The 47,781-nt window shown below is 70.1% G+C and carries 44 protein-coding genes, 2 tRNA genes and 1 pseudogene; 32 read left to right on the top strand and 15 right to left on the bottom strand.

The features are described 5' to 3' along the window. On the bottom strand, positions 1–139 hold a 139-nt coding region (locus AC1DXJ_RS19885; protein ID WP_477616056.1), incomplete at its 3' end, for a helix-turn-helix domain-containing protein. Between the two features lie 113 nt (positions 140–252). Then, positions 253–325 (bottom strand) — tRNA-Arg (locus AC1DXJ_RS19880). A gap of 226 nt (positions 326–551) precedes the next feature. Here AC1DXJ_RS19880 and AC1DXJ_RS19875 point away from each other — a divergent pair. Next, complete coding sequence (locus AC1DXJ_RS19875; protein WP_477637821.1) at positions 552–1,454, top strand: SDR family oxidoreductase; 903 nt, start codon at positions 552–554, stop codon at positions 1,452–1,454. A 253-nt stretch (positions 1,455–1,707) separates the two neighbouring features. Next, on the top strand, positions 1,708–2,379 hold the full coding sequence (locus tag AC1DXJ_RS19870; protein ID WP_477637820.1) for a hypothetical protein: 672 nt from the start codon (positions 1,708–1,710) through the stop codon (positions 2,377–2,379). A gap of 72 nt (positions 2,380–2,451) precedes the next feature. Here AC1DXJ_RS19870 and AC1DXJ_RS19865 read toward each other — a convergent pair whose 3' ends face one another. Continuing rightward, complete coding sequence (locus tag AC1DXJ_RS19865) at positions 2,452–2,691, bottom strand: hypothetical protein (protein ID WP_477637819.1); 240 nt, start codon at positions 2,689–2,691, stop codon at positions 2,452–2,454. Between the two features lie 173 nt (positions 2,692–2,864). Here AC1DXJ_RS19865 and AC1DXJ_RS19860 point away from each other — a divergent pair, with 173 nt between their 5' ends. The 11 genes from AC1DXJ_RS19860 to AC1DXJ_RS19810 all read left to right on the top strand — a co-directional run bounded on the left by AC1DXJ_RS19860 (position 2,865) and on the right by AC1DXJ_RS19810 (position 19,222). Further along, positions 2,865–3,443 carry an OsmC family protein gene (locus tag AC1DXJ_RS19860; RefSeq protein WP_477616052.1) on the top strand — a complete coding sequence of 193 codons (579 nt, stop codon included), beginning with the start codon at positions 2,865–2,867 and terminating at the stop codon, positions 3,441–3,443. Between the two features lie 69 nt (positions 3,444–3,512). After that, positions 3,513–4,847, top strand: coding sequence for an NAD(P)-binding domain-containing protein (locus AC1DXJ_RS19855; protein ID WP_477637818.1), 1,335 nt, complete (start codon positions 3,513–3,515; stop codon positions 4,845–4,847). Then, entirely contained in the window at positions 4,844–6,067 is a 1,224-nt protein-coding gene (locus AC1DXJ_RS19850) for an NAD(P)/FAD-dependent oxidoreductase (RefSeq protein WP_477637817.1), read from the top strand. Before AC1DXJ_RS19855 ends, AC1DXJ_RS19850 begins: the two co-directional genes overlap by 4 nt. Before the next feature lie 35 nt (positions 6,068–6,102). Further along, positions 6,103–9,240, top strand: a complete 3,138-nt coding sequence (locus AC1DXJ_RS19845) for an ATP-binding protein (RefSeq protein WP_477637816.1) — start codon at positions 6,103–6,105, stop codon at positions 9,238–9,240. A gap of 207 nt (positions 9,241–9,447) precedes the next feature. Continuing rightward, positions 9,448–10,206 (top strand): matrixin family metalloprotease, encoded by a 759-nt coding sequence (locus AC1DXJ_RS19840; RefSeq protein WP_477637815.1) that lies wholly within the window; start codon positions 9,448–9,450, stop codon positions 10,204–10,206. 406 nt (positions 10,207–10,612) lie between these two features. Beyond that, positions 10,613–11,092, top strand: coding sequence for a hypothetical protein (locus AC1DXJ_RS19835; protein WP_477637814.1), 480 nt, complete (start codon positions 10,613–10,615; stop codon positions 11,090–11,092). 176 nt (positions 11,093–11,268) lie between these two features. Further along, positions 11,269–11,802, top strand: coding sequence for a hypothetical protein (locus AC1DXJ_RS19830; RefSeq protein WP_477637813.1), 534 nt, complete (start codon positions 11,269–11,271; stop codon positions 11,800–11,802). Then, on the top strand, positions 11,799–12,263 hold the full coding sequence (locus tag AC1DXJ_RS19825) for a hypothetical protein (RefSeq protein WP_477637812.1): 465 nt from the start codon (positions 11,799–11,801) through the stop codon (positions 12,261–12,263). Before AC1DXJ_RS19830 ends, AC1DXJ_RS19825 begins: the two co-directional genes overlap by 4 nt. 26 nt (positions 12,264–12,289) lie before the next feature. Beyond that, positions 12,290–13,342 (top strand): hypothetical protein, encoded by a 1,053-nt coding sequence (locus AC1DXJ_RS19820; protein WP_477637811.1) that lies wholly within the window; start codon positions 12,290–12,292, stop codon positions 13,340–13,342. 90 nt (positions 13,343–13,432) lie between these two features. Next, a complete protein-coding gene (locus tag AC1DXJ_RS19815; RefSeq protein WP_477637810.1) occupies positions 13,433–14,752 on the top strand; it encodes an MFS transporter in 1,320 nt (439 codons plus the stop codon). Positions 14,753–14,839: 87 nt separating this feature from the next. Then, complete coding sequence (locus AC1DXJ_RS19810) at positions 14,840–19,222, top strand: AAA domain-containing protein (protein ID WP_477637809.1); 4,383 nt, start codon at positions 14,840–14,842, stop codon at positions 19,220–19,222. A gap of 109 nt (positions 19,223–19,331) precedes the next feature. Here AC1DXJ_RS19810 and mscL read toward each other — a convergent pair whose 3' ends face one another. The 3 genes from mscL to AC1DXJ_RS19795 all read right to left on the bottom strand — a co-directional run bounded on the left by mscL (position 19,332) and on the right by AC1DXJ_RS19795 (position 21,338). After that, a complete protein-coding gene (gene mscL / locus AC1DXJ_RS19805; RefSeq protein ID WP_477616041.1) occupies positions 19,332–19,694 on the bottom strand; it encodes a large conductance mechanosensitive channel protein MscL in 363 nt (120 codons plus the stop codon). A gap of 88 nt (positions 19,695–19,782) precedes the next feature. Continuing rightward, positions 19,783–20,493 (bottom strand): SAF domain-containing protein, encoded by a 711-nt coding sequence (locus AC1DXJ_RS19800; protein ID WP_477637808.1) that lies wholly within the window; start codon positions 20,491–20,493, stop codon positions 19,783–19,785. Positions 20,494–20,501: 8 nt separating this feature from the next. Beyond that, positions 20,502–21,338: an S-methyl-5'-thioadenosine phosphorylase gene (locus AC1DXJ_RS19795; protein WP_477637807.1), complete on the bottom strand. Its 837-nt coding sequence runs from the start codon at positions 21,336–21,338 to the stop codon at positions 20,502–20,504. Here AC1DXJ_RS19795 and AC1DXJ_RS19790 point away from each other — a divergent pair. Then, complete coding sequence (locus AC1DXJ_RS19790; protein ID WP_477637822.1) at positions 21,337–21,681, top strand: hypothetical protein; 345 nt, start codon at positions 21,337–21,339, stop codon at positions 21,679–21,681. The genes AC1DXJ_RS19795 and AC1DXJ_RS19790 overlap by 2 nt on opposite strands. Positions 21,682–21,695: 14 nt before the next feature. Here the strand turns inward: AC1DXJ_RS19790 and AC1DXJ_RS19785 are convergent. After that, positions 21,696–21,896 (bottom strand): annotated as a pseudogene (locus AC1DXJ_RS19785) (FmdB family zinc ribbon protein); the annotation flags it as partial. Between the two features lie 88 nt (positions 21,897–21,984). Continuing rightward, positions 21,985–23,559 carry a potassium/proton antiporter gene (locus AC1DXJ_RS19780; RefSeq protein ID WP_477637806.1) on the bottom strand — a complete coding sequence of 525 codons (1,575 nt, stop codon included), beginning with the start codon at positions 23,557–23,559 and terminating at the stop codon, positions 21,985–21,987. A gap of 47 nt (positions 23,560–23,606) precedes the next feature. On the opposite strand from AC1DXJ_RS19780, the gene AC1DXJ_RS19775 reads away from it, so the two are divergent. Further along, the gene (locus AC1DXJ_RS19775; RefSeq protein ID WP_477637805.1) at positions 23,607–26,231 is read left to right on the top strand and encodes a penicillin acylase family protein; all 2,625 of its coding nucleotides are present in this window, start codon (positions 23,607–23,609) and stop codon (positions 26,229–26,231) included. Positions 26,232–26,233: 2 nt separating this feature from the next. Here the strand turns inward: AC1DXJ_RS19775 and AC1DXJ_RS19770 are convergent, their stop codons facing one another. Beyond that, positions 26,234–26,860, bottom strand: a complete 627-nt coding sequence (locus AC1DXJ_RS19770; protein ID WP_477637804.1) for a 5-formyltetrahydrofolate cyclo-ligase — start codon at positions 26,858–26,860, stop codon at positions 26,234–26,236. 29 nt (positions 26,861–26,889) lie between these two features. Between AC1DXJ_RS19770 and AC1DXJ_RS19765 the strand changes: the two genes are divergently transcribed. From AC1DXJ_RS19765 to AC1DXJ_RS19740, 6 genes are read left to right on the top strand one after another with little or no spacing between them, the layout of a single operon-like run. Next, positions 26,890–28,317: a UTP--glucose-1-phosphate uridylyltransferase gene (locus AC1DXJ_RS19765; RefSeq protein ID WP_477637803.1), complete on the top strand. Its 1,428-nt coding sequence runs from the start codon at positions 26,890–26,892 to the stop codon at positions 28,315–28,317. After that, positions 28,314–29,534: a molybdotransferase-like divisome protein Glp gene (glp, locus tag AC1DXJ_RS19760; RefSeq protein WP_477637802.1), complete on the top strand. Its 1,221-nt coding sequence runs from the start codon at positions 28,314–28,316 to the stop codon at positions 29,532–29,534. The genes AC1DXJ_RS19765 and glp overlap by 4 nt, the downstream gene beginning before the upstream one ends. Continuing rightward, on the top strand, positions 29,531–30,034 hold the full coding sequence (gene moaC / locus AC1DXJ_RS19755; RefSeq protein WP_477637801.1) for a cyclic pyranopterin monophosphate synthase MoaC: 504 nt from the start codon (positions 29,531–29,533) through the stop codon (positions 30,032–30,034). Before glp ends, moaC begins: the two co-directional genes overlap by 4 nt. Further along, the gene (locus AC1DXJ_RS19750) at positions 30,031–30,504 is read left to right on the top strand and encodes a MogA/MoaB family molybdenum cofactor biosynthesis protein (protein ID WP_477616032.1); all 474 of its coding nucleotides are present in this window, start codon (positions 30,031–30,033) and stop codon (positions 30,502–30,504) included. Before moaC ends, AC1DXJ_RS19750 begins: the two co-directional genes overlap by 4 nt. Continuing rightward, on the top strand, positions 30,504–31,166 hold the full coding sequence (locus AC1DXJ_RS19745) for a GNAT family N-acetyltransferase (protein ID WP_477616031.1): 663 nt from the start codon (positions 30,504–30,506) through the stop codon (positions 31,164–31,166). The genes AC1DXJ_RS19750 and AC1DXJ_RS19745 overlap by 1 nt, the downstream gene beginning before the upstream one ends. A gap of 10 nt (positions 31,167–31,176) precedes the next feature. Continuing rightward, positions 31,177–32,094 (top strand): hypothetical protein, encoded by a 918-nt coding sequence (locus tag AC1DXJ_RS19740; RefSeq protein WP_477637800.1) that lies wholly within the window; start codon positions 31,177–31,179, stop codon positions 32,092–32,094. A 73-nt stretch (positions 32,095–32,167) separates the two neighbouring features. On the opposite strand, the gene AC1DXJ_RS19735 is transcribed toward AC1DXJ_RS19740, so the two are convergent. Further along, entirely contained in the window at positions 32,168–32,605 is a 438-nt protein-coding gene (locus AC1DXJ_RS19735; RefSeq protein WP_477637799.1) for a DUF2231 domain-containing protein, read from the bottom strand. A 130-nt stretch (positions 32,606–32,735) separates the two neighbouring features. Between AC1DXJ_RS19735 and AC1DXJ_RS19730 the strand changes: the two genes are divergently transcribed. The 3 genes from AC1DXJ_RS19730 (at position 32,736) to AC1DXJ_RS19720 (ending at position 34,247) form a co-directional block, all read left to right on the top strand. Continuing rightward, positions 32,736–33,248, top strand: a complete 513-nt coding sequence (locus AC1DXJ_RS19730) for a sigma-70 family RNA polymerase sigma factor (RefSeq protein ID WP_477637798.1) — start codon at positions 32,736–32,738, stop codon at positions 33,246–33,248. Continuing rightward, on the top strand, positions 33,245–34,114 hold the full coding sequence (locus AC1DXJ_RS19725) for an anti-sigma factor family protein (protein WP_477637797.1): 870 nt from the start codon (positions 33,245–33,247) through the stop codon (positions 34,112–34,114). The genes AC1DXJ_RS19730 and AC1DXJ_RS19725 overlap by 4 nt, the downstream gene beginning before the upstream one ends. 60 nt (positions 34,115–34,174) lie before the next feature. After that, positions 34,175–34,247: transfer RNA gene (locus AC1DXJ_RS19720), tRNA-Ala, on the top strand. Between the two features lie 101 nt (positions 34,248–34,348). Here the strand turns inward: AC1DXJ_RS19720 and AC1DXJ_RS19715 are convergent. Then, on the bottom strand, positions 34,349–35,440 hold the full coding sequence (locus tag AC1DXJ_RS19715) for a LacI family DNA-binding transcriptional regulator (RefSeq protein WP_477637796.1): 1,092 nt from the start codon (positions 35,438–35,440) through the stop codon (positions 34,349–34,351). Between the two features lie 290 nt (positions 35,441–35,730). On the opposite strand from AC1DXJ_RS19715, the gene AC1DXJ_RS19710 reads away from it, so the two are divergent. The 7 genes from AC1DXJ_RS19710 to AC1DXJ_RS19680 all read left to right on the top strand — a co-directional run bounded on the left by AC1DXJ_RS19710 (position 35,731) and on the right by AC1DXJ_RS19680 (position 42,657). Continuing rightward, positions 35,731–36,729, top strand: a complete 999-nt coding sequence (locus tag AC1DXJ_RS19710) for an SIS domain-containing protein (RefSeq protein ID WP_477637795.1) — start codon at positions 35,731–35,733, stop codon at positions 36,727–36,729. A gap of 2 nt (positions 36,730–36,731) precedes the next feature. Further along, the gene (locus AC1DXJ_RS19705) at positions 36,732–37,757 is read left to right on the top strand and encodes an SIS domain-containing protein (protein ID WP_477637794.1); all 1,026 of its coding nucleotides are present in this window, start codon (positions 36,732–36,734) and stop codon (positions 37,755–37,757) included. Positions 37,758–37,768: 11 nt separating this feature from the next. Further along, complete coding sequence (locus AC1DXJ_RS19700) at positions 37,769–38,623, top strand: PfkB family carbohydrate kinase (RefSeq protein ID WP_477637793.1); 855 nt, start codon at positions 37,769–37,771, stop codon at positions 38,621–38,623. Beyond that, the gene (locus AC1DXJ_RS19695) at positions 38,620–39,975 is read left to right on the top strand and encodes an ABC transporter substrate-binding protein (protein ID WP_477637792.1); all 1,356 of its coding nucleotides are present in this window, start codon (positions 38,620–38,622) and stop codon (positions 39,973–39,975) included. The genes AC1DXJ_RS19700 and AC1DXJ_RS19695 overlap by 4 nt, the downstream gene beginning before the upstream one ends. Positions 39,976–40,103: 128 nt before the next feature. Continuing rightward, positions 40,104–40,991: a carbohydrate ABC transporter permease gene (locus AC1DXJ_RS19690; protein WP_477616017.1), complete on the top strand. Its 888-nt coding sequence runs from the start codon at positions 40,104–40,106 to the stop codon at positions 40,989–40,991. Further along, the gene (locus AC1DXJ_RS19685; RefSeq protein ID WP_477637791.1) at positions 40,991–41,941 is read left to right on the top strand and encodes a carbohydrate ABC transporter permease; all 951 of its coding nucleotides are present in this window, start codon (positions 40,991–40,993) and stop codon (positions 41,939–41,941) included. The genes AC1DXJ_RS19690 and AC1DXJ_RS19685 overlap by 1 nt, the downstream gene beginning before the upstream one ends. 35 nt (positions 41,942–41,976) lie before the next feature. Further along, positions 41,977–42,657, top strand: a complete 681-nt coding sequence (locus tag AC1DXJ_RS19680) for an HAD family hydrolase (protein WP_477637790.1) — start codon at positions 41,977–41,979, stop codon at positions 42,655–42,657. On the opposite strand, the gene AC1DXJ_RS19675 is transcribed toward AC1DXJ_RS19680, so the two are convergent. The 3 genes from AC1DXJ_RS19675 to AC1DXJ_RS19665 all read right to left on the bottom strand — a co-directional run bounded on the left by AC1DXJ_RS19675 (position 42,654) and on the right by AC1DXJ_RS19665 (position 45,271). Further along, on the bottom strand, positions 42,654–42,830 hold the full coding sequence (locus AC1DXJ_RS19675; protein WP_477637789.1) for a hypothetical protein: 177 nt from the start codon (positions 42,828–42,830) through the stop codon (positions 42,654–42,656). The two genes, AC1DXJ_RS19680 and AC1DXJ_RS19675, sit on opposite strands and share 4 nt — an antisense overlap. A gap of 164 nt (positions 42,831–42,994) precedes the next feature. Further along, positions 42,995–43,279 (bottom strand): TraR/DksA family transcriptional regulator, encoded by a 285-nt coding sequence (locus tag AC1DXJ_RS19670; protein ID WP_477637788.1) that lies wholly within the window; start codon positions 43,277–43,279, stop codon positions 42,995–42,997. 237 nt (positions 43,280–43,516) lie between these two features. Further along, positions 43,517–45,271, bottom strand: a complete 1,755-nt coding sequence (locus tag AC1DXJ_RS19665) for a hypothetical protein (RefSeq protein ID WP_477637787.1) — start codon at positions 45,269–45,271, stop codon at positions 43,517–43,519. Positions 45,272–45,897: 626 nt separating this feature from the next. On the opposite strand from AC1DXJ_RS19665, the gene AC1DXJ_RS19660 reads away from it, so the two are divergent. Beyond that, the gene (locus AC1DXJ_RS19660; RefSeq protein WP_477633006.1) at positions 45,898–46,455 is read left to right on the top strand and encodes an NYN domain-containing protein; all 558 of its coding nucleotides are present in this window, start codon (positions 45,898–45,900) and stop codon (positions 46,453–46,455) included. A 174-nt stretch (positions 46,456–46,629) separates the two neighbouring features. Here AC1DXJ_RS19660 and AC1DXJ_RS19655 read toward each other — a convergent pair whose 3' ends face one another. Beyond that, positions 46,630–47,568 (bottom strand): acyl-ACP desaturase, encoded by a 939-nt coding sequence (locus AC1DXJ_RS19655; RefSeq protein ID WP_477637786.1) that lies wholly within the window; start codon positions 47,566–47,568, stop codon positions 46,630–46,632. Positions 47,569–47,781 lie beyond the last annotated feature (213 nt).

Raw genomic sequence — 47,781 nt, 5'->3', positions numbered from 1 at the left:
GCTCGTACCTGGCCAACCACTCGTGCAGGGTTTGCCGCGAGACCGACCAGGCGGCCGCGACCTCCTTCACCGTGCGGCCGTCACTGATGACCGCCAGAACCGCCTTGTACCGCTGCTCAGCCACGCTCATCTCCCTCATCAAGGGAGTGTCAAGGATCAGCCGAAGTAGGTGTCAACCATCAACCGAAACACTGTCAGGCATCAACCGAAGCCCAAACGTCAAGCATCAGGCGAAGTCGTACACGGTTGATGTGCCCTCGGCCGGATTCGAACCGGCGACAGCCGCTTTAGGAGAGCGGTGCTCTATCCCCTGAGCTACGAGGGCGGGGTATGGCCGAAACCCTCGCTGTAAGACTCGCTTGGACATACAGCAGTCGAGGCCATGCGAGAGGAAGGTTAGCCCAAGCGAAGGGATGCTTGTCCGCCGGTCACCTATGGGAGAGCCGGCTGTGGTCGGGCGGGCCCCTGGCGGGTTGACCTTGGTCGTGGGCCGGGACGATCCTGATCCGAACCGTGTGATGCCATCACAGGCGATCCAGGGAGGCCGTTCGATGATCCTCGTGGTGGGTGGCACAGGTGACCTTGGCGGCCGGATCGTGCGTCGCCTCCTCGACGCCGGCCAGCAGGTTCGCTGCCTGGTGAGGGCGGGCACGGACGGGTCTGCCCTTCGCGCTGCCGGGGTCGAGGTCGTTCAGGGCGACCTGACAGAGCCAGCCTCGCTGCACGCGGCCTGCGAGGGAGTCGACGTCGTGGTCGCCAGCGCGACCGTCATCGGCCGACGGCTTGCGGGGGCCAAGGGGCCCACGATCCGTGAGGTCGAGGAGCAGGGCATGGCCGCCCTCATCGACGCTGCGGAAGGCAGCACCGTCCGGCGGTTCGTCTATGTCTCCTATGCCGGCCTTGATGGGTCGCCGGACATGCCCATGGCACGGGCAAAGGCCGCAACCGAGCGCCGGCTCGCGACCTCGCCGATGCGAAGAGTCGTCGTTCGGCCTGACGCGTTCCAGGAGCTCCACCTCGCGCCGCTGGGGCGCTTCGACCTGACGGCCGGCAAGGTCGCCACCTTCGGCAAAGGGGACACGAAGCACCGATGGGTCGCCACCGAGGACGTCGCGGCCCTGGTGGCGGCGGTTGCCGCGGAGTCCGCCCCGCCTGAGCTCATCGAGTTCGGGGGCCCGGAAGCCATCAGCCGCAACGAATGCGTGGCTGTCGCCGAGCGGGCGACCGGCAGGTCGATCACAGTCCGGCGTGCGCCACTGCCCGTGGCGCGGCTGATGATGAGGCTCCTTGGCGGTCGTGGCGACGCCATGGCGAGCGTCATCGGTCTCGGCGTCATGATGGACCAGTCCGAGATCACCTGGGATGACGCCCCATTGCGCGAGCGTGGCATCACACCCCGCTCAGCCAGCGACTGGATCAACCAGCAAGCTGCCGCCCTCCCGCCATCGCGCTAGCTAACGGCATACGTCCGGGCAAGGGCCGCGAAGATCGGTGACAAACGGCGCGGTTGACGCCTCAGAACTCACCAGCCACAGCCGAACGTCAAGAAACGACAAATAAGCCACGCAGCCGCAGGGCGTCGGATCATGCTGGGGGTCATCGACGGATCGGACGGGGACGCCGACTCGATCCACTTCTGAGCGGGGCAGTCGTGGGGCCCTCTCTCACTCCTGCCATTTTTCATGCCTTGCACGGAGAGGGACCACTATGCGTCTTACCAAACGGACCGCCATCATCGCTGTCGCCGCCGTCGTCGGCCTCGGACTTTCTGGAGGCACGGCCTATGCCGCTGGCCTCATCCCGGGCTCCGACGGAGTCATTCACGCCTGCTACAACAAGACCAACGGCAACCTCCGGGTCGTCGCGGCCGGCACCAACTGCCGCCACCCCGAGAAGACCCTCGCCTGGAACCAGACCGGACCCGTCGGCCCCCAGGGCCCCGCGGGTCCCCAAGGCCCGACGGGCGCCACGGGTGCAACGGGTGCGACCGGGGCAACCGGTGCAACCGGTGCAACCGGACCGGCCGGACCCACCGGTCCTCAGGGACCCGCTGGCAACGACGCCCCGAAGACGTTCGCCGGTGAGTTCCAGGGAGCCAGCCTCGCGATCTGGTCGGGCACGGCTGCCTTCACGGTGACGCACGTGGGCACCGGCTCGTGGCAGATCCACATCCCGGCGGGGACGTTCCCCACCGGGTCCGGCGTCGGCAACGGGTGCCCGATCCCGATGGTCCAGGCCCTGGTGCCGGGCGGTCAGATGATCATCGACCAGAACCTCTGCGGGCCGATCACCGGTGACGGCAGCGTCCGGCTCGACGTGCGCAGCGCTGACGGCAGCGACAACCACTTCGTGAGCTTCGTGGTGACCGCCGTCGGCTGACCTTCAACCGACCAGTCGATCGGCTCCCGGGCATCAGTCGCCCGGGAGCCGATCGCGTTCTGGGGGGCCCCGTCAGCACTCGGCCTCACTAGGGGTCATCCGCCCTTCAGCGCGGCGTGCGGTCACGTTGTTCAATGAACTCCCGCTCGGCCACCCGGTCCACAGGGGGGTCGACCACCGGGACCACCAGTGCGAACGGCCCTCGAGCCGTTTCGCGAGCGCCAGCTCGTAGGCCATCTGCCGTGCCGGGTGAAGGGCCTCCTTGGCCGCCCGGCGTTGCTCTTCGAGCAGAAGCGTTGTCAGCTCAGACATTTCATCTCCTTGGTTGGGTGCCAAGGAGGGTGACCCCGGGGCCTTCCCGCGACCTTCCGCCCGGGCCGCGCTCCGAGAACGCCGCCGCAAGGTTCGCGGAAGGTGCCGTTCCTAGCGTCTCTCCTCACAACAACAACCGAGCCCGACGAAGGGCTCACCGGAGGAGAAACACCATGAGCAACACGGCATACGCAACGCGGGCACCCCTCAACGGCGTCGACGTGGCAACGCTTTTCGCCACCCTCGACGCGATCAAGGGGCAGAACGACATCGCGACGTTCCAGTTCCGCGCCGAGAACACCTGGCTGTCCGGCGCCCACAGCCAGTCGCGGATCCACGGGTTCTACGGCGCCGGCCAGGAGCTGGTGCACAAGACCGAAACCGTCGTGGACGCCGACCACCCGGTCGTCCTCACCGGCGCCGACAACGCCCCGACGCCCGTGGAGTACCTCCTCCACGCGCTGGCCGGCTGCCTAACGGCGGGGATCGCCAACATCGCCGCCGCCAGGGGAGTGACCCTCACCAAGGTCACCTCGACCGTGGAGGGCGACATCGACCTGCTCGGCATCCTGGGCCTGTCCGACGGCTCGGTCCGCAACGGCTACCAGGACATCCGCGTCACCTTCCACATCGAGGGCGACGCGGACGACGAGACGCTGCGCGGCATTGTCGAGCAGTCGCGCCGCCGCTCCGCCGTCTACGACGTCATCACCAACCCCACGCCCGTCACCGTCACCGTCGTGACCGGCTGAACGAACCACCCCGGGAACGCCCCCGGGCCGGCGATCCCGGCCCGGGGCGCGACCAGAAGGAGCACCACCATGTCCGCCATCGACACCGTCGTCATCGGCGCCGGTCACGCAGGCCTCGCCGTCAGCAGGCTGCTCGCCCTCGAAGGCCGCGACCACGTCGTCCTCGACCGTGGCCGCGTCGCCGAGAGCTGGCGCACGGCCCGCTGGGACTCGCTGCACCTGCTCACCCCGAACTGGATGGCCCGCCTCCCCGGGTGGGTCCACGTCGGCACCGACTCCGACGGTTTCATGAGCGCCTCCCACTTCGTGCGCTACCTCGAGAGGTATGCCGCGAGCTTCGGTGCGCCCGTCCTGTCCGGTGTGCGGGTGGTGGAGGTGAGCACCGCAGGGGAGGGCTACCGCGTCGTCACCGACTCCGCGACGTGGCTTGCTCGTCACGTGGTCGTGGCGACCGGGCCCGGCGGCCAGCCGCGGATGCCGGCGGCGGTGGAAGATCTGGACGCTGGCGTGCACCTCACCACCGCGGCCGCCTACCACAACCCCCGACAGCTCCCCGCAGGCGGAGTGCTGGTGGTTGGCGCGTCAGCCTCCGGCGTCCAGATCGCCGACGAGCTCGCTGCTGCCGGCCGCGAAGTCGTGGTGGCCGTGGGGCGGCACAACCGCATGCCGCGCCGCTATCGCGGCATGGACATCTACTGGTGGCTGGAACGCACCGGTCGGACCGCTCGCACGATCGAGGAGGTCCGCGACCCCAACGCTGCGCGACGCGAGCCGTCCATGCAGCTCGTCGGGCGCAGGGGGCACCAGAGTGGTCCCCGCGACCTCGACCTGGGCATCCTGCAGGCCCGGGGAGTCCGCCTGGCGGGTCACCTCGTGGAGGCGCAGGGGCAGAAGGTGCGGTTCGCCGACGACCTCCTCGACTCGGTGGGTAGCGCGGACAACCGGATGCACCGGTTCCTCGACGTCGCCGACCGGCACATCGAGGAGAGCGGCCTGGTCAGCGAGGTCTGGCCGGCCGAGCGTCCACGAAGCATTGCGCTGCAAGGCAATCCGACAACCCTCGACCTCGCGGCCGAGAGGATCGGCACCGTCCTGCTCGCCACCGGCTACACGCAGAGCCACCCCTGGCTGAAGCTGCCCATCAGCGCACCCGACGGCTCGATCCGTCAGCACCGCGGCCGCACCGAGGCACCGGGCGTGTACGTCGTCGGGCAGCGGTTCCAGCACCGGCGGGACTCGGGGATGGTCGACGGCGCGAGGCACGACGCTGCCATGGTGGTCTCCGACCTCGTCGGAGCGAGCGCGGGTGCCGGCGCCGCGTCCGGCGCCGCGTCTGGCGCCTCGTCCGGATCCGCCGAGGGCCCCGAAGCCCTCGACGAGCGGCTCGAGGGGTGGGCGTCGTGAAGACCTACGACGCCGTGGTCGTGGGCGCCCGCGTGGCGGGCGCCTCGACCGCCCTTCTGCTCGCCCGGGCCGGGGCGAAGGTGCTGCTCCTCGAACGAAGCCCCTACGGCTCCGACACCCTGTCGACGCACGGCCTCATGCGTGCCGGGGTGTTGCAGCTGTCCCGGTGGGGCCTGCTCGACGACGTCGTCGCGGCGGGCACCCCCCCGGTCACCCGCACGCTCTTCCACTACCCGGACGCCGCCCCGGTCCGGATCTCGATCCGCGCCAGCCAGGGCGTGACCGCCCTCTACGCGCCACGTCGCCAGGTCCTCGACCGGATCCTCGTCGACGCCGCCGCGCAGGCAGGAGCCGAGGTGTGGCACGGGGTCACCGTGACCGAGGTGCTCACCGACACGGTTGGGAGGGTGACGGGGGTGCGCGGGGTGGACGCCGCGAACGGCACGTTCACGGCATACGGGAAGCTGACGATCGGCGCCGACGGGATCAGGTCGACGGTGGCCACCGCTGTGGACGCCGCCGTCGAGCGGCGCTCGCGGGCGCGCGGAGCGGTGCTCTACGGGTACTTCGACTCAATGCCCACTGAGGGTTACGAATGGGCCTACGGCTCGGGGACCGCGGCGGGGCTCATCCCGACCAACGACGGACAGACCAACGTCTTCGTCGGGACGTCCCCGGCGCGGCTGCGGCAGGTGCGCCGAAACGGTCCGGAGGCAGCCTTCGCCGAGCTGTTCGGCACGGCGGCGCCGCGACTGCGGCGCCGCCTGCGGGCCGCGACGCTGGACGGGCGGCTGCACGGCTGGAGCGGTCAGCACGGCCACATCCGTCGCTCGCACGGCGCGGGCTGGGCCCTGGTCGGTGACGCCGGCTACTTCCGGGACCCCATCACGACTCACGGGATGACCGACGCCCTGCGTGACGCGGAGCTGCTGGCCGACGCCCTGCTCTCGACGTGGGCGGGGGACCAGCCGGAGGCGATCGCCCTCGCGGGGTACCAGGCGAGGCGCGACGCGTTGTCCCTGCAGCTCTTCGAGGTGAGCGACCGCATCGCCGCGTACGACTGGGGCGCCACCGAGATCCAGCAGCTGCTGCGCGAGGTCAGCTCGGCCATGAGCGACGAGGTCAGCCTGCTCCAGAGCCTGCCACCGCGTCCGGCTCGCCCGGTTGCCACCGGTTTGGGCGCACTTGTGTTGGCTGACATGCCCGGCACCGGTCGCTAGCGTTGAAGGCCATCTCGTTGAGATCGGCACCGGCCATGGACGCGCGCATCAGCCTCCTCGGGGGGTTCTCGGTATCCGTCGGCGGCTCCGCGGTCACGGACCAGCAGTGGAGCCGCCGCAATGCCAGCGCGCTCGTCAAGCTGCTTGCCCTGGCCAAGGGACGGCGGCTGCACCGCGAACAGGTGATGGACGCCCTGTGGCCCGACCTGTCGGCGGACCTTGCGGGGCCCCGCCTCCACCAGGCTGCCCACTACGCGCGGCGGGCGCTGGAGGCCGCGGGGAGGGGCATCGTCCTGAGCCATGACTTCGTCGAGCTCCTGCCGGACGACGAGGTCAGCATCGACGCAGTCGACTTCCGAGGCGCGGCCGAAGCCGCGCTCGCAGGACACAGCGCCGAGGCGGCCTCGGCCGCCCTCGACCTGCACACCGGGGTCCTGCTCCCCGACGACGTGTACGAGCCGTGGGCAGAGGAGCACCGCGAGTCACTCGAGCAGCTCCGCTGCGAGCTGCTGCGCCTGACCGGCAGGTGGGAGGAGCTGCTGGAGGTCGACCCCGCCGACGAGCAGGCACACCTCGCGCTGGCGCGGTCCCATGCCGACCGGGGTGACGTCAGGGCCGCCATGCGTCAGCTCGAGCGACTGGAGCTGACTCTCCGTCGAGAGCTCGGCACCGCCCCGGGCGCGGAGGCCGAGTCGCTGCGCGCCGCGCTGGCCGCGCCGGCGACACCACCCGGCGCTCCGGCAGCGGGCAGCGAGCAGCGTCGACTGGTCGGACGGCGCGCGGTGGGTGACCTCCTGCGCGAACGGCTGGCGACTGCGCAGGGCGGTCACGGCGGCGCAGTCCTGGTCACCGGACCACCCGGCGTGGGCAAGTCCAGCGTGCTCGACCTCTCCGAGGCGCTGGCCCGGAGGGCGGGCTGGCGGGTCGCCCGCGGCACGGCCTCGGCGGTCGAGGGGCCGTGGCCCTACGCCTCGGTGCTCGAGGCGCTGGGAGACCTCTGCCGCAGGCACCCCGCCCTGTTGGACGGGCTCGACGACCGCTACCGCGAGGAGCTCGACCGAGCCCTCTCGGAAAGTCAGGTGACGTGGTCCGGGGAGAGCGCCCACCAGCGACTCTTCGTGGCGGCGGCCGAGCTGCTGCGGCTCGGAGCCGCGGGTCGCGGGCTGCTCCTCGTCGTCGACGACATCCACGAGGCCGACGAGGCGTCGCTGCGGCTCTTGCACTACCTCGCGCGGTGCGCCGTTACCGACCAGGTCTTGCTGGTGCTGGCGCACCGCACCGCCCACAACGCGGCCCTCGAGGAGGTCCACGCCAGCCTGGTCGCGCGGGGCATCGGCTCGCGGATCGAGGTCGCGCCCCTCCCCGAGGCGGCCACCCTGCGCCTGCTCCAGGAACGATTCCCCGACCTCGACGAAGCCACCCAGCAACAGATCTGGGCCGTCAGCGGCGGCCTTCCCTTCACCGCCCTCGAGCTCGGCTCGGCCGCGGCCACCGGTCGCGAACCGGCGGCCATCGCCAGCCTGCCGCCCGACGCCCTCCGGGCCCTGCAGCGAGCCGCGCTGCTCGGGTTGTCCTTCACCACCGACGAGTTCCTGGCGGTGGCCGGCGCCGACGAGGCGCAGGCCTACCAGCACCTCGAGACCGCCCAGTCCAGCCTCGTGATCGAGTGGTCGGAGACCGGCTACCAGTTCCGCCACGCCTTGGTGCGGGAGGCGGTGCTCGACGCGATGGCGCCAGCGGTCCAGAGCGCAGCCCGGGTCGAGGTGGCCCGGGAGCTGGCCCGGCTGGGCGCCCCGCCCGCCCGGATCGCGCACCAGTACCTCGCCGCCGGCCAGCCGCGACAGGCGATCTCCTACGTCCTCCCGGCCGTCGAGACCGCGGGAGCGTTGGGCGCCTACCGAGACGGGCTCAACCTGGTCGACGCCGTCCGCGAGTACGCGACCGGCGAGATGCTCGGGCATCTGATGGCTCGGCGCGGGGACCTGCTCACGGCCCTCGGGGACCCGGCCTCGGTCTCCAGCTATCGCGCCGCGGTGCCGCTGACCACCGGGGTCGAGCACCGGCTGGTGCGCGCGCGGCTGGCGCGCGCGGCGTGCTTCGCCAGCGACTTCGACACCGCCCGCTCCGCGCTCGCCGGGCTGGAGCTGCTGGGCGACGACGCGGACGGACCCATCCTGCTGGCCCGGGGCAACATGGCCTACTTCAGCGGCGACATCGACGGGGCGTGGGACCTGGCCGTCGAGGCACGCGAGTCCCTGCTCACCCCCAAGGACCCGTGGCGCTACGTCGACCTCGTGGCGCTGCAAGGACTCATCGCCCACCAGCGCGGCGAGTGGTTCGAGCGCTTCCGCATCGAGCTGCGGCGCACCCTGTCCGACGCAGGCCTGACCACCGCACTCTTCGACGCGCACCTCTGCGTCGCCGAGTACCTCCTCTACGGAGGGATTCCCTACGCCGAGGTCATCGAGCTGGCCCGCGGCCTCCAGCGCCGGTCGCAGCAGTTCGGCGCCCTGCGCGGCGTGGCCTTCTCCACGGCCCTGATCGGGGAGGCGGCGCTGTTGATGGGCGACCTCGACCTCGCCGAACGCGAGCTTCAGGAGGCTGTCGACCTCCACCGCGACGCCGATGCACCGGCGGGAGAGGCGCACGCACTCCAGCGACTGGCCGAGGTGCGACTGGCCCAGGGCGACCGACCCGAGGCCACCAGGTTGCTCAGCCAGGCCCTGCCGCTGGCGCGGTGGTCGGTGATCGGTTCGCACCTGTTGCAGCGCATCCACGGCGCGATGGTGCTCGCCGCCCGCGACCCCGTCGCCGCACGCATCGCGGTCGAGCGGGCCGAGGACAGCATGGGCGACTCCGACTTCTGTCCCTTCTGCACCGTGACCTTCGAGATCCCGGCCACCATCGCCTGCGCGGACGCGGGCGACCTCCCCGCTGCCGAGCGTCACCTCGCGGCAGCGGAGCTGTCGGCCGCGAAGTGGGAGGGCACCGCCTGGCCGGCCGCTGTGAGCGAGGCCAAGGCCCACCTGGCCGCGGCCCGTGGCGACACCGGCGAGGCCCTCAGGCTGCTCGCCGAGGCGGCCGAGCTCTTCCGAAGCGCTGGTCAGGTGCTGGACGCAGCCCGGTGCTCGTCCGGGGCCAGCCTCCCGCTGACGCCGACACCCGTCCGCTGACACCCGTCCGCCGACGCCCGACCGTTGACGCAGGTGACACCTGTCCCGTGACGTCGGCGACACCTCGAGGTCGAACGTCACCGCCATCTGGCTAGGTCAGCCTCAGCCAAATGGATGAGGTCGCACCGTTTCCACCTCCTCCACAGGACGTGCGCTCCTAGGTTCATGCCCGCAGCGTCACGTCCGTGGCGCTCGTACGGAGGTTTCATGCGCAAGCCCATCGCCGTCCTCGGGGCCGTCCTCGCCCCGGCGGCCCTGGCAACCGCTGTGGTCGCCGCGGCGCCGCAGACCGCGGATGGCGCGATCGCGACCTACAAGCTGACGTACGCGTCGCTGCCGGACGGGTCGAAGCGGGTCGTCCGCTGGAACGGCTGCCAGAAGGCGATCACCTACAAGGTGAACCTGGCGGCAGTACCGAGCTCGTTGCGCTCCACGGTCCTGGCCGACACCAAGGTCGCGGTGGCGAAGATTGCCGCGAACACCTCCTTCGTCTTCAGCTACAAGGGGACCACGACCGAGGTCCCCCGCGTGGGGTCGATGGCCTCGCAGTCCGCCGAGCTCGTCATCGCCTTCACCACGCCATCCAGGACGAACTACTCGCTCGCCGGCTCCACGCTCGGCCAGGGCGGCCTCTACTACGGCTACGTCTCCCGCACGGTCAGCGGCAGGACCACCTACACGGTGGCGGCGCAGCGCGGGTTCGTCGTCATCGACACCCCCCAGATGCTCCAGCAGACCAAGGGCGGCACCGGCACCGGACTCCGGCGCAGCAACCTGCTCGCCCACGAGCTCGGCCACGCCGTCGGGCTCCAGCACGTCACCGACACCCACCAGCAGATGTACCCCTCGATCCGGACGAGCTCCCCCACGCTCTTCTACGCCGGCGACCGCACTGGCCTCGCCAAGGTGGGCAGGGCCTCGGGCTGCATCAACACGGCATACATGCCGTTGAGGGACCTCAGCTAGCCACGACACCAGCGCGGCACCCACGGTGCCCACCACAGACTGCCCGGCGTCACGACCGCCTGGCACACAGACTGCCCGTTCGCCCACCAGCGAGCGGGCAGTCGTTTGTGTATGCCGCGTGCTTGTCGGGACGGGGCGCCGGGACGAGCCCTCTTGTGCCCACGGGTTGTTCGCGGACGCCAACCAAGGCCCTTGCGTGCGTTTCGCTCTTATACACCACGAATGGCAACCACAGAGGGTTCTTTACCAAATGCAGACCCAACCGGGGGATTTCCAGTAGAACCAATGACCCTTTCGTGGGTTCATATTGCTCGATGTCCCGTCCTGAGCCTGTTCGACGCGATCGAATCATCCTCACAGGGGCCACGCACCAGGCCGGCCACCGTCCACGAACAGAGGAACCCCGATGCAGTTCAACCGCAAGCGCGCCGCCGCCGTCGCGACGGGCGCCGCCCTCACCTTCATCGTCGGCGGGGTCGCCTTCGCCTACTGGAGCACCAGTGGCGCGGGCACCGGTTCTGCCTCCACCGGCAGCGTGGTCGCCGTCAAGATCAACGCCGCCAGCGCAGCCGTGACCGGCCTCTACCCGGGTGGCCCCGCGCACGACGTCTCCGGCGACTTCGACAACACGAACGCCGGCTCCGTCTACATCAACCAGGTCACCGTTGCCGTGGCCCCGGGCTGGTCCAAGCAGGCCAACGCCCTCAAGCCCGCCTGCACCGCGAGCGACTTCACCATCGTGCCGCCGGCCGCGACGGCCCACGAGATCGCGTCCGGCTCCGGCGTCGACGCCTGGGGTCCGGCCACGATCGCGATGAACAACCTGTCCACCAACCAGGACAACTGCAAGAACGTCACCGTCGACCTGGTCTTCTCCAGCAACTGATCGTGACGTCGCGCCCCTGAACACCGTCCGGTGGCATCACCCCCCCGATGCCACCGGGCGGCCGGGCCGCCCCTCGACTGCCAGCCGGACCACCGCGCGACTCAACCACCGCCGTCTCGCTCGTCACCACCCCGCTCGTCACCGCCCCGCTCATCACCGCCTCGGGAGACAACCTCATGACCACCACCCCGCGTCAGCGCCGCATCCTCGCGGTCGCGATCGGCGTGGTGGTGCTCCTCGGCCTCCTCGCCGCCTGCGGGAACTGGCGCACCAAGGCCGAGCCCGCACGCCAGCCGGGCGCGTTGCGCGTCGTGGCGAGCAGCGGTGCGGGTCTGGCCCAGAGCCCGCCCGGGCACGCTCCATTCGCCGCCGTCGGCAACGTCAGCCAGCTGCGCCCCGGCCAGATGCAGACGCTGCAGGTGAAGGTCACCAACCCGGACGCCGTGGACTACAAGGTCCTCGAGCTCACGGCCACGCCCCAGGATGCGAACGGCTCCTGCTCCGGCTCCACCAACCTCGTCGTCAGCAGCTACCAGGCGACCAAGCCCGGCGCGCGCACCTATCTCGTGCCACGCAAGTCGAGCATCATGATCCCCCTCACGATCATGATGCTCAACACCGCCACGTCGCAGGACGGCTGCAAGAACGTCTCGTTCCCGCTCGCCTTCGGTGGTCTGGCCACCCAGGGTCAGGGCACCGGCAACTCGTGACCACGCACCATCGCTGGCTGCGTCGTCTCGCCGCTGCGTGCAGCGGCACCACGGCCCTCCTCATGGCCGGCGGCATCGCGTATGCCGCGTGGTCGGCTCTCGGGGCCGGCACCGCCACCGCTGCGAGCGGCATACCCAAGGCCCTGGGTGTCTCGGCGACGGTGGCCGGCCTGCTGCACCCTGGTGGCGCCGCGGACGTCCTCGTCACCGTCAGCAACCCGAACTCCGCCGCCGTCACCGTGACCTCGCTCGCGCTCGCCGGGTCGGTCACCGCCAGCGCCGGGTGCACCACGCCGGGCGTCTCGGTCTCGCTGCCCGGCTCCACGTCCCTGGTCGTGCCGGCCGGTGGCACCGCCTCGCTCAGCCTCGCCAACGCCGTGAGCATGACGACCGCGTCGTCGTCGGACTGCCAGGGCGCCACCTTCACCATCCCGATGCAGGCCGACGGACGGCTGCCGTGACTCCGGCCCAGCGACCCTCCCGCCGCGTGACCCGTCGCCCGGTGCGCGTGCTGCTCGCCGCCGCCGTCTGTCTCGCCCTCGGCGCCATCCCGGCGTATGCCGTGTGGTCGGTCATCGGCACCGGCAGCACCACCGCGACAGCCGCCTCCCTCGTGACCCCGGCCGCGCCCAGCGTGGGCTCCCCGACCGTGACCTCCCTCGTGGTCATCGGCACCCTGCCCAGCGGCCAGCTCCCGTCGACCACCTATGCGGTGCATCGCGGGGCGACCACGATCTGTGCCCCGGTCGCCTCTCCGTGGTCGTGCACCGACACCGGTCTGGCCTCGGCCACCACGTACAGCTACTCAGTCGTGGCATCCATCGGCTCGTGGACCGCGTCGTCGTCGTCGACGTCCGGCACCACTGGCTGCACGGGCCCCGACACCTACACGGTCTCCGCAGCTGTTGCGACCGCTGGCACCGCCCTCAACGTCACGCTCACTGCGAAGAAGTGCGACGGCACCGTCGACTCGGCCTACACGGGGAGCAAGGCGCTCACCTGGGCCGCGGTCGCCGCCAGCCCCTCGGGCAAGGCCGCCGTCCTGCCTGCGAGTGCGACCTTCTCCGGCGGCGCCGCCACCGTCTCGGTCACCCTTCATGCCGCCGGGAACGCCACCCTGACACCGAGCACGGGCACCGTCACCGGCTCCGCCACCACCACTGTCGCCGCCGGGGTCGCCAAGAACTTCGTCCTCAGCGCCGTGACCAGCAAGCTGATCGCCGTCACCGTCACCTGTCAGGCCCTCAGCGAGCCGCCAGCGGCCAGGACCTGCACCGCGAGCAACCCGGCCGTGAACGGCAAGCGTGACTGGGTGGCCACAGCCAACCTGCTCGACACCTGGGGCAACCCGGCGACCACGCCGACCGCCCTCCTCGTCACCGCCACGAGGTCCGGTGCGACGAGCACGGCCACGATCGCCGCGGGCAGTGGCGCGACCGCGACCCAGCTGACCATCTCCATCGCCAACAACGAGGCGCCCGTCAGCATCGCCTTCACGGCCACCGGCATCGCGACCCTGACCGTCACCAACGCCACCTGAGGAGTCCGCCCGGTCAGGGGGCCGGGCGGACTTCTCAGGTGGGCGTGGCGGGGGAGGCGTCGTGTCGGGAGCTGGCGGCATACTGGCGCGGTGCCCAGGCCCGACGCGAACGCCCCCGACAGGTCGGTCCAACGGCGCACCATCACCACCCTGATCGGCACCCAGGTCCTGGTCGGCGTGGGGGTGTCCGCCGGGGCGGGCGTCGGTGCCCTGCTCGCCGAGGACGTCGGCGGATCGGCCGACCTCGCCGGGCTCGGGGGCACGTTCCAGGTCCTGGGTGGCGCGCTCATCGCGATCCCCATGGCCCACGTCATGGCCGCGCGCGGGCGCCGCTCGGGCCTGCTGGTCGGCTACGCCCTCGGCATCATCGGCGCGCTGACGATGATCATGGCGGGCGCGATCCGCAACTTCCCACTGCTCCTGGCCGGGGCCGCCCTGTTCGGCGGGTCCAACGCCGCCAACAGCCAGGCGCGCTATGCCGCGGCAGACCTCGCCGACGAGGCCCACCGTGGGCGCGACCTGTCTACCGTCGTCTGGGCCACGACGATCGGCGCCGTGTTCGGGCCCAACCTGGCCGGACCGGGCGAGCCGGTCGCGAGGTTCCTCGGGATCCCGGCCCTGACCGGTCCCTATGTCTTCTCCCTCGGTGGCCTGGTGCTCGGCGCCGTCCTGCTGTTCACCCGGCTGCGTCCTGACCCCTTGCTGCTCGCCAGAGAGCGCGCCGCTGCCATCGCCACCGAGCCGCTCGAGCGCCAACACGGTTCCATCGTCCGCGGTTGGCGCACCCTGCTGGCCCACCCCGGCGCCCTGCTCGGCCTGGTGACCATGGCCCTCGGGCACACCGTGATGGTCAGCGTCATGGTGATGACGCCCCTGCACATGCACCACGGCGGCGCCAGCCTGCGGATCATCGGCCTCGTGATCAGCCTGCACGTCCTGGGCATGTTCGCGTTCTCGCCGCTCACCGGCCTGGCCGTGGACCGGTTCGGTGGCCGGTCATGCGGTCTCGCAGGTGCTGTCATCCTCGTGGTCGCGGGGCTGCTCTCCGCCCAGGCCCCCACGGGGTGGTCGGCAGGACTGGCCACCGGGCTGTTCCTGCTGGGCCTAGGGTGGTCGTTCACCCTCGTCGCCGGCTCCACGCTGGTCGTGAAGTCGGTGCCACTCGCCGAGCGCGCCGGAGCCCAGGGTGCAGCCGACCTGGTCATGGGGCTGGCAGCCGGAGGCGGCGGTGCGCTCGCGGGCGTCGTCGTCGGCCACCTCGGGTATGCCGTGCTGGGCGCCTGCGCGGCCGGCCTCGCCGCCGTCGTGGCCCTGGTGTCGCTGCTCATCCGTGTGAACGGCACGGGCTCGGGTCACGCCACGTCGATGTCACCTGACCCCGTTCTGCCCGAGACCGTCCTGCCCGAGTGACCCCGGGCTGAGGCGCGGCGTGAGGCTTTCCCGTCCCACCCCGTGTTGCCCGACCGTGGGCACGAGCAGGTTGGTTAGCCTGCTTGGGTGACCCCGCCGACCGACGAGACCCCTGCAGCGCCGCAGCCCAGCGGCGACGCGCTCCCGCCCACCCGGCTTACCGAGCAGGAGGGTGCACCCACGGTTGACGCCGACCCCCGCGGCACCCGCGTGGCCGAGGCGGTCAAGGTCTGGCAGCGGCACCTCGTCGACCTCGGCGGTCGTAACACGTTGCTGTGGTACCGCGACCTGCCCAGCGGCACCCTCGACCTGACCACCGCGCACCCCGGCGGGCTGGCCATGCTGCTCGCCGGCCGCCCGACCCGGCTCTCCGACCTGGTCCGGGAGGCCGCGGCGCTCGACGAGGCCCGTCGTCGTGCCCGCATCATCCGTGCCAAGACCCTCGAGCTGTCGGAGGAGCGCGGCATCGCGGCCGGGTTCATCGCCATCGGGATGGCGAGCTGGACCGTGCGCGGCGCCTCGCGCGCCCCCGCTGCGCCGGTGCTGCTGCGGTCCTGCGTCCTCAAGCCGACCGGCGCCGCCCGAGAGGACTTCGACCTCGACCTGGGCAACGACGTCGAGTTCAACCCGGTCCTCGAGCACTACCTGCGCTCCGAGCAGGGCCTGGAGCTCGACACCGGCGCCCTCGAGGAGATGGCCAACGCGAGTGGCGCCTTCGACCCCCACCCCGTGTATGCCGCGTTGACGGAGCTGTGCGCCTCGGTGCCGGACTTCTCCGTCTCGCCTCGCCTCGTGGTCGGGACGTTCTCCTACGCCAAGCTCCCGATGGTGGCTGACCTTGCGGCACAAGGAGATTCGCTGGCCGACCACGACGTGGTGGCGGCACTGGCGGGCGATCCAGGAGCGCTTCGCGCGGTCAGGACGTCGGTGCCGGACTCGCCTGCGGACTCCGATCCGTCCCACGAGCTGCTCATCCTCGACGCCGACTCCACCCAGCAGGCAGCGATCGACGCGGTCCGCTCCGGAGCCCACCTCGTCATCAAGGGCCCGCCCGGCACCGGCAAGTCGCAGACCATCGCCAACCTCATCGCCAGCCTCGCCGGCGAGGGCAAGCGGGTGCTGTTCGTCGCCGAGAAGCGCGCGGCGATCGACGCGGTGCTCTCGCGCCTCGACGGGGTGGGCCTGGGTGACCTCGTCCTGGATGCCTACGACGGCGCGAGCAACAAGCGGCGCCTGGCCCAGGAGTTCGGGGCCGCCCTCGACCGCGGCACCCAGGTGCAGGACCCCGACACGACCGAGATCGAGCACGCCCTCGTCGACCGGCGCGCGACCCTCGTCGCGCACGCTGCCGCCCTGCACGATGTGCGTCAGCCGTGGGGGGTCTCGGCCCACCAGGCGCAGGAGGCCATCTCGAGGCTGGGCAGCCTCGCTCACCCGCCCACCTCACGCGTGCGGGTCAGAGGCGAACAGCTCGCCGGCCTCGACCGACAGAGGGTACAGGAGCTCGGCCGCCAGCTGACCGAGGCCGCGTCCCTGGGTGCCTGGTCCACGCAGGAGGGGGCCGACCCGTGGTTCGGGGCGCGGATCGCGACGTCGGAGGAGGCGGTGCGCGCCCGCGACATCACCAGCAGGCTCAGCCAGGGCGGTCTGCAGGACCTCGAGCAGACGATGCACGACGTCTTCTCGGAGGTCAGCCTGCCGCAGGCCGACCGCGTGGGCGACTGGGGCCACGTGCTCGACTCGGTGGGCCGGGTGCGCGACACCCTCGAGGTGTTCCGGCCCGAGATCTTCGACATCCCGCTCGGTGACCTCGTTGCGGCAACCGGTGGCAAGGCCTACCGCGACACGAATGGCGTTGCCCTGGGCTGGTACTCGCGGTGGCGCCTGCGCCGCCAGGCTCGCTCGCTGCTGCGCCCGGGCCCACCCCCGCCCGACCTGCACGCAGCCCTGCTCGACGCCCAGGTCCAGCGAAACGCCTGGGCGCAGATGGCCGGAGCCGGCGGCCGGCCCGAGATCCCCGTCGACCTCGACCGGGCGCGCACGGCCTACGCATCGGTCGCGTCGGACCTCACCTGGTTGGAGGGCAGGCTCACGGCGACCCACCGCGGCGGTGACCTCTTCGGCGCGCCGCTGGTCGAGCTCCGGGAGCGGCTGGCTGAGCTCGACAGCCGCCCCGACCGCCTGACGGTCGTGCCCCAGGTGCTCGGCACGCTCGACGCCCTGCGCGAAGCGGGCATGGGAGCCTTTCTCGACGACGTGGCCCGCCGCGGTGTGGAGCCCGACGACGTCGCTGCCGAGCTCGAGTTCGTCTGGTGGACCTCCCTGTCCGAGGACCTCATCGTGCGCGACCCGAGCTACGGCGCGCACGACGGAGCCCAGCTGCAGCGGGTCGCTCGCGAGTACGTCGCCGCCGACCACGCCCACCTGCGCGCCAGCGCCGACCGGGTGCGCGCCGGGGCCGGGCGTCGGCTCCGCGAGGTGCTGGCCGACCATCCCGACCAGGAGGCGCTGGTGCGCGCAGAGGCGGGCAAGTCCCGCCGGCACCGCCCGCTGCGCGACCTGCTGCCCAAGGCCGCCGAGACGCTGACGGCCGCCAAGCCGGCGTGGGCGATGTCGCCGCTCGTGGTCGCGTCGGTGCTGCCGCCCGGGCGCTGGTTCGACGTCGTGATCTTCGACGAGGCCTCGCAGATCCCGCCTGCCCAGGCCGTCTCGGCGATCTCGCGGGCGCACCAGGTGGTGGTGGCCGGCGACGAACGCCAGCTGCCGCCGACCAGCTTCTTCACTGCCGCCGTCGACGAGGAGGGAGCGCCGGAGACGGATGCGCTGACCGAGGGTTTCGAGTCCGTCCTCGACGTGCTGACTGCTGCGCTGCCCACCCGCCGGCTCTCGTGGCACTACCGCTCGCTCGATGAACGCCTGGTCGCGTTCGCCAACCGCGAGATGTACGACGGCTCGCTGGTCACCTTCCCGGGCACCGGCACCGACCCCGTGGTGACCCTTGAGTCGGTCGAGGGGTCGGGCATCGTCCAGGCCGGTGAGGAGGCCATCGAGTCGACCGAGGCGGAGGTGGCCCGGGTCGTCGAGCTCGTCCTCGAGCACGCCCGAACCCGCCCGCACGAGTCGCTCGGCGTGATCGCGCTCGGCATCCGGCACGCCACCCGGCTCGACGACGCCCTCCGACGCGCCCTGGCCTCCGACGCGGCCGACGGCGTCGGCGACTTCTTCGACGAGGACCGGCCCGAGCGGTTCTTCGTCAAGAACCTCGAACGCGTCCAGGGCGACGAGCGCGACGCCATCATCCTGTCGGTCGGTTACGGCAAGACCCCCCACGGGCGAGTGCTGCACCGGTTCGGTCCGCTCAACCTCGAGGGCGGCGAACGTCGCCTCAACGTCGCCATCACCCGCTCCCGCCGTCGGATGACCGTGGTCTCGTCGCTGCTCGCCAGTGACCTCGACCCCGCGCGGCTCAAGTCCCGCGGTTCGGTCATGCTCCGTGACTTCCTCGCGTATGCCGCGGACGGCACCTTCCCCGCGCCGGTCACCGACGATGGCGTCGCCCGACAGGGTGGCACATCGACTTCTCCCGCGGCTGAAGGGTCGATTTCCCGCCCCGTCGACGCCGGGGTCGACCCGCTGCGGGCCGAGTTCGCCCGCCGACTGCGTGACTCAGGACTGGTGGTGCACGAGGCTTATGGTTCGGCAGGCCAGCGCATCGACCTCGCGGTCGAGGACCCGGACCACCGCGGTCACGTGCTCGTCGCCGTCGAGACGGACGGGCCTGCGTATGCCGCGATGCGCAGCAGTCGCGACCGTGACCGGCTGCGCGGCGAACAGCTCGGCAGGCTCGGGTGGATGCACGTCCGGGTCTGGACGACCGACCTGTTCCGCGATCCCGCCCGAGACGTCGCCCGGGTGAACGCTGCGGTCCAGCAAGCCGTCGCGAACCGCCCGACACAGGAGCCGATCGTGGCGTCGACTGTGAGGCCCGCGGCTCCGGCGGCCGCAGCTAACACCGTGGCTCCGGCGGCCCCGGCCCGCGGCCACAGTGCGCAGCAGATGCTGCCCATGGGGGACGAGTCCGAGAGGACGGACGGGGACGACGAATTGGCCCAGTCGGACGCCGGCACGACCCAGGAGGAGTTCAGCCCGACCACCGACGAGGGTGCCCGCCAGCGCCGCGCCCGTGGCCGCAGGGCCAAGCGCGGACCAGGGCCGACCAGCGCCCTGCCGGCCGAGCCTGAGCTGACTGAGCCGGAGCCGACCGAGCCTGAGCTGACCGAGCCTGAGCTGACCGAGCCGGCCGAGACCGAGCCGGCCGAGCCCGAGAAGGTCGGGCCCCAGAAGGCCGATCGCACCAAGCCCGAGCAGACCAAGGACGACACCGATGTCGGCTGGGGCGAGCAGCACGAGGAGCTGGCCTATGACCGCTGGTTGCGCGAACAACGCCCACCCCACTGGGGTTCCGACTGACCCGCCTTCCCGATGGACGGTGGTGTCAAACGACGAAGGCGCCGGTCCCCTCAGGGCCGGCGCCTTCGCGCTGTGTCAACGGGTGAAGCTCAGGGTCAACGGGTGAAGCTCAGGCGCGGCCCTTGAGGGCGTCGCGGATCTCACGCAGCAGGATGATGCTCTCGTCCGGAGCAGCGTCCTCCTCGACCCGGGCATACCGGGCCTTGGCCATCTCGTACGGCTTGACGACGAAGAAGTAGACGACGAAGGCCATGATCAGGAACGCCACCAGGGCGGTGAGGAAGGGCCCCACGGAGACCAGGTCGCCCGGGTGCCACTTGTCGAAGTTCGGTGCGCCGCCGGCTTTGGCGAGCAGCTCGATGATGACCTTGGTGAAGGCGGTGATGACGGCTGCGAAGGCCGCGCCGATGATGAAGGCGACGGCAAGCTCCACGAGGTTGCCCCGCATGACGAAGTCCTTGAAACCCTTCATGGGTGTCGCGACCTTTCCCTAGAAGTTGGTCCTACGGCCGACACGCTAGCGACCTCCGCAGTCGCTGTGCGGGGGCCAGAACGCGGATTCAGCCGGTTTCGGGCCAGTCATGGGTGAGCACGAGCTCGAGCTGGGGTCGGCCGAGGGCGTCCTCCGGAACGGCGAGGATGCGTCGCGCCTCTTCCTGACCTGCGGAAACGACCACGCCACCCCCATCGAGCGCGTAGCCGCTGGACGACCCCTGACCCTGGATGACCGACCCGAAGTCGGTGGTCACGGATTGGTCCACACTGAGCACGACCACCGCGCGCGCCACGGGCCCGTCGGAGCTCCACAGGTCGATCCTGTCGCCTGCCGAAACCATCGACACCGCACCGTGATCGGGCACCGTGACATGCACTGCGACCCTGTCGACCGGCTGGCCGGCGAGCAGGGAGCTGCGGTTGACGCGAGCCCTCGTCACCGGTTCGCCAGGAGAGAGGGGCGCCGTCATCGGTCGCCCCACCACCTCGGCAAGCGTGTGGATGCTGGTCTGCGGAGCCAGCTCGGCGGGCCACCAGACCTCGCGCAGCGAACCGGGGGAGGCCACCTCGCCGACCGCCATGGGCCGGGCTGCCACCACGATGCGCACCACCGGACGAGAGTCGGCGGAACGGGCCACCGCGAGCATGCCGAAGGCGGCGCCCATCGCGCAGAGGATGGCGAGCAGACGCCGGACCACGCGACGCCGCCACTGCCGTCGCCGGCCCGGACCGTGCAGCCACCCCACCGCGCCAGCCACCCGCCCGTCGCCTGCCATCTCGCGGCCTAGCCCGGTAGCGCGAAGGGCAGGGTGATCCCGTCGAGCGCGCGGCGGCATCCACAGGTCGCGTCGGCATCGGACTCCTCGGCGGGCATGGCGGCCAGAGCCGAACGCAGCACCTGCTTGAGCCCGTCGACATTCTCGGCGAAGACTGCCAGGACCTCCTCGTGCGTGACTGCCTCGCCACCGTCGACCCCGGCGTCGTGGTCGGTCACCAGGGCGATGGTCGTGAAGCACATCGCGAGCTCGCGGGCGATGGACGCCTCCGGCATGCCCGTCATCCCCACCACGGTCCAGCCGGCCTGCTGATGCCAGGTCGACTCGGCCTTGGACGAGAAGCGCGGCCCGTTGATGACCACCAGGGTCCCGGCGTCGGCCACGGACTTGCCTGCGGCAGTGGCGGACTCGACGGCGACGGCCCGCCCGCGCGGACAGTAGGGATCGGCGAAGCCCACGTGCACGACCGGCCCCTCCGCGGCATACACGGTGTGCTCGCGGCCCCAGGTGCGGTCGACCACCTGGTCGGGCACGACGATCGTGCCCGGTCCCAGCTCGGGGCGCAGCGAACCCACCGCGCACGGCGCGAGCACCTGGCGCACCCCGACCGAGCGCAGCGCCCACAGGTTGGCGCGGTAGTTCACCCGGTGCGGGGGGAACCGGTGTCCCTGGCCGTGCCGGGCGATGAACGCGACGCGCCGCCCGTCGACCTCCCCGATCACGAGGTCGTCGCTCGGCTCGCCGAACGGGGTGCTCACGCTCACCCGCTCCGCGGCGTCGAAGAACTCGTAGAAGCCGGAGCCTCCGATCAGTCCCAGGTCGGCGCGGGGAGTCGTCGAGGTCATGTCAGCAGACTACGCAGCGCCGGGCCGCCCGCGCCTGTGCGTCACCGGAGCCTGTGGACGGGGACGCGACGACGCCCGCCCCTGTGGACAGGGACGGGCGATGTCGACGTATGCCGCGTGGTCGCCGCGGCGCCGAGGGTTGGGTCAGGCGGCCGAACCGTCAGCGGACTTCGACGCGGACGCGGCGGACGACGTGCTCTTCGACCCGGACCCGCTCGAGGTGCTCTTCGGCTCGCTGGAGGAGCTGCTCGACGACTCGCTGGAGGAGCTGCTCGACGAACCCGACGCACCCGACGGGGCCGGGACGGAGGCGGACGAGCTGCTGCGGGAGTCGGTGCGGTAGAAGCCGCCACCCTTGAAGACGACCCCGACGGCGTTGAAGACCTTGCGGAGCCGGCCGTCGCACTCGGGGCAGACGGTCAGGGAGTCGTCGGTGAACGACTGCACCGCGTCGAAGCGGTGGTCGCACTCGGTGCAGGCGTAGGAGTACGTCGGCACGGGTTCCTCCAAAGGGGCGTTCTGGCTGGCGGTCGCGGGCCGCGACGCTGGCACTGTCATGGCTCGACTGCCAACTATAAGGCCGCGCGAGGCCTGCTTCTTCCCGCTGAACCCGGGAGGAGCCCCCGCCACGGGCCGGCCGGGGTGGCTACTTCTTCCCGCCGCCGTCCTTCCACCCGGCCAGCCGGCCGTGCTGGCTGACCGAGCGGACCCTCTTCTCCGCCCGGCTCCTGGCCTCGGCGGTCGAGACGATCAGCAGCTGGTCGCCGCGGCGGATCACCGTGTTGTTCTCCGGCACGAAGCCCTTGCCCGCGCGCACCACGAGCGTCACGTTGGCGCCTTCGGGCAGCCGCAGCTCGAACACCTCGACCCCGTGCAGCCGGGACGCCGGTCCCACGGTCACCTGCATGAGCTCGGCCTGGAGCTCCTCGAGGGGCGTGGCCTCGACGGCGAGGTCGAGGGTGGCGTAGTCCTCGACGATGCCCAGCCTCTGGGCGACCCACGGCAGCGTTGGCGCCTGGACGAGGGTGAAGATCACCACGAGGACGAAGACGAGCTCGTAGATCCAGGGGACGTTCTTCGCGCCCACGGTGAGCGGCACGGTCGCGAGGACGACGGGAACGGCGCCGCGCAGCCCGGCCCACGACAGGAAGACCTGGTCGGGCCACCGGAGCCGAAAGGGCGAGACCGACACCAGCACAGACAGCGGTCGCGCGACGAGCAGCAGCACGAGGCCGATGACGATCGCCGGGACGATCTGGTCACCCATCTCGCCCGGCGACGCCAGCAGTCCGAGCAGCACGAACAGCCCGATCTGGGCGAGCCAGCCCAGGGCGGTCGAGAGCCCGAGGACCGCCGGCCCGTGGGGGAGCCGCAGGTTGCCCAGCACCAAGGCCGCGAGGTAGCAGGCGATGAAGCCGCTGGCGTGCACACTGGCCGCCGCGGCATACGCGAGGACGGTGAGGGCGACCACGCCGATGCTGAACAGGCCCGAGGAACCAGAGGCCGCTCGCCGCATGAACTGGCCGCCCGCCCAACCCACGGCGAGGCCGATCGCGGCACCGGCGCCGAGCTCGGCGACCGCCTTGAGCGCCAGGGTGACCCAGCTCTCGGCGTCCGCGGGGTCGGCCGACCGGGCGGCGAGGGCGGTTACGAGGATGACCACCGGGGCGTCGTTGAAACCGGACTCGGCCTCGAGCATCCCGGTGATCCGCCGGGGGAGTGGCACGCGGCGCAGCACCGAGAACACCGCCGCGGCGTCGGTCGAGGACAGGATCGCGCCGATGAGCAGGGCGGTGTTCCAGTCGAGGTGCAGGACGAACCGCGCAGCCAGCGCGACCACGCCCACCGACACGATGACCCCGACGGTCGACAGCACGGCCGCAGGCCCGATCGAGCGGCGGATGCCCTCCCACCTGGTGCTCAGGCCGCCCTCGCTCAGGATCAGGATGAGGGCGGCGTAGCCGAGCACCTGGGTGAGCTCGTTGGAGTCGAACCGGATCTGGATGAACGGGCCGGCCTCACCGATGGCCAGGCCGATGCCGAGGTAGATCAGCAGCGAGGGCAGTCCCGACTTGAGGGAAAGCCGCACCGCGGCCACCGAGATGAGCAGGACGACCGAGCCGATGAGCAGCGCCGGGGTGAGGTCGTGCAGCGTGAACGAGCCCGACGCGTCGGACGCGATGGACCACGGCAGCCCACTCGGGGGGATCGCAGCGCGCACGGCCCGTCACGTCCTTTCCCTCGGTGTGGTGCGGATAGTCTCGCAGGGTGTCTCGCGCCCTTCTTGCCCGCCGCATTGCCGTGGCTGTGGCAGCCCTGCTCGTCGTCGTCATCGGAATTGTCGCGGTACTCGCGGTCACCTGGGTGCGTCGTCCGTTCCCCACGACCGAGGGCGAGATCAAGGTCCCTGGGCTGACCGGCAAGGTGAGCGTCCTGCGCGACGACCGCGGCATCCCGCAGATCTACGCCGACAGCGCCGACGACCTGTTCAAGGCACAGGGATTCGTCCACGCGCAGGACAGGTTCTTCGAGATGGACCTGCGCCGCCACATCACCGCCGGACGGCTCTCCGAGCTCGTCGGCCAGGCCGGTCTCAAGACCGACCTCGTGATCCGCACCCTCGGCTGGCGGCGGGTCGCCGAGGCCGAGCTGCCGACCCTCAAGCCCGAGACGCGCCGCTACCTGCAGGCCTACGCCGACGGGGTGAACGCCTACATCCACCGGCAGGGCAGCCCGTCGAACATGTCCCTCGAGTACGTCGTCCTCGGCCAGAAGGTCAACGACTACCGGGTCGAGGACTGGACACCGGCCGACTCCCTCGCGTGGCTCAAGGCGATGGCGTGGGACCTGCGCGGTGACTACAACGCGGAGCTGATGCGGGCGCGGCTCGCGGGCTCGATGTCCACGGCCCAGATCAACGAGCTGTTCCCGCCCTATCCCTACGACACCAACAAGCCGATCCTCTCCCCCCAGGACTGGTCACCCAGCAGCTCCTCGACGTCGGCGAGCTCGGCCGTCCCGGCCGGCGACCTCGCCAAGGAGACCAGCAAGGACGCACAGCGCGCGTATGCCGTGGTGCAGCGTGCGCTCGCGGCGGTCCCGGAGACCATGGGTCGCGGTGACGGGATCGGGTCCAACTCGTGGGTCGTCGGCGGGAGTCGCACGAGCACCGGGAAACCGTTGCTGGCCAACGATCCCCACCTCGGCGTCTCGATCCCCGGCATCTGGTACCAGGTCGGTCTGCACTGCCGGTCGGTCAGCAGCAGCTGTCCCTTCGACGTGGCCGGCTACTCGTTCTCGGGGCTGCCCGGTGTGGTCATCGGCCACAACCAGTCGATCGCGTGGGGCTTCACCAACCTCGGACCCGACGTGAGCGACTTCTTCCTCGAGCAGGTGCGGGGCAACACCTACCTGCGCGACGGCAAGCAGGTCCCGCTCACCATGCGCACCGAGACGATCAAGATCGGTGGCGGCGGTGAGCAGACCATCACGGTCCGCAGCACCGTCCACGGCCCGATCCTCTCCGACGCCCTCGAGAGCGTCGCGAGCGCCGGTGAGAGTCCACCTGTCAACGGGCGCCCGAGCCCGGGGTCCTACGAGGTCGCGCTGCAGTGGACCGGCATCGAGGTGAGCCAGACCGCCGATGCGATCTTCGGGCTCAACACCGCCCAGAACTTCGACCAGTTCCGCACTGCCGCAGAGCAGTTCGCCGTTCCCGCGCAGAACCTCCTCTACGCCGACACGGCCGGCAACATCGGCTACCAGGCGCCGGGGCGGATCCCGATCCGCAGCCGCTACATGGAGGCCGCCCCGGGTTACTGGATCAGGCCGGGCTGGGTGTCGTCGTGGGACTGGCAGGGCTACGTGCCATTCGACGCGATGCCCCACACCTACAACCCGTCCGAGGGTTTCATCGTCGCGGCCAACCAGGCCGTGACCGAGAGCGGAAACCCCTTCCTCACGACCGAGTGGGACTACGGCTTCCGGAGCCAGCGCATCCGCTCACTCCTGGAGAAGAACACCAAGGTCACCCCCGCCACCATGTCGTCGATCCAGGGCGACACCCGGAGCCAGTTCGCACCCACCCTGGTCAAGGCGCTGCTCAAGGTCGACCTGGGGCGCGACGACTTCACCAAGCAGGCACAGGAGCTGCTTCGTGGCTGGGACTACACGAACCCGGTGGGCAAGAGCGAGTCCGGCGCGGCTGCGGCCTACTACAACGCGGTCTGGTCGAGCCTGCTGGACCTGACGTTCGACGACGAGCTCCCGAAGGACCTGCGCGCCGATGGTGGCGACCAGTGGATGCAGGCGGTCTCGGTGCTGCTGAGCAAGCCGCGCTCCGCCTGGTGGGACGACAAGCGCACCCCCGGGGTCGCCGAGGGCCAGTCGGAGATCCTGCGCAAGGCGATGGTCAAGGCACGGCTCGACCTGACGATGGAGCTGGGCAAGGAGCCCGGGGAGTGGCAGTGGGGCCAGCTGCACCAGCTCACCCTGACGCACCAGGTGCTCGGCGGCGAGGACGTGCCCGGCATCGTGGCCAAGCTCTTCAACCGTGGACCCATGAACATGCCGGGGGGTTCGGCCATCGTGGACGCCAACGGCTGGAACGCCGCCTGCACCACGACCGAGCCACCCGAGGACTGCACGAAGGGCCAGGGCTACGGCGTCGACTGGGCGCCGTCGATGCGGATGGTGGTGGACCTGTCGAACCTGGACAAGTCGCGCTGGGTCAACCAGACCGGCAACAGCGGTCACGCCTTCGCCGACCACTACAACGACCAGACCGACGCCTGGGCCAAGAACGAGCTCTTCGACTGGCCGTTCAGCGAGAAGGCCGTCCGGGACGCCGGTGGCGACGAGCTGAGCCTGGTCCCCAGCGGCTCGTCGAGCTGAGCTCAGTCGCCCGACTGAGCCGACAGCGTGGGCAGGGCGCTCGAGGTCCCCGGCCCGACTTCGACGACCCCCGTCTCGGCCGTCATGACCGCGTGCACGCGGCGGTCGTGCGGCTCGCTCGGCAGGTCTTCGTCCAGCAGCTCCCACGGGTGGACCACGGCCACCAGGTGCGCGCTGGTCCGGGGAATCACCCGGTCGTAGCATCCCTTGCCCCGCCCGATCCGGGTCCCGAACCGGTCAACCCCCTGGGCCGGCAGGAACACCACGGCGGCCCGGCCGATGGCCTCCTTGCCGAGCGGCTGCTCCGCGCCCCGAGCTTCCTCCGCGCCCCCTGCCTCCTCGTTGCCCACCTGGCGCCAGTCCAGGTCCCAGTCCTCGAGGGTCACGGGCACCATCACCCGTATGCCGCGCGCGGACAGCGCCTCGATCATCGCCTCCGTGGGCGGCTCCAGCGGGGTGGCCTCGTAGGCGGCGACCCAGTCGCCGCGAACCAGCCCACCGGCATACACGAGCTCGAGGGCGGACAGGGCAAGCTCCTCCGCGTCGCGGGCGCGGTCGCGCCCGGGCACGCGTTCGCGGCGCAAGGCGCTCAGGCGCTGTCGCACGGCGGTCTTGGTGGACAGGGGCACCTCCAGATCGTCCCACTAGGCTGCCCGTCATGAGCAAGGAAGGGTTGGCGCAGGCGGTCGCACGCATGACCGAGCGGGGGGTCGACCCGATGGCGATCCACGTGTTCGAGGAGGCCTACGCCCAGCTCGAGGCGGGCCGGACCGGCCTGATCGCCGAGGACGACATCGAGCCCCTGCGCGACGTGACGACGCTCGAGAGCATCACCGTCGACGACGCCGACCCCGCCGACCCTGCCAACGGCGACGAGGTGGCCGAGGCGCTGTCCCGCACGGCCGTCATCAAGCTCAACGGTGGCCTGGGCACCAGCATGGGGCTGTCGGGTCCGAAGTCGGTGCTCGAGGTCCGCGATGGGCTGACCTTCCTCGACGTCGTGGCCCGGCAGGTGCTGGCTCTGCGCGAGCGGCACGGGGTCAAGGTCCCGCTGGTGCTGATGAACTCCTTCCGCACCCGGGACGAGTCCCTCGCGGCCCTGGCGGGCTACCCCGACCTCGCCATCGACGGGCTGCCGCTCGACTTCCTGCAGAATGCCGAGCCCAAGCTGCGGGTCGACGACCTCGCGCCGGTGTCGTGGCCCGACGACCCGGACCTCGAGTGGTGCCCTCCGGGGCACGGAGACGTCTATGTGGCCCTGGTGGCGAGCGGTGTGCTCGCAGCGTTGCGGGACAAGGGATTTCGCTACGCGTTCCTGTCCAACTCCGACAACCTCGGGGCCACGTGTGACCCCGCGATCCCGGCCTGGATGGCACGGGAGTCCATCCCCTACGTGTCCGAGGTGTGCGAGCGCACTGCCAACGACCGCAAGGGTGGCCACCTGGCCCTGCGTCGCAGCGACGGCAGGGTGGTGCTGCGCGAGAGCGCCATGGTGGCACCGGAGGACCAGGAGCACTTCCAGGACACCCAGAGGCACTCGCTCTTCCACGCCAACAACCTGTGGGTGGACCTCGACGCCCTCGACGCCCAGATGTCGGCCAGGGACGGCGTCCTCGGCCTGCCCATCATCGTCAACCGCAAGACTGTCGACCCGGGTCGCAAGGACTCGACCCCGGTGATCCAGGTCGAGTCGGCCATGGGGACCGCGATCGAGGTGTTCGACGGGTCGCGCGCCCTGCACGTCCCCAGGCGCCGGTTCCGACCGGTGAAGACGACCAACGAGCTGCTCATGCTGCGCTCGGACCTCTACGGCTTCGGTGACGGGTTCGACGTGGTGGCACAGTCGCCGCGACCCGACCCGCGGGTCGACCTCGACGACCACTACACGCTGATCCACGAGTTCGACTCCCGCTTCCCGGGCGGCGCCCCCTCCATGATCGAGTGCACGTCCCTCACGGTGCGCGGTGACGTGACCTTCGGCGCGGGGATCCGGTGTGTGGGCGACGTGGTGGTCGAGGCGGACGAGCCGCGCACCATTCCCGACGGCAGCACCCTCCCTCAGGCAGAAGGAGCGACCACCCCGTGATCAGCGTCGAAGAGCACCTGGACCGAATCCTGAGCACCGTCAGGGTGATCCGTCCGTTCGACCTCGGGGTTCTGGACGCCCAGGGCTGCATCCTCGCGGCCGACGTCGAGGCCCGTGGGTCGCTGCCGGGCTTCACCAACTCCGCGATGGACGGGTATGCCGTGCACGCCGCGGACATCGCGACCGCCAGTGCCGAGTCCCCGGTGGTCCTGCCCGTCGTCAACGACATCGCGGCGGGCAACACCAAGGCGTGGTCGCTGGCCACCGGCCAGACCATGCGGATCATGACCGGCGCTCCGATGCCCCACGGCGCAGACGCCGTCGTGCCGGTCGAGGCGACCGACGGTGGGGTGGTGCGGGTGGAGATCCGGGAGCGCCGTCCCGTGGGTTCGCACGTGCGCGAGGTCGGTGAGGACGTCGAGGCCGGCAACGTCGTCCTGCGCCGGGGCACCCTGCTCGGTCCCGGACAGATCGCCCTGCTGGCGGCGGCCGGGACGGCGCGCGTGCGGGTCGTCCCGCGGCCGAGGGTCGTCGTCATCTCGACCGGGGACGAGCTCGTCGAGGTGGGTCGGACTCCGGGTTTCGGCCAGATCGTCGACTCCAACTCGGTCATGCTGACCGCCGCCGTGACCGCTGTGGGCGCCACTCCGTTCCGGGTCGGCGGGGTCCCGGACGACGCCCGCACACTGATGGCGACCCTCGAGGGCCAGCTCGTCCGCGCCGACGTCATCATCACGACTGGCGGCGTCTCGATGGGAGCCTTCGACACCGTCAAGGAGGTCCTGTCCCGCGTCGGCACGATGCAGTTCGACAAGGTCGCGATGCGCCCCGGCATGCCCCAGGGCTTCGGGGTGCTCGGCGAGGAACAGGTCCCCGTGTTCACCCTGCCCGGCAACCCCGTGAGCGCACTGGTGTCCTTCCACGTGTTCGTCGCACCGGCGCTCCGGGCCATGGCCGGCCGCCCCGAACCGTCCTACCCGCCGGGCTACGTCCCCGCCGTGGCCGCCGAGCCGTTCGGCTCGGTCAAGGGCAAGATGGAGTTCGTGCGGGTGATCCTCGACGACGACCGGGCCCGACTGGCCGGTGGCCAGGGTTCGCACATGCTCGGTGCGCTCGCAGCGGCCGACGCGCTGGCTGTCATCCCCGAAGACGTCGTGGACGTCGCAGCGGGCGACGAGCTGATGTGCCTGCCACTGCTGGGCCGGGAGGGGATGTGAGCCTCGACCCCGCTGAGCGTCCGCGGCCTCCGGGGCTGACGCACGTGCGACCGGACGGGTCGGCGCACATGGTCGACGTCTCCGCCAAGGACGTGACTGCCCGAGAGGCCTCGGCAGCGGGTCGGGTCCTGCTGTCGCCCGAGGCGGTGGCCGCGCTCCGCGGCGGGAACGTGCCCAAGGGTGACGCGCTCGCGGTCGCGCGGATCGCCGGCATCCAGGCCGTCAAGCGCACGCCTGAGCTGATCCCGCTCGCCCACCCGATCGCGGTCCACGCGGTCGAGGTCGACCTGGCGGTGGCCGATGACGGCGTCGACATCGGCGCCACGGTCCGCACCGCCGACCGCACGGGCATCGAGATGGAGGCCCTGACCGCCGTCGCGGTCGCGGCCCTCGCCCTCGTCGACATGGTCAAGGCGGTCGACAAGCACGCCCGGATCACCGACATCCGCGTGACCGCCAAGTCCGGCGGCCGTTCCGGTGACTGGGTGGAGCAGCCGTGAACACGGCGGTCGTCATCACGTGCTCGACCCGCGCCGCTGGTGGCGTCTATCCCGACCGCGGCGGCCCTCTCATCGTCGAGGCGTTGCGGCAGTGGGGATTCGAGGTGGGCGACGCGGTGGTCGTGCCTGACGGCCCAGCCGTCGGTGAGGCGCTCGCGGAGGCCCTGGCCGGCATACCTGGGGTGATCGTCACCACGGGTGGCACGGGGCTGTCGCCAACGGACCGCACCCCCGAAGCGACACGGGCCGTGCTCGACCGCGAGGTGCCCGGGTTGGCCGAAGCCATCCGCGGCGCCGGGCTCGCGGGCGGCGTGCCGACGGCGGCCTTGTCGCGCGGCCTGGCGGGAGTCGCGGGCAGCACCCTGGTGGTCAACCTGCCCGGGTCGACCGGAGGGGTCCGCGACGGGCTGGGGGTGCTCGAAGCCGTGCTGCCGCACGCACTCTCGCAGATTCGCGGCGGCGACCACTGATGGCCGTCTGGCCCGTCGAGCTCCGGGGAAGGACCCCGGGCGGGGAGCAGCTGCTGCTCGACCCGCTGCGTCGTCGGGACCGGGCCGAGTGGACTGAGGTGCGCAGCCGGAACCGCGAGTGGTTGGGGCCCTGGGATGCCACCTCGCCCAGCCAGGAAGCGCACTACGTCTCGTTCGCCGGGCTGGTGCGGCACTACCGCACGGAGGCGCGGGCCGGGCGGATGCTGCCGCTCACGATCCGGCTCGAGGGTCGCATCGTGGGTCAGATGGTGTTGTTCGGCATCTCCTACGGGTCACTGCTGTCGCTCTCGGCGGGGTACTGGGTGGACGAGTCAGTCGCCGGCCGCGGCGTCGCCCCGGTGGCCCTGGCCCTCGCCGGCGACCACGCCCTGGGCGCCATGAAGCTGCACCGCATCGAGGTCAACATCCGCCCCGAGAACGCCAACAGCCTGGCCGTCGTGCGCAAGCTGGGCTTTCGCGACGAAGGGGTGCGGGCGGCATACCTGCACATCGACGGGGCCTGGCGCGACCACCGCACTTTCGCCCTGACGACCGAGGACCTGGGCGGACAATCCCTGCTCGAGCGATTGCACACCAACCACACCAGTCACATTGGCGACACACCGCCCCACGTCCCCGGTGCGCCCGCGCAAGAGACCTAGCCTCGTATCCGTGCAGCCCAGCAGTCTTGTCTTCCTCGTCATCATCGCGGTTTGGGCTGCCTATTTCGTGCAGTACTGGGTCCGTCGTCGCGAGCACCTCGCCACCGCGCGCTCGGTCGACCAGTTCTCCGAGTCGATGCGGGTCCTCGAGCGCCGCAGCCCACTGCCCGCGACCAACCTCTCGACGCCGCAACCGCGTTCGTATGCCGTGACGCCGGCGCGCGCCGCGCGTCCCCAGGTGCTCGTGAAGCGTGCCGAGACCGCCCACGTCGAGGTGCCGACGCCCTCGGAGGCCGAGCGGCCGACTCCCAGGACCAACCCCGCAGTGGCCCGGCGCAACCGGGCCCTGATCATGGTGGGCGCCTTGTCGACGGTCGTCGTGGCCGTGCCGCTCGTGGCGCTCTCGCTGCTCCCGCTGCTCACCCTCCTGGTGCCGCTGGTGTCCGTCGGCGGCGCCGTGGCCTGGGCCCGCTCCGCCGCGCAGGCCGAACGTCACTCCCGTGTCGCGTCCCGCCCCGCCCGTTCGGAGCGCTCTGAGCAGGTGCAGCGTCCGGTCCAGTCGCGACCGATGGCTTCCCACACGGTTGACGCCGTCGAGGTCGCCGTTGAGGTCGAGGCGGTCGTCGACGCCGAGCCCGTCGCAGCGCAGCCGGCCAAGCCGGAGCTGTTCGACTTCCAGGGAGGCGCTGTGGAGGTGGCCGCGCCCGCCGCGGTCACGCCCGAAACCGTGCGCGTCCCGGCCCGTCCGCTCGTGGACGAGGACGACATCCCGCTGACCTGGGATCCCGTGCCCGTGCCGCGTCCGACCTACACGATGAAGTCCCGCGTGACCCGTCCCGCCCCCACGTCCGCCGACCTGGTGGGCGACGCGGACACCGAGTACGCGGCATACGAGGACCTCCCCGAGCGCCGGGTCGCCGGCGCCTGACCCGCGCGTCGCATGACCTTCGCGTCGCCAGACCTTCGCGTCGCCAGAGGCGGCGCGGTGGGGGACGGGTGGACTACCTGTTGCCCCACACCGCCTGCGCGCCCGAGTCACCGGTGAGGACCACCATGGTCCCGGTGCCCACGGCGCTGGCGACCACGAGGACGCCCAGCAGGGCCCGCGGCACCGTGGCCGTGCCACGACGCAGGTAGAGCCACTGGGCGAGCGTCGTCACCGCGAGGGCCGCGGCCCAGGGGAGCACCTTGTCGCCGTAGTTCTCGTGCTCCTTGAGGAAGGGCGGTTTGCCGAGCTTGGCGGCGAGGTCGTTGCCGGCCCGGGTCGTGACGGGCACGGCGAGTGCGCCGATCACGGCTCCGAGGGGGACCAGGAAGGTCAGCTTCCGCTGGGCGGCGGGCCAGGCGCTCACGAGCACCGCGGCGGCGGAGGTCAGCGGCAGGAGCACGACGACGAGGTGCACGAGCAGGACGTGGGCCGGAAGTCCGTTGATCTCCATGACCGAGGAACGTAGCCGAGCCCCCCGGGGTTCACGCGCTGAACCACGCGCGTCGCTGTCTCGTCCTTTACGGCGAGTCCCCGGTGCGGGGAGGATCGGTGGTGTCGACTGGGCGGGAGGAATGCCGGACGTGGCGACGAGTCAGCGGGAAGTGGCTCTGCAGGGCCTGCACGACCGCCATGCGTCAGAGCTCTGGCGTTTCGCGCTGCGGCTGACCCGGGACCCACAGGTCGCCGAGGACGTCGTGCAGGAGTCGTTGCTGCGGGCCTGGCGCGACCCCGGGCTCGGCACCCGCTCGGAACAACAGGCGCGAGCCTGGCTGTTCACGGTGGTCCGCAACCTGGTGGTGGACCGCTGGCGCAGTGCCGCGTCACGGCACGAGGTCGCGGGAATCGACTTCGTCGAACCGGGCGTCGGCGACCGGTCCGGTGAGGTCCTGGACCGCTGGCTGCTCACCGATGCGCTCTCCTCCGTCTCGCGCGAGCACCGGCAGGTCATCGCTGCCGCCTACTACGAAGGGAGAACCGTGGCCGAGATCGCGGCCGAGCTGAGGGTGCCGGAGGGGACCGTGAAGTCGCGGCTCCACTACGGGTTGCGCAGCCTGCGACTGGTCCTGCAGGAGAAAGGGGTGACCGGACGATGAGCGCCCCCGACGAGTACACCGACTGGGATGCCGCCTACGTGCTGGGCGCCCTGGCCGTGGCGGAGCGCCGCGAGTACGAAGAGCACCTCGCAGGGTGTCCCGCCTGCCGCGCCGCGGTCGCCGAGCTGGCCGGGCTGCCGGGCCTGCTCGCGCAGCTGCCACCCGGCGAGGTCCTCGCCATGGACCTTGGCGGCACGGGCGGTTCGGGCGGTGCCGCCGGCGTGGATGCCGATCGCGACGTCCTCAACCTCGAGCCATCGGCCTCGTTGATGCCCGCCCTCCCGACCCGTCCCACCGGACTCGGTCGCAGCACCTGGTTGGCTCCCGTGGCCGCCGCAGCGGCCGCCCTCCTCATCGGAGGCGTCGGCGGGTATGCCGCCTCGAACGCCTGGCGGGACGGCCCACCTTCCGGCGGCACCGGTTCGACGACCGCGTCGACCCTGCCCGGGGGCGTGGTGGCGGGGCGGTTGGCGTTCACGGCGGTCGAGCCGTCCCTGATGACGGCCGTCGTCGACGTCGTGCCCATCGCGAACGGCACCGAGCTGCGTGTCGAGTGCCAGTACGCCCGCCAGACGGGCAGTGCAGGGAGCACGACCGGCACCGGTAGCCCGAGCGGCACTCGGACCTCCGGGGGTTCAGGTGGTTCAGGAGGCGCTGCTAGTTCGGGTGGTGACTACCGCATCAACTACGCGATCTGGGTCGTGGACCGGGCCGGGCGAGCCACCGAGCTGCGGGACTGGACCGCACGGCCGGACCGGATCATGCACCCGGTCGGGGTGTCCACCCTTCCGGTGGCGCAGATCGCGGCCGTGGAGATCCGCCAGGTCGACACGGGTCACACGGTGATGCGAGCGAGCCTGACCTGAGCTGCGGTACGACCGTTTTCCGTCGCGCCCCGTGCTGGTGTTATTGTTTCGTCCGCATCAGGGGCTGTGGCGCAGTTGGTAGCGCGTCTCGTTCGCAATGAGAAGGCCAGGGGTTCGAATCCCCTCAGCTCCACCGAGTGGCACCCTGTCTGACCTGCGGAAACATCGCGGGATGGACAGGGTGTCCTGCTATGTGACCGTTCGGCGTGAGTCCCCCCACCCCGAGCCCGCCCCTCAGGACGAGGGCCAGGGTCCTACCGAGCCGCGTTCGATGAGCTCGGTCGGCAGCCGTCGATGCGCCACCGCGCCCCCTGCTCCCTCGATGCGTGACAACAGCAGGCGGCACGCCGCCACCCCGATCTCGTAGGTCGGCTGGGCGACGACAGTCAACGCGGGGCTGACCAGGTCAGCCCATTCGGTGTCGTCGAAGCCGAGCAGGGACACGTCCTCCGGGCAACGAATCCCTGCGCGCGCTATGGCGTGGAACGCCCCGAGCGACTGCATGGCGTCGAAGGCGAGGATCGCCGTGGGCCGGTCCTCCAGCGCGAGCAGTCTGGCCGTCTCAGCCTCCCCGTCCTCGCGTCGGTAGCCACCGGAGGAGATCAGCTCCGGTCGGATCGCAACACCTGCCGCCGTCATCGCGTCGCGGAACCCGGCGGCGCGGGCGCCCACAGTCGTCGCTGACGCCCGCTCGACGCCCTTCATGTCGGGACGCAGCATGCGTTCCAGCATCGCGTGCGTCCCACCCGTGAGGATCGCGATGTCGCGGTGGCCATGGGCCAGCAGGTGCTCGGTGGCAGTCCTCGCGGCCTTGCGGTTGTCGATGCCGACGGTGTCGGCCTGCAGGCCGGCCACGCTCCGGTCCAGCAGGACCACCGGTATGCCGGCCGCAATCACTTCGCTGAGATGTGACCTGTCGCCGCCGTCAGCCGGGCACACCACCAAGCCGTCAACTCGTCGCTCGGTCATCACCCTGACAGCGGTCTCCTCCTTGTCGAGCTCCTCGTCGGTGTTGGCCAGCAGCACCTCGAACCCCTGAGCCCGCGCCGTGTCGGCGATCCCGCGCAGTGAACGGCGGAAGAAGGGGTTCTCGATGTCTGACATCACGACGCCGAGGGTGCGCGTCGACCCGGTGATCATGCTGCGCGCGAGGCTGTTGGCTCGATAACCAAGCTGTTCCGCGGCGGCCAACACGCGTTCGCGGGTGCTCTCGCGCACGGAGCCGTAGCCGCCGAGCGCCCTGGCGGCGGTGGCAGTGGAGACTCCCGCTTCACGCGCGACATCTGGCACCGTGGCGATGCCGCGCGGTTCCACGCTCCTGCTCACAGTGCTCCTTCGAATGCGTGTCATACCAACGGTTTTGCGGCCTGTCGAGTCATCCGGTATGCCGGTCAGTCGCCGCAGGCGCGCGGGTCCCGGGTGACCGGTCCGCGGCTCACGACCGCCGACTTCCTGGCCTGACCTTAGCCGGTGTCGGACTGCCTTGACGCAGGGATCTGACCAATTTCCGGGAACCCTCTTGACAGGAGCCAAGCGGATTGAGAACGTTCTCACTCATCAGGTTGAGAACGTTATCAAAAGCGAGTCACTCTCGCGGATTGGAACCAGGAGCACCGATGACCGAAACCCTTCCCCTCAAGCCGATCGACGCCGACATCGTCGACAAGCTGACGGCCACCGTCGCGGAGCGCGAGGCGATCGCGACCGTGGTCCGCGACGTCGTGGAGCGCGGGCTGCGCAACGTGTACTTCGTCGGCGCCGGCGGCTCCATCATCTGCAGCTACCCGGCCCACTACCTGCTCCAGCAGAAGGCGTCCTTCCCGGCCTTCCAGGTCCAGAGCGACGAGCTGAACACCGCCGTCCCCGCACTCATGGGTCCCGGCTCACTGGTCGTGCTGGCGTCCTACACCGGCACGACCAAGGAGACGGTCGCCGCCGCCAAGACCGCCAAGGCCACGGGCGCGACGGTCATCGCCGCCGCCAAGCCCGGCAGCCCCCTCGCCGAGGCGGCTGACAGGGCGTTCACCGGCAAGAGCGACCTGTTCGAGCTGGTCGTCGCCTTCGAGCTGCTCGCCGCCACCGGCGCCGAGCTGGACACCGACGCCGTCGACCAGGCCCTTGCGGCTCTGCCCGCCGCCGTCCGGCACGCGGTCGAGCAGGCCGAGCCGGAGCTCGCCGACATCGCCGACGCGTTCAAGGACGAGCCGATCACGTACGTCCTGGGGTCCGGCCCCAGCTACGGCTGGGCCTACGGCCTGGCGATGTGCTTCCTTCAGGAGATGCAGTGGAAGCACGCGGCGGCGTTCAACTCCGGTGAGTTCTTCCAGGGCGCTTTCGAGATGGTCGACGACGACACCGCCGTCCTGCTGTGGGTCGGCGACGACGCCTCGCGGCCCATGGGGGAGCGGGCCAAGAGCTTCCTCGACCAGTACTGCAAGAAGGCGCAGTACGTCGACGTGCGCGACCTCGAGCTGCCCGGCATCCCCGAGTCCGTCCGAGGCGACGTCTCGCCGATCGTCGTGGGGGCGCTGGCCAACCGCCTCGCCCAGCACTACGAGTCGGTCCGCGGTCACGACCTCGAGACGCGTCGCTACATGTTCAAGGTCGAGTACTGAGCATGACCGCTGACCTGCTCAACTTCGACCCGGCACGGTATCTGCGCATCCAGACGGGTGCCGTTGGCCTTGCCGAGCAGATCGACGCAGTGGTGGCTGACGCGCTCGGCTCCGGCGTGACCAACGTGGTCTTCGCCGGAGCCGGCGGCGCGGGCATCCTCATGCAGCCCGCAGCCGCTCTGCTCCGCGACCGTTCGACCTTCCGCGCAGACGTCGTGCTGCCGGCCGAGCTCGTCCTGACGGGCTCGGCCACGGTGGGTCGTGACACCTTGGTGGTCATCCCGTCGCTGTCCGGAACCACCGCCGAGAGCATCGCGGCCCTCGAGTTCGTCAAGGCTGCCGGCGCACGGGTGCTGGTCCTCACCGGCCACCCCGACACCCCGCTGGGCACCAAGGCCGACGTCAGTCTCGTGAACTTCGCGGAGGACGACACCTCCTGCGAGTCGTTCTACCTCCAGTCGCTCCTGCTGTCGCTGTCGATCCTGGCGCGCACGGGCGTGCTCGAGGACCACGCAGCCGTCGTCGCCGAGCTGAGACGTCTGCCCGAGCTCCTCCTCGACGCCAAGGGCGCCTTCGAGCAGCGAGCGTCCGCGTTCGCCGAGGCGATCGCGGCCGACCCGTGGCACATCGTCACCGGGTCGGRCACCACGTGGCCCGAGGCCTTCTACTACGGCATGTGCATCCTCGAGGAGATGCAGTGGATCCGGACGCGCCCCGTGCACGCCTCGGACTTCTTCCACGGGACCCTCGAGCTCGTCGAGGCTGAGGTGAGCGTCATCCTCCTCAAGGGCGAGGACGCCACCCGGCCCCTGGCAGACCGGGTGGAGCGCTTCGTCTCGGGCCTCACCGAGAAGCTGCTCGTCCTCGACACGGCTGACGTGGAGCTGCCCGGGATCTCGCAGACCACGCGGGCCCTCGTGTCGCCGGTCATCCTGGCCGCCCTGCTCGAGCGGGTCAGCGCCCACCTCGAGGTGCTCCGTGACCACCCGCTGACGACCCGCCGCTACTACCGCCGCATGGCGTACTGAAGGACGGCCTCATGAACGTCACCCTGCTCACCCTCGGCGACAACGTCGTCGACCGGTACCTCGAACGGGGGGTGCTCTACCCCGGGGGTAACGCGGTCAACGTGGCCGTGCACGGGCGTCGGTGCGGCGCCGGCGCGGCATACATCGGTGCGGTTGGCACGGACCTGGCCGGGCGCGCCGTCCTGGACGCCCTGGTGGCCGAGGGGGTGGACACCTCGATGCTGAGGATCGTCGAGGGCCCGAACGCCTCGGCGGACGTGCGGGTCGTCGACGGGAACCGCGTCTTCGACCACGGGGACCCCGGGGTGTCGAGGTTCCTGCTGACGCCGGCGGACTTCGCTGCCGTCGCAGCGGCGACCATCGTGCACACCGGGGAGTGCTCCATGGTCGAGGGCCAGCTGGCCGACATCTCCGCCGCGGCGCCACGGCTCTCGTTCGACTTCTCCGAGCGCCCGCACGACTACATCGCGGAGTACGCACCGCTCGTCGACATCGCCATCCGCTCACTGCCCTTCGCCACTGTCGCCGAGGCCGTCGACGAGGCACGGCGCATCCGGGACTTCGGCCCGAGCCTCGTCGCGGTCACGATGGGCGCCGGCGGTGCGGTGGCACTCCAGGGCGAGCAGGTCATGCACGCCCAAGCACCAGCCACTCCCGTCGTCGACACCCTCGGAGCCGGGGACGCCTTCATCGGCCGGCTCCTCACCGGCCTCATCGCCGACACGCCGCTCCCGACGCTCCTGAGCGCCGCGACGGCATACGCCTCAAGCACCTGCGCCACCTTCGGCGCCTTCGGGTACGAGACCTCACTCGAGGGACTCACTGCACCGCTCAACCCCATCCACAAAGGAGTGGACCTCACATGAAGCACACCACGCGCAGCGCATCCTTCGCCGTGCTCGCCGCCGCGACCGCGGTGGCCCTGGCCGCCTGCGGCGCGCCCGGGACGGCCAACCCTGGTGCGGGAGGAGCCAGCAGCCAGAGCCTCACCGCACCAGCCGAGAAGTCGGGCACCATCACCATGGTCACCAAGTTCGCCGACCCCAAGTACGCCCCGTACTTCGAGAGCGTGACCAAGGCCTACGAACAGGCCAACCCCAAGGTCACCATCAAGCTCGAGCAGGTCGGCGACCAGCCCTACAAGGACAAGATCCGGGTGCTCTCGGCGTCCAAGCAGCTGCCCGACATCTACTTCTCGTGGGCCGGTGACTTCGCCAACAAGTTCGTCCGTGCCGGTCTGGCCGCCGACCTGACCTCGGTCATCGGGCCCGACACCGAGTGGGGCAAGACCTTCTCGCCGGCCGCCCTCAAGGCGTTCGAGACCAAGGGCAAGAACTTCGGTGTGCCGATCGACCTCGACGCGAAGTACCTGGCCTACAACAAGGCAGCCTTCACCAAGGCCGGGATCAGCGGCGCCCCCGCCTCCCTCGAGGAGCTCATCGGGGCCTGCGACAAGCTGAGGACGGCGGGCTACACGCCGATCGCCTTCGGCAACCAGTACGGCTGGCCCGCGATCCACTACATCACCCAGCTCAACGCGTACAACGTCGCACCAGCCACCCTCGCCAAGGACTACGACCCGGCCACGGGTGCGTTCACGGATCCCGGCTACGCCAAGGCGGTCGACCAGTTCAAGGACATCGTCACGCACTGCTCCAGCAAGGACGCCAACGGCGTCTCGCACGAGGCCGGGCAGGCGAACTTCCTCAACGGCAAGGCCGCCATGCACTACCTGGAGTCGGTCGAGTTCCAGGTGCTGACCGCCAAGGGCGGTGCCCCGAAGGAGCTGGCCGACAACTGGGACTTCATGCGGCTGCCCGCACCCCAGGGGGCGGCCGGTGACGTCGGAGCCCTGACGGGCGCACCGGACGGGTTCATGGTCAACGCCCAGAGCAAGAACGCGGCGCTCGCCGTCGACGTCCTCAAGTTCATGACCACCCAGCAGAATGCCGCGAAGCTCACGGCTGACATCGGCTGGCTGAGTCCCGTCCAGGGGTCGGCGACCTCGGCGAACTCGTTCCCGCAGCTCCAGTCAGCACTCGCCGACATCAGCAAGGCCAACCAGTTCGCGATCTGGCTCGACACGGTGACCAACGCGGAGGTGGCCAACGCCTACCTCTCCGGGATCGAGGGCGTCATCTCCGGCTCGAAGACGAGCAAGGACGTCATGACCGGCGTCCAGGAGGCCGCTGCCAAGGCCAAGAAGCAGGCTGGCTGACCTCACCCCCCAGGTGGGGCGGGCGGATCATGGGACCTGCCCGCCCCACTGACCGAGGACCACCCGGTCCGACCTCGACACGGTCGGTCAGCGTCGACCGACCAACGCCCACCCGAGGAGGGCATGACATGAGCACCACGTTGATGCGATGGCGGTCGCTGGCCTGGGTCCTGCCCGCGCTGGTCCTGCTGCTGGTCTTCGTCTACTACCCGATCGTCGACAACCTGCGGCTGAGCCTGTTCTCCTGGAACGCGTTCTCGGTAGCGCCGACCTTCGTCGGGCTCGACAACTACCGGACGGCGTTCCACGACCCGATCTTCTGGACGGCACTGAGGAACAACACGGTGTTCGCGATCGTGTCACTGGTCTTCCAGGTCGGGTTCTCGCTCGTCCTGGCGGCCCTGCTCGAGGAGTTCGTGCACGAACGACTGCGGGGCATCCTCCGCACGATCTACTTCATCCCCGCTGTCATCTCGATCACCGTCGCGGGCATTCTCTTCTCGTTCCTCTACAACCCCGAGATCGGGCTCGTGAACCGCCTGCTCGGAGCGGTGGGGCTCGAGAGCTGGCAGCACTCGTGGCTCGGGGAGCCCGCCACCGCCATGGGCAGCATCATCGCGATGAGCCAGTGGCAGTCCATCGGCTACACCGCGATCTTGTTCGTTGTCGGAATCCAGCGGATTCCCAAGGAGTTCCACGAGGCTGCGAAGGTCGATGGCGCTGGCCCGATCCGGAGATTCTTCTCGGTGACCGTGCCCATGGTCCGCGAGATGACGACGCTCATCATCATCCTCACCGTCTCCGGCGCCTTCCTCGTGTTCAACGAGGTGATGGTCATGACCGCAGGTGGGCCCTCGAACTCCAGCCAGGTGCTCGGCACCTGGCTCTACCGCAACGCGTTCCTCAACGACGACATGGGATATGCGTCCGCCATCGCCACGGTCATCTTCGTGATCACGCTCGCGATCGGCGCCGTCCAGATCGTCGTCAGCCGCCGACGGAGGATCCAATGGTGATGTCCGCCTCCAGCCCGACCCCGACCCCGACACCGACCCCGACCCCCACCCGCCGGAAGGCGGCGAGTCCGACCCCGGCCGTGTCGGCGAACACCCCGGCAGTGCGGAGGTCGACGCGGGCAGCTCGTCGCGTCGGTGCCCGCGCAACGCGCCTGGCTGTGTGGCTCGGGCTCGCACTGATCGTCGTCGCCGTCCTCTATCCCTTGCTGTGGATGGTCTTCAGCAGCTTCAAGAGCAACCAGGAGGTCTTCGCGAGCCCATGGGGCCTGCCGGGCGAGCTGCGCTGGGGCAACTTCGGCAGGGCCGGCAGCGCCGGGGTCGTGCGCTACTTCGTCAACAGCGTCCTGGTGACGTCCGCCTCGATCCTCACCACGGTTCTCCTGAGCGCCTGGGCTGCCTATGGGCTTGTGCGTCTGCGTGTCCCCTTTGGGGGGACGATCCTCGGGCTCCTGCTCGGCGGGCTCATGCTCGCGCCGACCGTGGCGCTCATCCCCCTCTTCGGCCTGCTGCAGCGGCTGCACATCTACGACAGCTACTGGGCACTCATCGTGCTCTACACCGCCTTCCGCATTCCCTTCACGACCTTCCTCATCCGGGCCTACATGATCGACATCCCCTCCGAGGTCGACGAGGCGGCCACGTTGGACGGATGCTCGCCCACCCAGGCGTTCTGGCAGGTCATCCTGCCGATGTGTCGACCGATCCTCGTCTCCGCGGCACTGTTGCAGGCGCTCTTCGCGTGGAACGAGTTCGTGTTCGCCCTGGTCTTCATCAGCACCGGAGACCTCAAGACGCTGCCGGTGGGGCTGATGGACATGCAGAGCCGGCTGCTCACCGACTGGCCGGTGCAGTTCGCCGGGCTGACCATGGCCGCGCTGCCCATGATCGTGCTGTTCCTCATCGGCCAGCGGCAGTTCCTGCGCGGGCTGACCGACGGCATCGGCAAGTAGCGCCCCGTACACCCCTCCGAGACTGAAAGGGCCGCGTGGCTGTGGACCTGGTGATCTTCGACTGTGACGGTGTCCTGGTCGACTCCGAGCCGATCGGGGCGCGGATAGGTGCCACGGTTCTGACCAGCCTGGGGTGGGAGCTCAGCGCCGACGAGGTGATGGAGCGGTTCCTGGGATGCTCGGAGGCGTACTTCCAGGCCGAGGTCGAGCGGGAGCTTGGTCGACCGCTCCCTCTCGGCTGGGACGACGAGTTCGAGCACCTCTACGACGCCGCCTACGCCACCGAGCTCGAACCGGTCGAGGGCATCGTCCCGCTGCTCGACGAGCTGACCGAGCGAGGCATCGCCACCTGTGTGGCCTCCAACGGCAGCCACGACAAGATGCGGCGCACGCTGGGCGCGACCGGACTGCACGAACGCTTCCAGGGGCGGATCTTCAGCGCACAGGACGTGCCACGCGGTAAGCCCGCACCGGACCTCTACCTCCACGTCGCCCGCACCATGGGAGTGGGGTCGAGCGGGTGCGTGGTGGTCGAGGACAGCCCGCCCGGCGTCGCAGCGGCCTGGGCAGCAGGCATGCACTGCATCGGGTATGCCGCCTTCACCCCGGCCGAGCGCCTGGCCGGTCCGGGGGTCACAGTGTGCTCGACCATGGCGCAGGTAGGGGATCAGCTGCTGCTCGCAGCACGCCTCGCCAGCCGCTCAAGTGGGGCCTAGCCGGAAACGGGCATGAACTCCGCGATGCTGCCGTAGGCACGCATGGCACGGATTCGTTCGCCGACGAGGTCGTAGGCGACGCAGTAGGGGATTCGGCCATCTCCCGTAGCAGCCGCGCCGCTGCCTTCGATGTAGGCGGCGCTCTCAGCGAAGACGAGTTGGGTCGTCTGCAAGTCCTGGAGTCGAGCGTGGAGGACGGTGATCGCGTCCTGAACTACCTCGGGTCAGCAGTCACTGCTCTCTCCATCGCTCCTCAAGATCGTCGGATTCTCCTGCCAAGTCTGTCCCTGGTCTCGAGATCGGCGGCCACCAAAGGACTCAGCTACCAGCGTCTCCCTCAACCTCTGATGGGCGTGGCGTGCTGAATGCAGGTTCGTGCGGTTGGCCTGGCGTCCAGCCGCGCGGCGGGAATGGGTTGGTGGCACACCTCACAGATCCCGTAGCTGCCCTGCTCTAGTTGGAGCATGGCGGCCTCGATGCCGGCGAGATGGTCCCGCGCCCCCTGAATGAGCGCCGCCAATTGTGAGCGTTCGTAGGCGATGGTTTGACCCTCGGGGTCGTGCTCGTCATCGGCGTTCGAGTCCGCGGATGCGGCGAAGAGGGATTCGAGATCCGTTGTCATGCTTGCAAGTCGGGCGCAGACTTCGTCCCGCTCCCCGCGCAATCGCTCAGCAGCGGCCCCAAGCTCAACCTCCGGCCTTGTGCCATCGGGGGCGCGTTCGACTGAGGAATCGTCAGGTGGGTGGCCCATCTCCACAGCCTCCCCCAACGAGTCATCCGACGCCATCGCCATCAGCGGTGGGTTGGAGCACCGCCCGAGTGGTGCAGTCGGATGTTGTGCCGCAGGGGCGCCCGGGTGTCAACAGCCGGGCAGCTTGAAGCTGGCGATCCGAGTCGTCCACCCGTTTCCGTTGGGTGCCGACGCCGCGCTGGCCGCGGTGTAGTACTCGTTGACGTACCAGAACGTGCAGTCGTCGACGGGGTCCACGGTCAGGTCGGAGTAGTCGCCCCAGCGCGAGTTGGCTGTGGTCTGGGCTGCGGTCCCGTTGACGATGGTGCCTTCGCCCAGTGGCATCTGGCCGAGCGGGTCAGCCGCCATCCGCCCGGTGTAGCGAATGCCAGGAAACACATTGGTGCCGTTGACCACGCTGTAGCCGAGCCCGAAGTTGCCGTTCCTGTCGGCCGCGATGCTCCCCATCCACCGGTGGACGCCGTCGGCGGGCGCGTAAGTGCCCTGCTGGCGCACGCTGTAGACGCCGTTGGTGCGCCGGATCTCATACCAGCGCACGCCGGCAACCCCCGGCATGGCCTCGACCGACTGGTTCGTCAGCAGTGACTCAGAGGTTCCGAGGTTGCGGTAGGCCAGCCGGAAGGTCGGCCGCTGTCGGTAGGACAGGATGTCGAGGTACTGCGCCGTGTTGGTGATGCCCGGCTGGGGGAGGCAGTCCCTGGAGCCGAAGCCACCGACACACGGGAAGTCCGAGTCGAACGAGGCGACAGGCAGCTGCGTCTTGAGGACCATCGACGCCGTCGGGGTCGAGCGCCACTTGACGTCGAACTCCCAGATGTTGAGCGCGTCGGAGGTCGCCCCATAGGGAGCGTTGTCGTCCTGGGTTCCTACGATCGGCGCGGGGGCATCGTTCTTGGGCTTGGCCTTTCCGTCCACGTCCGGTGGCAGCAGCCCGTCGCCGATCAGGTTGAGCGGCACGGCGCTGTCGGTCATCAGGAAGCTCACCGCACGCGCGCCTGGATCGCCCAGGATCATCTTGTTGCGCTCGAGCCCGTAGACGCCGATGCCGTAGATGCTCGGATCGAGAATGCCGAACTCGCGGGTGGTGATGATGTACGAGTCCTTCCACACGCCGTACTTGGGGTAGTCGGGGAAGTTGAACCCGGTGGTAAACGCGTAGCGGTAGTACGAGCCGGTCGGGTCAGGACTCGTCGAGACCGCAACGCAGTTGTAGAACTGGTTGAGCGGCTCGTCCGGGTAGTCGATCCCGCGCGTGGTGAACTGGGTCAGGATCCAGCGGTCGGCCACCTGGTCGTACATGACGACCGGGTCACCGGACGGCTCCGTGCACTCGTCGATCGGGAAGTTGTTCCACAACGTGCCGGTGTCCACGGGTCCCAGCAGCCGCGTGCCGTTCTTGGAGTAGACCGCGAAGACGAGGTTGACGATCTCCACGTAATGGTTCGGGCCGACCTCACCGTTGGGATCGGGTGGGTTGACCCTGCCGCCGAAGACGTTGAAGTTGTCCTGGTTGCTCAGACCTTCGAAGTTTGCCTGGGTGCCCGGGATGGCGAGGGCGCTGGGCGAGGCGTCGGACTGCAGCGCCCCGTCGGCCGCGCTGCCACGGGTGATGGCCGACCTCAGGTTCGGGTCTCGGCCCACCACGTCGGGCCGCGCTGCGCCGTGCTTGGCGGCCTTTGCCAGTTCACGAAGTGACGGCGACACGTCGAACGCCGCTGCGTTCGTGAACTTCGGCTTCAGCTTCTCGGGCGCCTTCACCGAGGCGGCCTGTGTCGTGGCCCCGGGCAATACCAGGGCCGCGACGAGCGCAGCCGGGACGAACAGCCATAGCGGCCGACGGACGAAGTGCGGAGCGGCGTTCATCGACGATCCTCCCGATCCAGCCTGCCAGCGCATCCTCCCGCGAAGGGATGACCCGCACCTCCAGCAAACTGCGTAGCTCTGGCCCACACTCGCGCTCACCGGTCTCGATGACGGTTCAATCGATCGCTGAACCCGTGCATCCGTCAGGCGCCCAGCCGACCACACCTTTGACTCGAGGGGTGGATCCTCGACCAGCGCCTCGCCGCAGCCAAAGCCGACCTGGCACTTCGAGGCTCACTTCCGAGCCAGGTAAGGGCTTACCCGCACTGACTGGCGCGTCGCCAACGGCTCGCCGACGTAACTCCGATTCCACTCACTTTCGACTCTTCGATGAGTTCTTCCGTCTCGCCCGCGAAGGTCGGGTCAACGCCAGGGGGATGCCCTCGCTCCCGATCACCGCGCGACTGGGTCTCGCTCACGACATGTACCTGGCGGGTCCGCCCGTGCCTCTGCATCGCACTGTCTTTCGGGTGCTAGCAACGACGGACAGACTGCTTCACCGTTCTGGCTCCTGAGCGGCCAGAACGCGGGGGTATGACTCGGGCTGCAGGACTCGTCCAGCTGTCTTATGAATGAATCATCGGATTGCCAAGCGCTAAGCCAACGGGCACCCGTAGCCTCGATCCATGCCCGAGGAACCTCGCCCGACGTACGTCCTCGTCGACGGGGAGAACATCGACGCCACCTTGGGCTCCATGTTGGGACGGCGTCCCCGCCCTGAGGAACGTCCTCGGTGGGAGCGTCTTCTGGAGTTCGCGCGGGAGCGATGGGGACATCCCGCGAACGGTTTGTTCTTCCTTGCCGCGAACGGCGAGCTTCCGATGGCCTTCGTGCAAGCCTTGCTTGCGATGGGTTATCGACCAATTGCGCTTTCAGGCGACAGTGCCGTGAAGGTTGTGGATGTCGCCATTCAGCGAACCCTTCGAGAACTTCGCAAGCGCGACGCGGATGTGCTCTTGGTCAGCAATGACGGGGATTTCGTCGAGCAAGTGCACGACCTGCTCGACGGCAGACGGGTGGGCGTCGTCGGCTTCGTCGAGTTCCGAAGTCTCGCATTCTCGGAACTGCGCGAGAAAGGGCTCGAAACCTTCGACCTGGAGTACGACGTACGGGCCTTCAACGAACGGATGCCACGCGTCCGCATCATCCCCATCGAAGAGTTCGACCCGACTCAATTCCTGTAGATCCCAGAGGAGCCGGTCTGCGATGCCAGTAGGCATCAGGGATCCGTCTCCGGACAGCTCGTCAGCAGCGCCCTAGTGTCGCCTGTCTCGCGACGAAAAGACCCACCTCCGGGGGGCCTGGTCGACATGCATGGACGCCATTGACCGTGGTTGCTCTGAGCACCCACAGCGACACTAGGCCCCCTGGCGGGCCGCCAGCTTCGCCGCACGCTCGTCGCGGCGGGCGACGAACCGGCCGGCCTCCTCATCGAGGGAGGCGACGGCGGCCGCGAGCTCCTCCCGGGCCTGCTCACCCGCGGCGTCCAGGCCCTCAAGGTCCCAGACGCCCCACTGACGCAGCATCGGGGCCACGATGTCGTCGTGGTGGATGCGCAGGTCGTAGATGCCAGCCATGGCCATCTGCACGGCTTTGCGTCCGAACCCGGGGATTATCGAGCCGGGCATCTGGAACGTCACGACCTCGTCGGTGATCGCCCGCATGGTTTGGCTCGGCGTCAGCTCCAGCGCCGCTTGGACGAGGTTCCGGTAGAAAATCATGTGGAGGTTCTCGTCCTTGGCGACCCGCGTGAGCAGCTTCTCGGCGATGGGCTCTTCCGTGTAGCGGCCCGTGTTCCTATGCGAGACACGGGTGGCCAGCTCCTGGAACGAGACGTAGGCGCAGAGGTTAAGCAGCTGCTTGTCGCCCGAGTCGTAACCGGTCTCCATCGTGTCCATCCGGGCCCGCTCGAGCTCGTTGGGGTCGACGCCTCGGGTGACGAGCAGGTAGTCACGGATGCAGAACGCGTGTCGCCCTTCTTCGGCGGTCCATCGGTTGACCCAGGTCCCCCACGCGCTGTCGCGGCCGAAGGCCTGGTCGATCACCCGGTGGTAGCTGGGCAGGTTGTCCTCGGTGAGGAGGTTGACCTCCAGCGCCGTCCGGGCGATCGGCGAGAGCTGCGACTGGTCCGGCGACCACGGGTCGCCGCCAAGCTCGGCGAAGTCGCGGCCGCGCGACCACGGGACGTACTCGTGCGGCATCCAGTCCTGAGCGGCTTCGAGGTGACGGTTGAGGTTCTCCTCGACGGTCGGCTCGAGGGCGGCGAGCAACTGGGCGCTGTCGAGTGCGGCGGCCACGGGGTCCTCCTCGTTGACGAGCGCGCAGGTCGCGCCCACCCCTGCTTACACCCTCCGAGCTCGCCGATACACAGTTGTGAGCAGGCCGTGATGGCCGAACGCCCAAATTCGTCAGTCGGTGGACGGCGGGACGAGCGCCTGGCAGCTTTAGATCGATGCGGGCGAAGTCGTCGGACGTCGCGTTGAGCGCTTCCACGGGCATGCCAGCCCAGC

The sequence above is a fragment of the Pedococcus sp. P2_D9 genome, from assembly GCF_056404275.1.
This window is presented reverse-complemented; position numbering and strand designations above follow the sequence as displayed.

What these genes read in the sequence shown, in the direction of transcription:
- AC1DXJ_RS19875 (WP_477637821.1), top strand. Translation starts at nt 552, where the DNA reads ATGATCCTCGTGGTGGGTGGCACAGGTGACCTTGGCGGCCGGATCGTG.
- AC1DXJ_RS19870 (WP_477637820.1), top strand. Translation starts at nt 1,708, where the DNA reads ATGCGTCTTACCAAACGGACCGCCATCATCGCTGTCGCCGCCGTCGTC.
- AC1DXJ_RS19865 (WP_477637819.1), bottom strand. Translation starts at nt 2,691, where the DNA reads ATGTCTGAGCTGACAACGCTTCTGCTCGAAGAGCAACGCCGGGCGGCC.
- AC1DXJ_RS19860 (WP_477616052.1), top strand. Translation starts at nt 2,865, where the DNA reads ATGAGCAACACGGCATACGCAACGCGGGCACCCCTCAACGGCGTCGAC.
- AC1DXJ_RS19855 (WP_477637818.1), top strand. Translation starts at nt 3,513, where the DNA reads ATGTCCGCCATCGACACCGTCGTCATCGGCGCCGGTCACGCAGGCCTC.
- AC1DXJ_RS19845 (WP_477637816.1), top strand. Translation starts at nt 6,103, where the DNA reads ATGGACGCGCGCATCAGCCTCCTCGGGGGGTTCTCGGTATCCGTCGGC.
- AC1DXJ_RS19840 (WP_477637815.1), top strand. Translation starts at nt 9,448, where the DNA reads ATGCGCAAGCCCATCGCCGTCCTCGGGGCCGTCCTCGCCCCGGCGGCC.
- AC1DXJ_RS19835 (WP_477637814.1), top strand. Translation starts at nt 10,613, where the DNA reads ATGCAGTTCAACCGCAAGCGCGCCGCCGCCGTCGCGACGGGCGCCGCC.
- AC1DXJ_RS19830 (WP_477637813.1), top strand. Translation starts at nt 11,269, where the DNA reads ATGACCACCACCCCGCGTCAGCGCCGCATCCTCGCGGTCGCGATCGGC.
- mscL (WP_477616041.1), bottom strand. Translation starts at nt 19,694, where the DNA reads ATGAAGGGTTTCAAGGACTTCGTCATGCGGGGCAACCTCGTGGAGCTT.
- AC1DXJ_RS19800 (WP_477637808.1), bottom strand. Translation starts at nt 20,493, where the DNA reads ATGGCAGGCGACGGGCGGGTGGCTGGCGCGGTGGGGTGGCTGCACGGT.
- AC1DXJ_RS19790 (WP_477637822.1), top strand. Translation starts at nt 21,337, where the DNA reads ATGTCAGCAGACTACGCAGCGCCGGGCCGCCCGCGCCTGTGCGTCACC.
- AC1DXJ_RS19795 (WP_477637807.1), bottom strand. Translation starts at nt 21,338, where the DNA reads ATGACCTCGACGACTCCCCGCGCCGACCTGGGACTGATCGGAGGCTCC.
- AC1DXJ_RS19765 (WP_477637803.1), top strand. Translation starts at nt 26,890, where the DNA reads ATGAGCAAGGAAGGGTTGGCGCAGGCGGTCGCACGCATGACCGAGCGG.
- AC1DXJ_RS19745 (WP_477616031.1), top strand. Translation starts at nt 30,504, where the DNA reads ATGGCCGTCTGGCCCGTCGAGCTCCGGGGAAGGACCCCGGGCGGGGAG.
- AC1DXJ_RS19735 (WP_477637799.1), bottom strand. Translation starts at nt 32,605, where the DNA reads ATGGAGATCAACGGACTTCCGGCCCACGTCCTGCTCGTGCACCTCGTC.
- AC1DXJ_RS19725 (WP_477637797.1), top strand. Translation starts at nt 33,245, where the DNA reads ATGAGCGCCCCCGACGAGTACACCGACTGGGATGCCGCCTACGTGCTG.
- AC1DXJ_RS19710 (WP_477637795.1), top strand. Translation starts at nt 35,731, where the DNA reads ATGACCGAAACCCTTCCCCTCAAGCCGATCGACGCCGACATCGTCGAC.
- AC1DXJ_RS19700 (WP_477637793.1), top strand. Translation starts at nt 37,769, where the DNA reads ATGAACGTCACCCTGCTCACCCTCGGCGACAACGTCGTCGACCGGTAC.
- AC1DXJ_RS19695 (WP_477637792.1), top strand. Translation starts at nt 38,620, where the DNA reads ATGAAGCACACCACGCGCAGCGCATCCTTCGCCGTGCTCGCCGCCGCG.
- AC1DXJ_RS19690 (WP_477616017.1), top strand. Translation starts at nt 40,104, where the DNA reads ATGAGCACCACGTTGATGCGATGGCGGTCGCTGGCCTGGGTCCTGCCC.
- AC1DXJ_RS19685 (WP_477637791.1), top strand. Translation starts at nt 40,991, where the DNA reads ATGTCCGCCTCCAGCCCGACCCCGACCCCGACACCGACCCCGACCCCC.
- AC1DXJ_RS19670 (WP_477637788.1), bottom strand. Translation starts at nt 43,279, where the DNA reads ATGACAACGGATCTCGAATCCCTCTTCGCCGCATCCGCGGACTCGAAC.
- AC1DXJ_RS19665 (WP_477637787.1), bottom strand. Translation starts at nt 45,271, where the DNA reads ATGAACGCCGCTCCGCACTTCGTCCGTCGGCCGCTATGGCTGTTCGTC.
- AC1DXJ_RS19660 (WP_477633006.1), top strand. Translation starts at nt 45,898, where the DNA reads ATGCCCGAGGAACCTCGCCCGACGTACGTCCTCGTCGACGGGGAGAAC.